55 protein-coding genes, 4 tRNA genes and 2 pseudogenes (2 of these 61 only partly in view) are annotated in these 55531 nt (G+C 59.9%); 24 read left to right on the top strand and 37 right to left on the bottom strand.

Going from position 1 to position 55531, the window contains the following annotated elements; translation table 11 throughout:
• From rdgB to B5M06_RS09455, 3 genes are all read right to left on the bottom strand, one after another.
• Positions 1–137 carry the 5' portion of an RdgB/HAM1 family non-canonical purine NTP pyrophosphatase gene (gene rdgB, locus B5M06_RS09465; protein WP_054065663.1) on the bottom strand. The gene continues 466 nt to the left of window position 1, outside the view, so the window shows 137 of its 603 coding nt (coding positions 1–137); the start codon lies at positions 135–137; its stop codon lies off the left edge, out of view.
• A 144-nt stretch (positions 138–281) separates the two neighbouring features.
• Positions 282–1205 (bottom strand): PP2C family protein-serine/threonine phosphatase, encoded by a 924-nt coding sequence (locus tag B5M06_RS09460; protein ID WP_054065662.1) that lies wholly within the window; start codon positions 1203–1205, stop codon positions 282–284.
• Positions 1202–2221 (bottom strand): serine/threonine protein kinase, encoded by a 1020-nt coding sequence (locus tag B5M06_RS09455; RefSeq protein ID WP_054065661.1) that lies wholly within the window; start codon positions 2219–2221, stop codon positions 1202–1204. The genes B5M06_RS09460 and B5M06_RS09455 overlap by 4 nt, the downstream gene beginning before the upstream one ends.
• A gap of 90 nt (positions 2222–2311) precedes the next feature.
• On the opposite strand from B5M06_RS09455, the gene B5M06_RS09450 reads away from it, so the two are divergent.
• The 4 genes from B5M06_RS09450 to B5M06_RS09435 all read left to right on the top strand — a co-directional run bounded on the left by B5M06_RS09450 (position 2312) and on the right by B5M06_RS09435 (position 6488).
• Positions 2312–3205 (top strand): YicC/YloC family endoribonuclease, encoded by an 894-nt coding sequence (locus B5M06_RS09450; protein WP_054065683.1) that lies wholly within the window; start codon positions 2312–2314, stop codon positions 3203–3205.
• 73 nt (positions 3206–3278) lie between these two features.
• Complete coding sequence (gene gmk, locus B5M06_RS09445; protein WP_054065660.1) at positions 3279–3899, top strand: guanylate kinase; 621 nt, start codon at positions 3279–3281, stop codon at positions 3897–3899.
• A gap of 19 nt (positions 3900–3918) precedes the next feature.
• Positions 3919–4122, top strand: coding sequence for a DNA-directed RNA polymerase subunit omega (rpoZ, locus tag B5M06_RS09440; RefSeq protein WP_054065659.1), 204 nt, complete (start codon positions 3919–3921; stop codon positions 4120–4122).
• Positions 4123–4232: 110 nt separating this feature from the next.
• Positions 4233–6488, top strand: a complete 2256-nt coding sequence (locus tag B5M06_RS09435) for a RelA/SpoT family protein (protein ID WP_054065658.1) — start codon at positions 4233–4235, stop codon at positions 6486–6488.
• 162 nt (positions 6489–6650) lie between these two features.
• Here B5M06_RS09435 and greB read toward each other — a convergent pair whose 3' ends face one another.
• From greB to B5M06_RS09420, 3 genes are all read right to left on the bottom strand, one after another.
• Positions 6651–7214: a transcription elongation factor GreB gene (gene greB, locus B5M06_RS09430; RefSeq protein ID WP_054065657.1), complete on the bottom strand. Its 564-nt coding sequence runs from the start codon at positions 7212–7214 to the stop codon at positions 6651–6653.
• 91 nt (positions 7215–7305) lie between these two features.
• Positions 7306–7382 (bottom strand) — tRNA-Arg (locus tag B5M06_RS09425).
• Between the two features lie 151 nt (positions 7383–7533).
• Positions 7534–7610 (bottom strand) — tRNA-Arg (locus tag B5M06_RS09420).
• Between the two features lie 224 nt (positions 7611–7834).
• On the opposite strand from B5M06_RS09420, the pseudogene B5M06_RS16850 reads away from it, so the two are divergent.
• Positions 7835–8975 (top strand): annotated as a pseudogene (locus tag B5M06_RS16850) (IS3 family transposase).
• Between the two features lie 79 nt (positions 8976–9054).
• On the opposite strand, the gene B5M06_RS09405 reads toward B5M06_RS16850, so the two are convergent.
• The 4 genes from B5M06_RS09405 to serS form a co-directional block, all read right to left on the bottom strand.
• Positions 9055–9828 (bottom strand): 2OG-Fe dioxygenase family protein, encoded by a 774-nt coding sequence (locus B5M06_RS09405; protein WP_054065637.1) that lies wholly within the window; start codon positions 9826–9828, stop codon positions 9055–9057.
• Between the two features lie 713 nt (positions 9829–10541).
• Positions 10542–10618 (bottom strand) — tRNA-Arg (locus B5M06_RS09400).
• Positions 10619–10622: 4 nt separating this feature from the next.
• Positions 10623–10713 (bottom strand) — tRNA-Ser (locus B5M06_RS09395).
• A gap of 72 nt (positions 10714–10785) precedes the next feature.
• The gene (serS, locus tag B5M06_RS09390; RefSeq protein WP_054065655.1) at positions 10786–12102 is read right to left on the bottom strand and encodes a serine--tRNA ligase; all 1317 of its coding nucleotides are present in this window, start codon (positions 12100–12102) and stop codon (positions 10786–10788) included.
• 236 nt (positions 12103–12338) lie between these two features.
• Between serS and B5M06_RS09385 the strand changes: the two genes are divergently transcribed.
• The gene (locus B5M06_RS09385) at positions 12339–13001 is read left to right on the top strand and encodes a CBS domain-containing protein (RefSeq protein WP_054065636.1); all 663 of its coding nucleotides are present in this window, start codon (positions 12339–12341) and stop codon (positions 12999–13001) included.
• Between the two features lie 115 nt (positions 13002–13116).
• Here B5M06_RS09385 and ispH read toward each other — a convergent pair whose 3' ends face one another.
• Both ispH and B5M06_RS09375 read right to left on the bottom strand, forming a co-directional pair.
• A complete protein-coding gene (ispH, locus tag B5M06_RS09380; RefSeq protein WP_054065635.1) occupies positions 13117–14109 on the bottom strand; it encodes a 4-hydroxy-3-methylbut-2-enyl diphosphate reductase in 993 nt (330 codons plus the stop codon).
• 2 nt (positions 14110–14111) lie between these two features.
• Positions 14112–14588: an FKBP-type peptidyl-prolyl cis-trans isomerase gene (locus B5M06_RS09375; protein WP_054065654.1), complete on the bottom strand. Its 477-nt coding sequence runs from the start codon at positions 14586–14588 to the stop codon at positions 14112–14114.
• Between the two features lie 91 nt (positions 14589–14679).
• Here B5M06_RS09375 and radC point away from each other — a divergent pair, with 91 nt between their 5' ends.
• On the top strand, positions 14680–15354 hold the full coding sequence (gene radC, locus B5M06_RS09370; RefSeq protein ID WP_054065634.1) for a RadC family protein: 675 nt from the start codon (positions 14680–14682) through the stop codon (positions 15352–15354).
• Positions 15351–16013, top strand: a complete 663-nt coding sequence (locus B5M06_RS09365; protein ID WP_054065633.1) for a Smr/MutS family protein — start codon at positions 15351–15353, stop codon at positions 16011–16013. The genes radC and B5M06_RS09365 overlap by 4 nt, the downstream gene beginning before the upstream one ends.
• 54 nt (positions 16014–16067) lie before the next feature.
• Here B5M06_RS09365 and B5M06_RS09360 read toward each other — a convergent pair whose 3' ends face one another.
• The 12 genes and pseudogenes from B5M06_RS09360 to pobA form a co-directional block, all read right to left on the bottom strand.
• Positions 16068–17039: a Bug family tripartite tricarboxylate transporter substrate binding protein gene (locus B5M06_RS09360; protein WP_054065653.1), complete on the bottom strand. Its 972-nt coding sequence runs from the start codon at positions 17037–17039 to the stop codon at positions 16068–16070.
• Between the two features lie 43 nt (positions 17040–17082).
• Positions 17083–18117, bottom strand: coding sequence for an aldo/keto reductase (locus tag B5M06_RS09355; RefSeq protein WP_054065632.1), 1035 nt, complete (start codon positions 18115–18117; stop codon positions 17083–17085).
• Positions 18118–18337: 220 nt separating this feature from the next.
• On the bottom strand, positions 18338–19297 hold the full coding sequence (locus tag B5M06_RS09350) for a Gfo/Idh/MocA family oxidoreductase (RefSeq protein ID WP_174566358.1): 960 nt from the start codon (positions 19295–19297) through the stop codon (positions 18338–18340).
• Positions 19297–20187, bottom strand: coding sequence for a class III extradiol dioxygenase subunit beta (locus B5M06_RS09345; protein ID WP_054065652.1), 891 nt, complete (start codon positions 20185–20187; stop codon positions 19297–19299). The genes B5M06_RS09350 and B5M06_RS09345 overlap by 1 nt, the downstream gene beginning before the upstream one ends.
• 144 nt (positions 20188–20331) lie before the next feature.
• Positions 20332–20655: pseudogene (gene ligA, locus B5M06_RS17445) on the bottom strand (protocatechuate 4,5-dioxygenase subunit alpha); the annotation flags it as partial.
• A 38-nt stretch (positions 20656–20693) separates the two neighbouring features.
• Positions 20694–21611 carry an amidohydrolase family protein gene (locus B5M06_RS09340; protein ID WP_054065630.1) on the bottom strand — a complete coding sequence of 306 codons (918 nt, stop codon included), beginning with the start codon at positions 21609–21611 and terminating at the stop codon, positions 20694–20696.
• Positions 21608–22534 carry an NAD(P)-dependent oxidoreductase gene (locus B5M06_RS09335; protein ID WP_114070888.1) on the bottom strand — a complete coding sequence of 309 codons (927 nt, stop codon included), beginning with the start codon at positions 22532–22534 and terminating at the stop codon, positions 21608–21610. The genes B5M06_RS09340 and B5M06_RS09335 overlap by 4 nt, the downstream gene beginning before the upstream one ends.
• A 9-nt stretch (positions 22535–22543) precedes the next feature.
• Positions 22544–23227 (bottom strand): 4-carboxy-4-hydroxy-2-oxoadipate aldolase/oxaloacetate decarboxylase, encoded by a 684-nt coding sequence (gene ligK, locus B5M06_RS09330; RefSeq protein WP_054065629.1) that lies wholly within the window; start codon positions 23225–23227, stop codon positions 22544–22546.
• 111 nt (positions 23228–23338) lie between these two features.
• Positions 23339–24367: an amidohydrolase family protein gene (locus B5M06_RS09325; RefSeq protein ID WP_054065628.1), complete on the bottom strand. Its 1029-nt coding sequence runs from the start codon at positions 24365–24367 to the stop codon at positions 23339–23341.
• A gap of 66 nt (positions 24368–24433) precedes the next feature.
• Positions 24434–25786 carry an MFS transporter gene (locus B5M06_RS09320; protein ID WP_054065627.1) on the bottom strand — a complete coding sequence of 451 codons (1353 nt, stop codon included), beginning with the start codon at positions 25784–25786 and terminating at the stop codon, positions 24434–24436.
• Positions 25787–25877: 91 nt separating this feature from the next.
• On the bottom strand, positions 25878–26573 hold the full coding sequence (locus tag B5M06_RS09315; protein WP_080025210.1) for a substrate-binding domain-containing protein: 696 nt from the start codon (positions 26571–26573) through the stop codon (positions 25878–25880).
• A 153-nt stretch (positions 26574–26726) separates the two neighbouring features.
• A complete protein-coding gene (gene pobA, locus B5M06_RS09310; RefSeq protein WP_054065625.1) occupies positions 26727–27902 on the bottom strand; it encodes a 4-hydroxybenzoate 3-monooxygenase in 1176 nt (391 codons plus the stop codon).
• 136 nt (positions 27903–28038) lie between these two features.
• Here pobA and B5M06_RS09305 point away from each other — a divergent pair, with 136 nt between their 5' ends.
• A complete protein-coding gene (locus tag B5M06_RS09305) occupies positions 28039–28812 on the top strand; it encodes an IclR family transcriptional regulator domain-containing protein (RefSeq protein WP_054065650.1) in 774 nt (257 codons plus the stop codon).
• Here B5M06_RS09305 and B5M06_RS09300 read toward each other — a convergent pair.
• A complete protein-coding gene (locus tag B5M06_RS09300) occupies positions 28795–29721 on the bottom strand; it encodes a LysR family transcriptional regulator (protein ID WP_054065624.1) in 927 nt (308 codons plus the stop codon). The genes B5M06_RS09305 and B5M06_RS09300 overlap by 18 nt on opposite strands.
• Positions 29722–29878: 157 nt before the next feature.
• Here B5M06_RS09300 and B5M06_RS09295 point away from each other — a divergent pair, with 157 nt between their 5' ends.
• Positions 29879–30880 carry a Bug family tripartite tricarboxylate transporter substrate binding protein gene (locus tag B5M06_RS09295; protein WP_054065623.1) on the top strand — a complete coding sequence of 334 codons (1002 nt, stop codon included), beginning with the start codon at positions 29879–29881 and terminating at the stop codon, positions 30878–30880.
• 51 nt (positions 30881–30931) lie between these two features.
• Here the strand turns inward: B5M06_RS09295 and B5M06_RS09290 are convergent, their stop codons facing one another.
• The 5 genes from B5M06_RS09290 to apbC all read right to left on the bottom strand — a co-directional run bounded on the left by B5M06_RS09290 (position 30932) and on the right by apbC (position 34884).
• Positions 30932–31945: a M48 family metalloprotease gene (locus B5M06_RS09290; RefSeq protein ID WP_054065622.1), complete on the bottom strand. Its 1014-nt coding sequence runs from the start codon at positions 31943–31945 to the stop codon at positions 30932–30934.
• A 15-nt stretch (positions 31946–31960) separates the two neighbouring features.
• Complete coding sequence (locus B5M06_RS09285) at positions 31961–32554, bottom strand: LemA family protein (RefSeq protein ID WP_054065649.1); 594 nt, start codon at positions 32552–32554, stop codon at positions 31961–31963.
• Positions 32555–32645: 91 nt separating this feature from the next.
• Positions 32646–33050 carry a group II truncated hemoglobin gene (locus tag B5M06_RS09280; protein WP_054065621.1) on the bottom strand — a complete coding sequence of 135 codons (405 nt, stop codon included), beginning with the start codon at positions 33048–33050 and terminating at the stop codon, positions 32646–32648.
• A 92-nt stretch (positions 33051–33142) separates the two neighbouring features.
• Complete coding sequence (locus B5M06_RS09275) at positions 33143–33526, bottom strand: TraR/DksA family transcriptional regulator (RefSeq protein WP_054065620.1); 384 nt, start codon at positions 33524–33526, stop codon at positions 33143–33145.
• Between the two features lie 263 nt (positions 33527–33789).
• Positions 33790–34884: an iron-sulfur cluster carrier protein ApbC gene (gene apbC, locus B5M06_RS09270; protein WP_054065619.1), complete on the bottom strand. Its 1095-nt coding sequence runs from the start codon at positions 34882–34884 to the stop codon at positions 33790–33792.
• A gap of 154 nt (positions 34885–35038) precedes the next feature.
• On the opposite strand from apbC, the gene B5M06_RS09265 reads away from it, so the two are divergent.
• From B5M06_RS09265 to soxZ, 10 genes are all read left to right on the top strand, one after another.
• Positions 35039–35623, top strand: a complete 585-nt coding sequence (locus tag B5M06_RS09265) for a restriction endonuclease (RefSeq protein WP_054065648.1) — start codon at positions 35039–35041, stop codon at positions 35621–35623.
• Positions 35624–35702: 79 nt separating this feature from the next.
• A complete protein-coding gene (locus tag B5M06_RS09260) occupies positions 35703–35993 on the top strand; it encodes a caspase family protein (RefSeq protein WP_054065618.1) in 291 nt (96 codons plus the stop codon).
• Positions 35948–36754, top strand: coding sequence for a hypothetical protein (locus B5M06_RS09255; protein WP_054065617.1), 807 nt, complete (start codon positions 35948–35950; stop codon positions 36752–36754). The genes B5M06_RS09260 and B5M06_RS09255 overlap by 46 nt, the downstream gene beginning before the upstream one ends.
• 149 nt (positions 36755–36903) lie before the next feature.
• Complete coding sequence (metG, locus tag B5M06_RS09250) at positions 36904–38973, top strand: methionine--tRNA ligase (protein WP_054065616.1); 2070 nt, start codon at positions 36904–36906, stop codon at positions 38971–38973.
• Between the two features lie 450 nt (positions 38974–39423).
• Entirely contained in the window at positions 39424–39762 is a 339-nt protein-coding gene (locus tag B5M06_RS09245; protein WP_054065615.1) for a c-type cytochrome, read from the top strand.
• Complete coding sequence (locus B5M06_RS09240; protein WP_054065614.1) at positions 39762–41039, top strand: NAD(P)/FAD-dependent oxidoreductase; 1278 nt, start codon at positions 39762–39764, stop codon at positions 41037–41039. Before B5M06_RS09245 ends, B5M06_RS09240 begins: the two co-directional genes overlap by 1 nt.
• A 110-nt stretch (positions 41040–41149) precedes the next feature.
• Positions 41150–42196, top strand: a complete 1047-nt coding sequence (locus B5M06_RS09235) for a YeeE/YedE family protein (protein ID WP_054065613.1) — start codon at positions 41150–41152, stop codon at positions 42194–42196.
• 416 nt (positions 42197–42612) lie between these two features.
• Positions 42613–43959, top strand: coding sequence for an FAD-dependent oxidoreductase (locus B5M06_RS09230; RefSeq protein WP_054065612.1), 1347 nt, complete (start codon positions 42613–42615; stop codon positions 43957–43959).
• Positions 43960–43965: 6 nt separating this feature from the next.
• Positions 43966–44469 carry a thiosulfate oxidation carrier protein SoxY gene (locus B5M06_RS09225; RefSeq protein WP_054065611.1) on the top strand — a complete coding sequence of 168 codons (504 nt, stop codon included), beginning with the start codon at positions 43966–43968 and terminating at the stop codon, positions 44467–44469.
• Between the two features lie 21 nt (positions 44470–44490).
• Positions 44491–44820 (top strand): thiosulfate oxidation carrier complex protein SoxZ, encoded by a 330-nt coding sequence (gene soxZ / locus B5M06_RS09220; protein WP_054065647.1) that lies wholly within the window; start codon positions 44491–44493, stop codon positions 44818–44820.
• 113 nt (positions 44821–44933) lie between these two features.
• Here soxZ and B5M06_RS09215 read toward each other — a convergent pair whose 3' ends face one another.
• Positions 44934–45599, bottom strand: coding sequence for a YitT family protein (locus B5M06_RS09215; RefSeq protein WP_417034283.1), 666 nt, complete (start codon positions 45597–45599; stop codon positions 44934–44936).
• A 219-nt stretch (positions 45600–45818) separates the two neighbouring features.
• Positions 45819–46322, bottom strand: a complete 504-nt coding sequence (bamE, locus tag B5M06_RS09210) for an outer membrane protein assembly factor BamE domain-containing protein (protein WP_054065609.1) — start codon at positions 46320–46322, stop codon at positions 45819–45821.
• A gap of 48 nt (positions 46323–46370) precedes the next feature.
• Between bamE and B5M06_RS09205 the strand changes: the two genes are divergently transcribed.
• From B5M06_RS09205 to B5M06_RS09195, 3 genes are all read left to right on the top strand, one after another.
• Positions 46371–46574 carry a DUF3460 family protein gene (locus B5M06_RS09205; RefSeq protein WP_054065608.1) on the top strand — a complete coding sequence of 68 codons (204 nt, stop codon included), beginning with the start codon at positions 46371–46373 and terminating at the stop codon, positions 46572–46574.
• A gap of 145 nt (positions 46575–46719) precedes the next feature.
• Positions 46720–47565, top strand: coding sequence for a segregation and condensation protein A (locus tag B5M06_RS09200; RefSeq protein WP_240184052.1), 846 nt, complete (start codon positions 46720–46722; stop codon positions 47563–47565).
• 72 nt (positions 47566–47637) lie between these two features.
• Entirely contained in the window at positions 47638–47997 is a 360-nt protein-coding gene (locus tag B5M06_RS09195; RefSeq protein WP_054065606.1) for a 5-carboxymethyl-2-hydroxymuconate Delta-isomerase, read from the top strand.
• Positions 47998–48047: 50 nt separating this feature from the next.
• On the opposite strand, the gene aspT is transcribed toward B5M06_RS09195, so the two are convergent.
• Entirely contained in the window at positions 48048–49745 is a 1698-nt protein-coding gene (aspT, locus tag B5M06_RS09190) for an aspartate-alanine antiporter (protein ID WP_420809967.1), read from the bottom strand.
• Between the two features lie 72 nt (positions 49746–49817).
• The gene (locus B5M06_RS09185; protein ID WP_054065605.1) at positions 49818–52544 is read right to left on the bottom strand and encodes an aminotransferase class I/II-fold pyridoxal phosphate-dependent enzyme; all 2727 of its coding nucleotides are present in this window, start codon (positions 52542–52544) and stop codon (positions 49818–49820) included.
• Between the two features lie 623 nt (positions 52545–53167).
• On the opposite strand from B5M06_RS09185, the gene B5M06_RS09180 reads away from it, so the two are divergent.
• Entirely contained in the window at positions 53168–53824 is a 657-nt protein-coding gene (locus tag B5M06_RS09180; protein ID WP_054065604.1) for a tRNA-uridine aminocarboxypropyltransferase, read from the top strand.
• Here B5M06_RS09180 and B5M06_RS09175 read toward each other — a convergent pair.
• The 3 genes from B5M06_RS09175 to B5M06_RS17440 form a co-directional block, all read right to left on the bottom strand.
• Positions 53821–54198 carry a hypothetical protein gene (locus B5M06_RS09175; RefSeq protein ID WP_054065603.1) on the bottom strand — a complete coding sequence of 126 codons (378 nt, stop codon included), beginning with the start codon at positions 54196–54198 and terminating at the stop codon, positions 53821–53823. The genes B5M06_RS09180 and B5M06_RS09175 overlap by 4 nt on opposite strands.
• Positions 54188–55105 carry a LysR family transcriptional regulator gene (locus B5M06_RS09170; protein ID WP_174566359.1) on the bottom strand — a complete coding sequence of 306 codons (918 nt, stop codon included), beginning with the start codon at positions 55103–55105 and terminating at the stop codon, positions 54188–54190. The genes B5M06_RS09175 and B5M06_RS09170 overlap by 11 nt, the downstream gene beginning before the upstream one ends.
• A 141-nt stretch (positions 55106–55246) precedes the next feature.
• Positions 55247–55531, bottom strand: partial view of a type 2 periplasmic-binding domain-containing protein gene (locus B5M06_RS17440; RefSeq protein ID WP_240183901.1) — the 3' portion only. It continues 159 nt past the right edge of the window; the window shows 285 of its 444 coding nt (coding positions 160–444); its start codon lies beyond the right edge, outside the window; it ends in the stop codon at positions 55247–55249.

Here is a 55531-nt window from a genome sequence, read left to right as displayed (position 1 = left end):
ACAAAGGTGCCATAGGGCTCGGGCGCTTCGCCCTGAAACAGATCGCCCTGGCAGATCAGCTCCACGCCCAGAGGCGCAAACATGGATTGCAATTCGGCCAGCTTGCCGCGGTTGTTGGAAGCGAGAACAATTTTCATGGGTAAAAAATGGCTGCAACGCCCATGCAGCAAGCGCTGGCAGCTCTCTTTATTTCATCAGACAGGCAATCCGCAGCATCTGCGGCAAAGGTGACAAGTGTGCGTCAAAGTGCAAGCCCATGCGCAGCGCTGAGGTGGGCGAGGCTATGGCAGCTTGCGCTCGGCCGAGCGGCGGATGGCCGCATTGATCTCGGCAATATTGCGCTCGATTTCTTCTTCGCCGAGCGGGTCATCCAGCGTATCCAGGTCGTGCTCGGACTGGATGGTCGTGGCAAAGGGCTCGTGCGTCAGATGGGTGTCGGTATGGCTTTCACCGGTGCTGGGCTCGTGATCCGGCACTTCCCACTCCATGCCTATGGCAGTGACGTTGTCGCTTTTCTCGCCTGCTGTCTGCAAGGCAGCATCCACCAGCGCAGGAATGGCTTCATGCACGGGCTGCCGGGACAGCCCCTGCAGCAAAAAGGCTTCGTCGAGCACGCCCCACAGCCCGTCCGAGCACAGCAGGACGCGGTCCCCACGGCGCAGGTTATGCGGGCCGCTGATGTCAAAAATCGGGTCGCCAGATGCCCCCAGACAGGTGAACAGCACATTGCGGTTGAGCAGCTTTTTGGCCAGCTGCCTGGGAATGCGGAAGGCACCTTCCATCTCAGAATAAGAATGGTCACGCGTGCGCGCCAGCAACTGCCCCCTGCGCACCCAGTACAGACGCGAATCACCGCAGTGCAGCCAGGTCACGGTGCCGTTTTGCACCACGGCCGCCACCAGCGTGGTGCGTGGTGCATCAGCCATGCGCTTGAACTTGGCATAGCGCTGGATATGGCGGTGCGCCGTCATCACGGCACGGCGCAGAAAGTCAGCCGGATTGGGCAGGGTCAACTGCGCTTCGCGCTGAAACTGTGCCGCAATGCTCTGCAGCGCCAGCTGTGCGGCCACCTCGCCTTCGGCATGCCCGCCCATGCCATCTGCCAGCAGGAACAAGGCCGCTTCCCGGGTGTAGCAATAGCCCATGCGGTCTTCATTGATGGCACGCCCCCCACGGCGACTGAGCTGAAATACGGAAAATTTCATGAAGCCCTCGCCCGCGCTGCCTCCTGCGCGGCCTGCGCGGCCTGCGCCCTGCTGGTGTCACCCATCAGGCTTTCCAGCTGCAGACGCACTTTTTCGGCCACACTCAGCGGGGTGTAGCTGCGCGGCGGCTCGTTGATTAGCGCCTTGTGGAACGCAAACACAGACTGCGGGCGCTCCATGGGGTCCAGCGCCATGGCCGACTGCACCAATTCCAGCAGGTTATCGGAATACACACCACGCAGACGCGCCAGCGCCATGGCCAGCCGGTCTTTGTCGCGGCGGTTGGGCACATCCGTGGGTGGCTGCCCTGTCATGCAGGCAAACATGCAGGCCCCAATGGCGTAGATATCCGTCCAAGGGCCCAGATTGTTGTCGCGCTTGTACATCTCAGGGGCAGCAAAGCCCGGCGTGTACATGGGGCGGATAAAGCTGGCTTGCTTGTTCAGCACTTCGCGCGCAGCGCCAAAGTCAATCAGCACGGCACGGTCTTCATCGGTGATGAAGATATTGGCGGGCTTGATGTCCAGGTGCAGCATCTTGTGCTGGTGCACGATGCGCAGACCGCGCAGCACCTCATCAAACAGCGAACGGATGGTGGACTCACGCAAAACCTTGTGGTGTTTCTTGCCGCGTGCCAGCACCACGTATTCCTGCAAGGATGCACCACGCAGGAAGTTCATCACCATGTAGACGGTTTCGTTCTCGCGGAAGAAATTGAGCACGCTGACCACCGAAGGGTGGGAGATCTGCGTGAGCGCACGGCCTTCTTCAAAAAAACTTTTCAGCCCCAGCCGGTACAGTGACACCTTGTCTGCAGCTACCTTGGGAACCAGTTCCCCTGGGCTGCGTGTGGTCAGTGCTGCGGGGAGGTATTCCTTGATTGCGACCTCCTGCCCCTGTGCATCCTGGGCCAGATACACGATGCCAAAACCACCTGAAGCAAGTTTGCGCACAATGCGGTAATCACCAATCTGGGTATCCGGCGGCAGGGGGGCGGGCTTGATCCTTGAAGACATTTTGTTCTGGTAAACCTCAGGGTCGACGCGGAAACTGGATAATCAGCGAATTGCAAGTAACCAAAGAAACGTCCAATGCCAGTTTACAGCATGACCGGATACACCAGCGTGCAGCACGCACCGGCGTCTACTGAGGACAACGCCTCTGCATCTCGTATGCGGTTGGGGCTTGAAATCCGCGCAGTCAACAGCCGTTTTTTGGACCTGACTTTCCGTCTGCCTGATGAACTGCGCAGCCAGGAACCCGCATTGCGCGCCCTGCTGACCAACCGCCTCAAGCGCGGCAAGGTGGAAGTGCGTGCGGCCATTGATGTGGATGCCTCTGCCTCTCTGCCCCAGCCTACTGCTGCCTTGCTGCAGCGCATGCAGTCCCTGCAGGATCTGGTGCAGGCCTGGCTGCCTGACGCCAAGGGGCTGAGCGTGGCCGATGCATTGCGCTTTTCCGGCAATGGTCACGCCGTGCAGGTGGACTGGCAGGAAATCGTTCCCGCACTGGCTGACAAGGCCATTGATGAACTGGTGGACGCCCGTGCACGCGAAGGCAAGCGCCTGGCCAGCATGCTGCTGGACCGCATCCAGCAGCTGCGCGCACTGGCCGAGCAGGCAGGACCTTTGGTGCCCCAACTGGTAGAGCAGCAGCGCCAGCGTTTTCTGGAGCGCTGGCAAGAAGCCATGGGCCTGACCGAAGGCCAGGTTGCACCGGAAGCTGCCCGCGAGCGTGCACTGTCTGAAGCCACCGCCTTTGCCATCCGCATTGATGTGGCAGAAGAAATCACACGCCTGGGCTCACACCTGGACGAGGTCGAGCGCCTGCTCAAGAAGGGGGGCGAAATCGGCAAGCGCCTGGACTTCCTGATCCAGGAAATGCACCGCGAAGCCAACACCCTGGGTTCCAAGTCCGCCACACTGGAATTGACACGCATCAGCGTGGACATGAAAGTGCTGATTGAGCAAATGCGCGAGCAAGTTCAGAACATCGAGTAAATCACCGTCACCGCTACAGGGCGCTTCCAAGCGCCCTTTTTGCAAGCTTGCTATCCGTAGCAGAGTTTTTTTTATGCAACATCCTGGAAACCTATTTGTCGTTGCAGCGCCCAGCGGAGCTGGCAAATCCAGCCTCGTGAAGGCCCTGCGCTCGTTTGACGCACGCGTCTATCCTTCCGTCTCGCACACCACGCGTGCACCTCGCGGTCAGGAAAAGCACGGTCGCGAATACTTTTTCTGCTCGGACACAGAGTTCGACAGCATGATTGCCAACAATGCCTTTATCGAATGGGCCAATGTGCACGGCAAGCGCTATGGCACATCCAAGAAAGGCATTCATGACCGCCTGGTCAATGGCGAAGATGTGCTGCTGGAAATTGACTATCAGGGCGCACTGCAGGTGCGTGAAGCCTTCCCCCAGGCGGTGCTGATCTTTATCCTGCCGCCCAGCTGGGACGAACTGCGCTCGCGCCTGGAAAACCGTGGCGAAGATGCACCCGAGGTGATCGAAGTACGTATGAAGAATGCGGAAGTCGAGATGGCCCAGGTGTCAAAATTTGACTTCGTTATAATTAACGAATTGTTCGAGAGCGCGCTTTTTGACCTGAAGGCGATCATCCACGCTCAACGGCTCAAATATGCCTCGCAGCGCCGCCTGCGTGCCGACGTGTTTGAGTCCCTCAACCTTTCCTGAATTTCCCCGGAGTACCCAGATGGCACGTATCACTGTTGAAGATTGCCTGGACAAAATCCCCAACCGTTTCCAACTGGTGCTGGCTGCCACATACCGTGCTCGCATGCTCAGCCAAGGCCATACCCCCAAGGTGGAATGCCAGAACAAGCCTGCTGTGACCGCCCTGCGCGAAATCGCAGAAGGCAAGGTTGGCCTGGAGATGCTGAAAAAAGTACCCGGCTAAGTCTGAATTCATTTCAGATTCTGTGTATTACGCAGACAATAGAAGCACCGTATCGCGGTGCTTTTTTTTTTGCTATGTTCACCGCCCCTTTCCCGCGATACATTTAGGGTATGAACGCGGCATTTACTTCCAAAAAAGACGACACCCCTCCCCTATCGCCGGACACACCTCTTGAGGAGCGCCTGGAAGCTGCGGCTCGCGTTTCCGCTGCGCACTTTGAGCGCATGCTGGGCTACCTGTCTTATCTGCCACCTGCCGACATCGAGCTGGTGCGCCAGGCATGGCAATACGCAGACAAGGCACACACCAACCAGTGGCGCAGCAGTGGTGATCCCTACATTACCCACCCGATTGCTGTCACCACCATCTGTGCGCACTGGAAGCTCGATGCCCCCGCGCTCATGGCTGCTCTGCTGCACGATGCCATGGAAGACTGCGGCATCACCAAGCAGGATCTGGTGGAGCGTTTCGGGGAAACGGTGGCAGACCTCGTCGACGGGCTGACCAAGCTGGACAAGCTGCACTTCAACACCCGCGAAGAGAGCCAGGCAGAGTCTTTTCGCAAAATGCTGCTGGCCATGGCCAAGGATGTACGCGTCATCCTCATCAAGCTGGCCGACCGCACCCACAACATGCGCACCATGGGCGATATGCCGCGCAGCAAGTGGAACCGTATTGCCTCGGAAACCCTGGACATCTACGCCCCCATTGCACATCGCCTGGGGCTGAACCAGACCTACCGCGAACTGCAGGACCTGTCCTTCCAGTACCAGCACCCCTGGCGCTACCAAACGCTGGACAAGGCCATCTCCAAGTCCCGCGCACGCCGCCACGATCTGGTGCAGCGCGTGCAGAACGAAATTGCTGCCGAGTTCGAACGCGTCAGCATGCCCGTACGCCTGGCAGGGCGCGAGAGCACGCTGTTCTCGCTCTACCAGAAGATGATCCGCCACCACCTGACCTTTGCCCAGGTGACGGACATCTACGGCTTTCGCATCATCGTGCCTACAGTCACGGACTGCTACACCGCCCTGGGCATCCTGCACCAGCTGTACAAGCCCGTGCCCGGCAAGTTCAAGGACCATATCGCCATTGCCAAGGCCAACGGCTACCAGTCGCTGCACACCATGCTGGTGGGCCCGTCGGGCGTGAATATCGAGTTCCAGATCCGCACTGAGCCCATGCACATCGTGGCCGAGGCCGGCATTGCCGCGCACTGGCTCTACAAGTCGCAGGACAAGCAGGAAGCCGTCAACACCAAGTGGCTGCAGTCGCTGCTGGACATCCAGACCGAAACCAAAGACGCCACCGAGTTCTGGGACAACGTCAAGGTGGACCTCTACCCTGACTCCATCTACGTCTTCACACCCAAGAGCAAAATTCTGGCCATGCCACGCGGCGCCACCGTGGTGGACTTTGCCTACGCCATCCACAGCAGTATTGGCCACCACACTGTTTCCGCCCTGATCAATGGTGAACCCAATTCGCTGCGCACGGAACTCAAGAGCGGTGATGTGGTGCAAATCATCACGGACGACAATGCCAACCCCAACCCTGCGTGGCTGAGCTTTGTCAAAACTGGCCGTGCGCGCTCCAAGATCCGCAACTATCTCAAGACGGCAGCCATCAGCGAGTCCATGCTGCTCGGCGAAAAGCTGCTGCAGCAGGCACTGCGCGAAGAAGGTATTGCCGAGATTCCGCAGGACAACGAAGCCAATCAGGCGCTGTGGCAGTCTGTACTCAACACCTCCAACAGCAAGAGCCGCGAAGACCTGCTGACCGACATCGGCATGGGCCGCCAGGCTGCAGGCTGGGTGGCGCGCCACTTCATGGCCCAGCTGGCCAAGCAGGGCATGCGCCCCAACGCCGTACTGCTGAGCCAGGAGCGCTTTGCCAGCAAGGACCGTGGCACCGTCACGCTCGACGGCAAGAGCAATGCCTCGGTGCACTACGCCCCTTGCTGCCGCCCTGTACCCGGCGATGCCGTGGTGGCCTATCTGGGCCGTGGCGATGGTCTGCACGTGCACGATGCCCACTGCGCCAATGCCAAGCGCCTGCACGCTACCGATGCGGAGCGCTTCATCCCCGTGGAATGGGCAGAAGACGCCAGCCAGAAGCTTTATGACAGCGGCCTAAGCATCACCATCAACAACCAGAAGGGCGTACTGGCCCGCGTAGCCAGCGAAATGGCAGAAGCCAACCTCGACATTCGCCGCCTGGAAATGGACGATGAAGCAGCCATGCAAACCACCGAGCTGCGCTTTATCGTGTCCGTACACGACCGCCAGCACGTGGACGCAGCCCTGCGCAGCCTGCGCCGCATTCCCACCGTGGTCCGCGCTACGCGCATCATGCCGCTCAAGTAAGACCGCTGTACACGCAGGCACACAACAAAAACGCGATCCTGAGAGATCGCGTTTTTTATGACTGACTTTAAATATAAGAGCAGCTAGCGCTTACCACATCTAGGTTTCAAAGCCTTAAGAGCATGAAAGACTGATAAATCCAGCGCCGGCAGCTACTATTTTTTAGTTCTGTGGTGCGGGGTATGCCACTTCCAGCACTTCCAGCATGCGCACACCTGCCGGGGTGGGCAAAGGCACTTCATCCCCCACCTTGGCGCGCAGCAAGGCACGCGCTACGGGCGCGATCCAGCTGACCTCGCCCTTGCTGCTGTCAGACTCATCAATGCCCTTGATGGTGATAGTGCGCTCCACACCTTCGTTGTCTGCATAGGTGACGGTGGCACCGAAGAACACCTGGTCACTGCCGTGGTGCACGGAAGGATCCACCACCTCGGCAATTTCCAGGCGCTTGGTCAGAAAGCGGATACGGCGGTCAATCTCGCGCAGACGCTTCTTGCCGTAGAGATAGTCACCGTTTTCCGAGCGGTCGCCATTGCTGGCCGCCCAGTGCACCACCTCGACAATTCTGGGGCGCTCATTGTCAATCAGCTCCAGCAGCTCGCTGCGCAGCGCCTGGTAGCCCTGAGGCGTCATGTAATTCTTGCTGCCCTTGGGAATAGCAGGCAGGCTGGGCAGATCGTCGTCATCATCCTGCCCATCGGTTTCCTTGGTGAAAGCCTTGTTCATAGACGCAATCTTCACACAAAAGCAGCCCCACAAAAATGCCGGGCGCACAAACCAAAAAGTCCTGACACCTTGCGATATCAGGACTTGAAATTGGTGCGGCTGGCAGGAATCGAACCCACGACCCCTTGGTTCGTAGCCAAGTACTCTATCCAGCTGAGCTACAGCCGCTAAGCTATCAATTATAGGTGCTATCTAAACCCCTAAATTGAAACTGACCGAAATTTTTTGGTCTTCACAACGCCTTGCAGCCATGTGAAAAAAGCAGTGCTTTCACAAAAAGACAAAAGCCTCAGAAACTTTCGTTTCTGAGGCTTGAATCTGGTGCGGCTGGCAGGAATCGAACCCACGACCCCTTGGTTCGTAGCCAAGTACTCTATCCAGCTGAGCTACAGCCGCTGTTGCATTGCTGCAAGATCACTATTGTAGCGCAATATTGAACTCCCTTCAGGGAAAACACGGTATCGGCTTAGAAAAGTTCAATCTTGGGGCCTGCATCTGTTTGATGCCGCAGATGATGACACCACCGCCTGAAGAAGTGGCTCCGTTTTTTTGAACAGCTAGCTAAGCGAGATCTTTCCCCGTAAAAATGGTCTGGCAACAGGCCGAACCTGGAGAGATCTATGACTATCAAATCACGTCGTAAACACAGTGCCGCCTTCAAAGCCAAGATTGCATTGGAGGCGGTGTGCGGAGAGCGCACCGTGGCTGAGCTGGCTCAGCAATATGAGGTGCACCTCAGCCAGATTGCCGATTGGAAACGGCTGTTGCTGGAGCGTGCTACTGATGTGTTCGGTGCTCCGTCTGCACCCACAACGCCAACGGTCGACCTTAAGGAGCTGCATGCCAAGATTGGCCAGCTCACTTTGGAGAAGGATTTTTTGCAAGCTGCGCTGAGCAAAGCGGAATTGCTCAGCGTAGGTCGATGATTAACCGCAGCCATGGCCTGTCACTGAGCCGGCAGGCCCAGCTCGTGGGTATCAGCCGAGGCTGTCTGTACTACCAGCGCAAGCCGCCCTGCAAGGCACAGGTGCAGTTGATGCATCGCATCGATGCCCTGCATGCCACCCCCCCCCCCCGTTTGCAGGCTCTCGCATGCTGCGCAGCTTGCTCAAGCGCCAAGGCCAATGTGTGGGCCGTCGGCATGTTCGCACGCTGATGCAGCGCATGGGCGTGCGTGCGCTGTACTGCCAGCTGAGCACCAGTGCTCGCCACCCACAGCACAAGGTCTATCCTTACTTGCTCAGGAACAAGCCTGTGGTCTATTCCAACCAAGTCTGGGCCATGGACATCACCTACGTGCGCATGCACAAGGGCTGGCTGTACCTGTGTGCCGTGGTCGCTTGGTACAGCCGCAAGGTGCTGGCATGGAGGCTGTCCAACACCATGGACGTACAGTTTTGCGTAGATGCAGTGCAAGAGGCCATCACCCGCTGGGGGACACCTGCCATCTTCAACACTGACCAGGGCAGCCAATTTACAAGCGATACCTTCACCACGCTACTCAAGCGCCATGGGATTCGTATCTCCATGGATGGCAAGGGCGCTTGGCGGGACAACGTCTTTGTAGAGCGCCTGTGGCGCTCCATCAAGCACGAGGAGATCTATCTCAAAGCCTATGACAGCGTGCGTGCCGCACGCAATGGGATTGCGCAATACTTGCAGTTCTACAATGCACAGCGACCTCATCAGGCACACGGCCAAGCCACCCCAGATGAGGCTTACTTTGCAGCATTGCCGTTTGCAAAAATGCAAGCTGCATGACCGCAGGGATCTCGCTTAACAACAGAGGATTTTGTTCAAACGAGCGGGACTACCTCTATCCGTGCCTATGACCGCTTGGTCACGAACCACCATCCTTCACTTCATCACCCTGAAAGCAATGCTGGCGACACGTCACAACCAAGGTGTCACGAGTACCAGACACATGCTCGTCCAAGGGCTGGATGGGGGTGGTCTCATGGATCATGCGTGCATCATCGAGCAGCATGAGCGTCCAAGGCTCTGTCAGCGTAAAGCGAATGCCTGTCGGTCCAGACGCTTCGAAGATGCGAGTTTCTCCACCCTTGATGCCCTGCCGACCAACCAGAAAAACTGCGACCAAGTCCACCCCATCACGGTGTGCACCTTCAGGTGTAGGACGTCCGATCCCATTGGCTGTATCAATCCGGAATTGATGCGCTTCCACAAAGCAAGGCTCAGTCATCGCTTGGGCAAATAATTGCGAAGAAACTTCTGCCAGACGAACGATTAACTGCTGCCAAGCAGCCTGCTGCACTACCTGGGCTTTGACTGGTGCAAACCAGCGCTCCATCCCTCCATGCAACGCGTTGTACTTCAGCGGTTGCCAGTGCGGACGGTGCTCTACCAATTCCAATTGCTCGCCTCGCACCACAAAGCTGGCGTGACGCCGGTAGCGATAGCTGCCACCATCCTTGAGATACTCATCCGGACGAAGGTCATCCCACTCAACCGACAAGGCTTGCAAAGCCTCTAAATCACAGTTGAGCCACGTAGCAACATCACGAGGTTGAAGCACCGCATAGCCATGGCCTCGTAGTTGTTCAGCGACTTGGTTGGGTGAATGAAATGGAGGGGAGAAGGTAACGGTCGACATTGCATGCCCAGTTTATTCCTATCGGCCTCTGCAGGTGAACTTGCTTAGGAGAGCAGATGCTCTCAAAAAGTTATGGCGCATCCCACTGGCAATGTCTTTCCGAGCACTCGCAGCAAAAGTGGCATAAGCAACCATAAAGCTATATGGTTCTCTATGCCAGTTTCAGAGCTTGTGGATGCTGACGGCTGCTGTCGGCCAATAGCTGTCATTAGGCGAAGTACTCGCCGACCTTTTACATGACTAGCGAGGAGAGAGAGCCCCTCCCTGGATGATCTTGGCTTCAGGCAAGGAGCGACCTGTACCTTTACGCTGAGCCTCAGCTTGTAATTTGCGTCTTTTATTCAATATTGCTTCGGCGGGTGGATGCCTTGGTGTCCAGTCTCTAATCAAGAGGGCATCGGCAATTTGGTTACGCATAAGTTGAAATTGGGCAGCACTGGTACGTAAGCCAAGACGATATAGCTGGGCCTGTTCTCCGCGAAAAGATAGTTCTACGACATGTCTCATATGCTCCAAGGAGTACGGCGTTCGGTTCAGAGCGGCAAGCCTAATTGCACAAACTTGAAGCTCTTTCGGAAAGCAGTGAACCCGTTCCGACACGGCGGATACAAATGAAAATTTATATTCCGATTGCAAAAACTTATCAAAGATTCCAACCCTGAAGGCCACAACAGAAAAGCCCCCAGAACATTTCTGTTCTGGGGGCTTGTATCTGGTGCGGCTGGCAGGAATCGAACCCACGACCCCTTGGTTCGTAGCCAAGTACTCTATCCAGCTGAGCTACAGCCGCATTTTGGCGGAGAGGGTGGGATTCGAACCCACGGTACGTTATTCACGTACGCCTGATTTCGAGTCAGGTACATTCGACCACTCTGCCACCTCTCCTGCGTGTCGAAGCATCTATTGTATGACACTTTGGACACGTTTTTTGGAAAAACTTAGGCCGATCTCCAATTTTTAGGCTTGCAGGCGCTCCATGCCGCCCATGTAGGGACGCAGCGCCTCTGGCACGATGACGGAGCCATCGGCCTGCTGGTAGTTTTCCAGCACGGCCACCAGGCAGCGGCCCACAGCCAGGCCGGAGCCGTTCAAGGTGTGGACCAGCTCGTTCTTGCCCTTGGCATTCTTGAAGCGTGCCTGCATGCGGCGGGCCTGGAAGGCTTCGCAGTTCGAGACAGAGCTGATTTCGCGGTACTTGTTCTGACCGGGCAGCCACACTTCCAGGTCATAGGTCTTGGTGGCACCAAAGCCCATGTCACCGGTGCACAGGCTCATCACGCGGTAAGGCAGGCCCAGCTTTTGCAGGATGGCTTCGGCGTGCTGCGTCATTTCTTCCAGCACTTCGTAGCTCTTTTCGGGGTGCACGACCTGCACCATCTCCACCTTGTCGAACTGGTGCTGGCGGATCATGCCGCGGGTGTCGCGGCCGTAGCTGCCAGCTTCCGAGCGGAAGCAAGGGGTGTGGGCGGTGAGCTTGATGGGCAGCTCAGACTCCTGCACCACCACGTCACGCAGGAAGTTGGTCAGAGGCACTTCGGCCGTAGGAATCAGGTAGAGGGCCTGGTTGTCAGGCACGGGTTCACCTTCCTGGCCGCCCTTCTTGGCAGCGAACAGATCGCCTTCAAACTTGGGCAGCTGGCCAGTGCCCTTGAGCGAATCCGTATTCACGGCATAAGGCACATAGCACTCGGTATAACCGTGCTCCTGGGTCTGTACATCCAGCATGAACTGGGCCAGTGCGCGGTGCAGACGGGCAATGCCGCCCTTCATCACCGTAAAGCGCGAGCCGGAGAGCTTGACACCCATGTCAAAGTCCAGGCCCAGCGGGGTGCCAACGTCTACGTGGTCCTTGACTTCAAAGTCAAAGGTCTTGGGTGTGCCCCAGGTGCGCACGACCACATTGTCTTCTTCGCCAGCACCGACAGGCACGGACTCGTGAGGCAGGTTGGGCACGGCCTGCAGCATGGCTTCCAGCTCAGCCTGAATTTGCTCCAGACGGGCTGCCGACTGCTCCAGCTCGGTCTTGAACTGGGCGACCTGGGCCTTGGCGGCTTCGGCAGCGTCCTTTTCGCCCTTGCCCATCAGCATGCCAATCTGCTTGGACAGCTGGTTGCGCTGGGATTGCAGCTCCTCCGTACGGGTTTGCAGCGTTTTGCGCTCGGATTCAAGTGCCTTGAATGCCTCGACGTTCAGAAAGGCCTGGGGCTTTTTGCGAGTTTCCAGGCGTGCAATGACGGAATCGAGGTCTTTACGGAGAAGAAGGATGTCTAGCATGGTTGCGATTTTAAAGTGACGGCCCTCTGCGCTGCTCACACCACCCGGCAAATCGAAGATTTGTGCAGGAGCCAAAGCGGAGCCATGACGTGTTCAGGCTGGTGTGATCGGATCTCAGCACAAGAGGGCTGCAGAATCTTTCCAGCATTGTGCTGCAGATGCGGTTTAGTTGCAGGCACTGCTGCCGATAAGGAATACAAGATTGATTGCAGCCAACCCAAGGAGCACTGCCCCTCATGTTTTATGTCTTTGGCATCAACGGCCCCATGTACCAGGGAGGTGCACAGCGCCTCAGCCATATCACTGCCGTGCGTGGCGTGCAGCGCCCCAGCGGCCTGCGTGCAGGCGCTTCTGGCGTTGAAGGCCAGGAATCCCAGATTCGCCACTCCATCAGCACGCTGTCGGCCAAAGTGCATGATGCTGTCAATGCCTATCTGGATACCGAGCAGGGCCCCAAGGAAGAGCGCCGCCAGATTTACACCGTGCAGGATGTGATGACGCAAGGCGCTGTCACGCTGCCGCCAGACATCAACGTGGAGCAGGCCTGGCAGGTACTGGCTGAAAAAAAGATTGCCCAGGCTCCCGTACTCAACGCCCAGGGGGTGGTCATTGGACTGCTGCTGCGCGCTGACATGGCCCCGCTGGCGCTGCTGCCTGAGCCAGGTGCCGTGCAGCAGGCCATGCTGCTCGCCAAGCGCCCGGTCACGGAAGTCATGGTCACGCCAGTGCCCGCGGTGACGGCAGACACCCATCTGCGCCAGCTCACCCATGTGCTGCTGGAGACTGGCCTGCCCGGTCTGCCTGTCACGGATGCGGATGGCCATCTGCGCGGATTCGTCAGCCGCACCGATGTGCTGCGGGCCGTGGTCAGCGAGCCACCGCTGGATCTGTGGAGCTAAAGCACATACAAAAAAAAGAGCGGCTAGCGCTTGATTTATAAGGATTTCAGAGTGTTTTGTATCTGAAGTCCAATAAATTCAAGCGCTAGTCGCTCTGATTTTTAAGTATCCGCTTTTACAGGCCCGTCTCTGGACGCTTGCGCACTTCGATTTCCAGACCCGTGGCGGGGTCGATCATCTTCAGGCCCTTGGGCAGGGGGAACTTCATGGTTTCCTCCACGCCGTCCATCTTGCGCACCGACACTGCGCCCAGCTCCTTGATGCGGGCAATCACGCCGTCGACCAGCACTTCGGGGGCGGAGGCACCCGCCGTCAGGCCAACGCGGGCGGCAGCGTCAAACCATTCGGGCTTGAGCTCATCGGCGTTGTCCACCATGTAGGCGGGTGTACCCAGGCGCTCGGCCAGCTCACGCAGACGGTTGCTGTTGGAGCTGGTGGGGCTGCCTACGACGATGACCACATCCACCTGCGGTGCCAGCATCTTCACCGCATCCTGGCGGTTCTGGGTGGCGTAGCAGATGTCCTGCTGCTTGGGCTCGCGGATGTTGGGAAAACGCGCCTTGATCGCGGCCTTGATGCCTGCAGCATCATCCACACTCAGTGTGGTCTGGGTGACCACGGCAATCTTTTCGGTCTGTCTGGGCTGGATGGTTTGCACATCGGCCTCGTCCTCGACCAGATGAATGCCTTCGGACAGCTGGCCCATGGTGCCTTCCACCTCAGGGTGGCCCTTGTGGCCGATCATGATGAACTCATAACCTTCCCTGGCCAGCTTGGCGACTTCGATGTGCACCTTGGTCACCAGCGGGCAGGTGGCATCAAAAATCGAAAAACCACGCGCCTTGGCTTCTTCCTGCACGGCCTTGCTCACGCCATGGGCGCTGAAGATCAGTGTCGCGCCGGGGGGCACTTCGTTCAGGTCTTCGATGAAGATCGCGCCCTTGGCCTTGAGGTCGTTGACCACAAAGGTGTTGTGCACGATTTCATGGCGCACGTAGATGGGGCGGCCGAACTTCTCCAGTGCGCGCTCTACGATCTCGATGGCGCGGTCTACACCCGCGCAAAAGCCTCGCGGCTCGGCCAGCAGAATTTCCTTGGTATCGACCACGACTACAGCACCCCAATGATCTTGACTTCAAACGTCACGGGCTGGCCTGCCAGCGGGTGGCTGAAGTCAAACAGCACGGCGCCGTCCTCACGCACTTGCACCACCGTGCCTGCGTAGCTGCCCAGGCCATCGGGCGTGGGAAACTGCACCACATCACCCGCCGCGTATTGCTCGTGCGGATCGCCCAGCTCATTGAGCAGCTTGCGCGCCACCCACTGCAGCATGTCGGGGTTGCGCTCACCAAAGGCCGCGCCAGCAGGCAGCTCGAATGTGGTGTGCGTGCCTTCAGGCAGGCCCATGAGCTTTTCCTCAATGGCGGGCGAGAGTTCACCCGTACCCAGCGACAGCGTGCCGGGTTTTTCGTTGAAGGTATTGATCACATCGCCCGCAGGGCCAGCCAGACGGTAGTGCAGCGTCAGAAAGGAACCTGCTTGTACGGTCGGCACGGAATGGGTGTTGGAAGGCACAGTATTTGTCATGGAAGTCCCGATAAACTGCGCCACATTGTAGAAAACCGGGCATGCCCCCGCGCCCTTGGCGTCTGTTAATTGTTTTTTCAGCACCAGGACCATGGCTTTCAAAGACCTGCCAGCCGACACCCTTCCCCGTGAAAAACTGCTGACACGCGGTGCCAGCACCCTGTCTGATGCCGAGCTGCTGGCCATTTTGCTGCGCACCGGCCTGGCCGGATGCAGCGTGCTGCAGCTGGCGCAATCTCTGCTGGACAGCTTTGAAGGGCTTGCCGGGCTGCTCAATGCCAGCGCGCAGGATCTGCAGCGCATCAAAGGCCTCGGCCCTGCCAAGCGTGCGGAAATGCTGGCAGTGATGGAATTGGCCAAGCGCGCCACGGCCCAGCAATTGCGTGAGCGCGAAGTGTTTGGCAGCCCCGAAGCTGTGAAACACTATCTGCAATTGCACCTGGGCCACCGCCCCCACGAAATTTTTGCTGTGCTGTTCCTGGACAGCCAGAACCGTTTGATTGCCATGGAAGAACTGTTCAGGGGTACGCTGAGCCAGACCTCGGTCTACCCCAGAGAAATTGCACTGCGTGCCCTGCACCACCATGCGGCCAGCGTCATCCTCACGCACAACCACCCCAGTGGCAGCGTGCAGCCCAGCGCGGCAGACCAGCACCTCACCAGCAACGTCAAGAGCGCACTGGCGCTGCTGGACATTCGCGTGCTGGATCACATCATCGTGACGCAGGGCCGCAGCCTGTCCATGGCCGAGGAAGGATTGCTATGAGCCAGGCGTTTCGCCATCAGGGCCTGCATGCCCTGGGTGGCATCTCCAAGGAGCTCAAGGCCCAGCGCGAGCGCCGCGAAGCCGCAGAACAAGCCCGCAAGGAGGCCGAAGCCGCCGCCGAGCGGGAACGCCATCTGTTTGCGCACTATGTCGGCCCGGTCACACCGCTCTCCACCCAGCAACGTGTGCAGTTTCAGCCCGAGCCGCCCACACCCCGCCCCCTGCAACTGGAGCTGGATGAACAGCGCGTGCTGCTGGAAGCCATGAGCGATGAGTTTGACGTCAGCACCCTGCTGGACGTGGATGACCAGATGAGCTTTCGCCGCCCCGGCATTGGCCTGGACGTGACACGCAAGCTGCGCAGCGGGCACTGGAGCATTCAGCGCCACCTGGACCTGCACGGCCTGCGCTCGGACGAAGCGCGCGAGGCGCTGGGGCAGTTCATTCGCCTCTCGCACCGCACAGGGCTGCGCTGCGTGCGTGTGGTGCATGGCAAGGGGCTGGGCTCACCGGGCAGGATGCCGGTGCTCAAGGCCAAGGTGCAGCGCTGGCTGGTGCAGAAAAAAGAAGTGCTGGCCTTTGTGCAGGCTCGCCCGGCAGAAGGCGGTGCCGGTGCACTGGTGGTGCTGCTGCAGCCGGGCAAACGCAGCCTGTACTGAACGAAAAAACGCCACACAAAGTGGCGTCTGGATGGAAAAAAAGCGCCGCAGTGCTTACTGCTTGGGGATTTTGGCTTCGTCTATCACCTTGCCCCAGCGCTGAATCTCGGACTGCAACAATGCGGCCGCTTCCTGCGGCGTGCTGGGCTTGGCCTGCACATGCTGCTGGCGCAGCTGCTGCACAACGTCCGGGTGGTTCAGGGCCGCGACGATTTCCTGATTCAGCCGCTCCACCAGCGCTGCCGGTGTATCTGAAGGCACAGCCAGTGCATTCCAGGACGCGGCCACAAAGCCGGGGATGCCCTGCTCCTGCGCAGTCGGTACATCCGGCAGCAGCACAGAGCGCTGCTCCCCAGTCACACCCAGCAGCTTCAATGCCTTGGACTGCAGCTGGCCCGTGATGGGGGCCAGAATTTCCACCGCCACATCAATCTGCTTGCCGCGCAGCGCCGTAGTCACAGCAGGCGTGCCGTTGAAGGGGATGATCTGCGCATCCATGCCTGCCGTGGACTTGAACAGCTCTGCCGCCAGATGCTGGGTGCTGCCCACATTGATGCTGCCAATATTGAGCTGACCGGGGTTGGCCTTGGCGTACTGCACCACATCTGCCACGCTGTTGAATGGGGCACTGGCATCGGCCACTACGCCAATGTCAAAAAAACCCAGCGTGGATACGGGCGTCAAGTCCTTGACCATGTCAAACGGCAGCTGGCTGAACATGTTCACCGTCACCGCGCTGCCATTGGACATCAGGAACAGCGTGTGCCCGTCTGGTGCGGACTTGACCACTGCATCGGCCGCCACAATGCCACCGGCACTGGGCTTGTTCTCAATCACTACGGGCTGCCCCATCTGCTTGGACAGCTGCTGGGCCACGATGCGGGCCGTCACATCGGCCACGCCACCGGCGCCAAAGGGCACCATGATGCGTATGGGCTTGCTCGACAAAGGCTGGGCCTGCACACCCCAGCCGCACAGCAGCGCAAGACCTGCCCCCAGGCCCTGCAGACATTGACGACGTTGCATCTTGTGTTCTCCTTGGATCTTCATGCCGTTCTGAGCGCCGGTATTACACCGCGGCCACAGGGGCGGGCTGCTCAAAGCTGTACTTTTCGGTATCGACTTCGCTTTGCCCCTGTGGCGCATAGCGGTCGCCCACAATCTTCTCTGGCGCAAACATGGCATCCAGTGCCTGCAGGGCTTCAGCGCTGAGCGGCACCTGCGCAGCGCGCAGGTTCTCGGCCAGGTGCTCCAGCTTGGTGGTGCCGGGCAGCGCAATCACATGCTCGCCCTGATGCAGCACCCAGGCCACTGCCAGTTCGGCCAGCGTGCAGCCTGCCTGTTCGGCCACGGCACGCATGGGCTCCAGCAACTCCAGATTGCGTGCATAGTTCTCGGGTGCAAAGCGTGGCATGGCCAGGCGGATATCGCCCTTGGCCAGCGTGGACACATCGGTGAGCTTACCGCTCAGGAATCCACGGCCCACGGGGCTGAAGGCCACATAGGCAATGCCCAGCTCCTGGCAGGCAGCCAGCGTGCCCAGCTCGGCATTGCGCGTCCATAGCGAATACTCGCTTTGCAGGGCCGTGATGGGGTGCACGCTGTGCGCGCGGCGCAGCGCCTCCACGCCCACTTCTGACAAACCCAGTGCACGCACCTTGCCTTCCTCCACCAGGCGCGACATTTCGCCCACGGAGTCTTCGATGGGTACGTTCTTGTCCCAGCGATGCAGGTAGTACAGGTCAATCACCTCTGTGCCCAGACGGCGCAGGCTGTCTTCGCAATTGCGGCGCAGTGTTGCGGGGCACCCATCAATCACACGGCGCACCACGCCATCTTCCCCTCGTACCCCGGCCATGCCGCACTTGCTGGCCAGCACGATGCGGTTACGGTGGGGCTTGAGCAGCGGGCCCAGCAGTTCCTCATTGCTGCCAAAGCCGTAGAGCGCCGCCGTGTCATACAGGTTCATGCCAGCGTCCAGCGCTGCAGCCACCAGGCTTTGTGCCTGTGCGGGCGATGCGGCTGCGCCGTAGCCGTGGCTGAGGTTCATGCCACCAAAGGCCACGGGAGCGACCTGCCAGGGGCCGAGACGTCGTTGTTGCATCACAAAGTCCTCTTGGTTGATTTTTTACATAAAAAAGCCCGCCACTGCTGATATAGCAAGGGCGGGCAGCTACATTTTTGAAGTACAGCAATCACTCAGAGCCGATCACACAAGCCTGCCAATCTTTGATTGGCGGTTGAGACTAGGCGCGAAGCCGCAGACAGTACAACGAGTACGGCAAGGCTTCGCAACGACGTATCAAGGCTTGTGTGTTCGGGTCTCATTCAGCGTTGAGCTGCTGCTCCAGATCATGCAGCACCTTATAGCAAGGCAGCACCTGTTGTACGCTGGAATTGGGCTCGCGGCCTTCGCGGATGGCGGCGAAGAATTCGCGGTCCTGCAGCTCGATACCGTTCATGGACACGTCCACCTTGGACACGTCAATCTTCTCTTCCTTGCCGTTGACCAGATCGTCGTAGCGAGCGATGTAGGTGCCGGTATCGCCGATGTAGCGGAAGAAGGTGCCCAGAGGGCCATCGTTGTTGAAGGACAGGCTCAGTGTGCAAATCGCACCGTTGGCGGCCTTGAGCTGGATGCTCATGTCCATGGCAATGCCCAGTTCTGGGTGGATGGGGCCCTGGATGGCATTGGCCTTCACGATGGGGCTGCCAGCCTGGTAGGCAAACAGGTCCACGGTGTGGGCAGCATGGTGCCACAGCAGGTGGTCGGTCCAGCTACGTGCCTGACCCAGCGCGTTCATGTTGGTGCGGCGGAAGAAGTAGGTCTGCACATCCATTTGCTGGATGTTGAATTCACCGGCCTTGATCTTCTTGTGCACCCACTGGTGGCTGGGGTTGAAGCGGCGGGTATGGCCCACCATGGCCACCTTGCCGGTTTCCTTTTGCACCTTCAGCACTTCTTCGGCTTCTGCCCAGCTGTCGGCCAGCGGAATTTCCACCTGCACGTGCTTGCCAGCCTTCATGCACTGGATGGCCTGCGATGCGTGCATCTGTGTGGGGGTGCACAGAATCACGGCGTCCACTTCGGGCAGGGCCAGGGCTTCAGCCAGATCGGTCGTCACATGACCAATGCCGTACTTGGCAGCCACTTCCTGTGTGGGCTCCAGACGGCGGCCCACCAGCGACACGACTTCCACGCCGTCGATGTTCTTGATGCCGTCCAGGTGCTTGATGCCGAATGCGCCAGCGCCAGCCAGCGCCACTTTGATGGTCTTGCTCATTATTGGTTCTCCAAAATCAGATGGCCTACGGCCGTGTTAGATGCAGGAACGTGGAAGAAGCGATGCGCCAGCTTGGGGGCCTTGCCGCTGCCAGCCACGTCGGACATGGCACCGCGTGCGATCAGCCACATCACCAGTTCGATGCCTTCGCTGCCAGCTTCGCGCACGTATTCGATGTGCGGCACCTTGGCCAGCTCGGCAGGCTCTGCCACCAGACGATCGAGGAAACGGTTGTCCCATTCCTTGTTGATCAGGCCAGCGCGTGGGCCCTGCAGCTGGTGGCTCATGCCACCTGTGCCCCAGATCTGCACCTTGATGGGCTTGTCATAGCTCTCAATGGCCTTGCGGATGGCCTGACCCAGCGCAAAGCAGCGCTGGCCCGAAGGTACGGGGTATTGCACCACGTTGACGTGGAAGGGAATCACCTTGCAGGGCCAGTTTTCGGGCTGACCGAACATCAGGGACAGCGGCACGGTCAGACCGTGATCCACCTTCAGGTCGTTGACAATGGTCAGGTCAAAGTCCTGCTGGATGACGGACTGCGCAATGTGCGCGGCCAGCTCTGGGTCACCCTTGACCTTGGGCACAGGGCGTGCGCCATAGCCTTCGTCGGCTGGCTCGAACTCGGCAGCTGTGCCAATCGCAAACGTGGGGATCACACCCAGGTCGAACGAGGTCGCGTGGTCGTTGTAGACGAGGAAGATCACGTCAGGCGTGTTTTCCTTCATCCACTCCTTGGAAGGCTGGTAGCCGTCAAACAGGGGCTTCCAGTAAGGTTCCTCGGTCTTGCCCTGGTCCACAGCCACGCCGATGGCGGGCACGTGCGAGGTGTAAACCGATGCCGTAATGGTGGCGCGGCCTTCTGGCTGCGTACCTTCTGCCTGCTCAATCGCCTCGGCCAGCGCATGCTGGGCCTGGGCTTCCTGCCACTCTTCCCAGGCCTTGGACATGGCCATGGGGCCCTGGGCATCACCGTCTTCGCCCACGTAGCGGTTGCCATCGGGCTTGCGGCCACCACCCACCATCATGGCGCGGTAGTCTTCTTCGGTCATGCCGGTCATGGAACCAGCCATCTGCTGGAAGCTCAGGCCGTCGGTCGCGCCCAGCTTGGACAGGAAGTAGATGTTGCCGCCGGTGCGCATCATCCAGTTCAGGTCACGCGCCTTGACGGCGGCCTTTTGCTCGTCCGTCATGGGCCATTCGGCCAGATAGGCGCCTTCGTCGGCCTTGAAACGCGTGCGGTTTTCAGCCTTCATCAGGCTCATGCAGAACTGGTTGAGCCAGTAGCCCTTGCGGCTTTGGTCGGCATCAAAAATCGTGGTGCCGGGGACGTCCAGATAAGGTTTGTCCAGTGCCATGGGTTGCCTCCTTCAAAAGCGTAATGACGGGTCTGCGCTCAGACTTCTTCGGGCCAGTACAGGCGCATGGGGTTGTCCACCAGCAGCTTGCGCTGCAGCTCGGCGGTCGGCGCGATGTGGGGAATGAAGTCCACCAGCAGACCGTCGTCGGGCATGTGGTCCTTGAGGTTGGGGTGTGGCCAGTCGGTACCCCACAGCACGCGGTCGGAGAACTCCTCGACCACACGGCGTGCAAAAGGCACGACGTCCTGGTAGGCATTCTGCTCGCCGTCCAGCGCCTTGGGGCCGGTCACGCTCAGGCGCTCGGGGCAGGACACCTTGCTCCACACATTCTTGTGCTCGCGCATGAACTTCAGGAACAGGGCGAACTCTTCGCTGTGCACGCCCTTGCTCACGTCGGGGCGGCCCATGTGGTCTACCACCACGGTCGTAGGCAATGCAGTGAAGAAGTCCCACAGCTCGGGCAGATCCACGGCTTCAAAGTAGATCACCACATGCCAGCCCAGCTTGGCGATGCGGCCTGCGATTTCCATCAGCTCGTCCTTGGGCGTGAAGTCCACCAGACGCTTGACGAAGTTAAAGCGCACGCCGCGCACGCCAGCAGCGTGCAGTGCCTGCAGCTCTTCATCGGTCACGCTGCGCTTGACGGTCGCCACGCCACGCGCCTTGCCGCCGGAGGACAGGCAGGCATCGACCATGGCGCGGTTGTCTGCACCGTGGCAGGTGGCCTGCACGATCACATTGCGGGCAAAGCCCAGATGGTCGCGCAGGGCGAACAGCTGGTCCTTGCTGGCGTCGCAGGGGGTGTATTTGCGCTCGGGTGCAAAGGGGAACTGGTCACCGGGGCCGAACACGTGGCAGTGGGCGTCCACAGCGCCTGCAGGCAGCTGAAACTTGGGCTTGGCTGGGCCCTGGTACCAGTCCAGCCAGCCGGGGGTTTTGGTGAAAGCGCTCATTGAGATGTTTCCTTCAGAGAGTGCAGCAGGCGATCGGCTTCGGTGCGCCAGTCGCTGCTGCGTGCAAATTCAGGGGTAGCACGGGTGCCGAACACGCCGCGATCGGCCAGATCTGCCACCCATGCCTGGCGCTGGGCAATGGCCTGCGCGGCAAAGGCGGGCATGCCCACGTCGTTGACGGTGTGGGCAGATTCGAACATTTCTTCGCTGCGGCGGCGGCCATGCTCGATCACGCGCTGGAAGAAATAGCTGGCCTGCTTTTGCCAGTCGATGCCGGGAAAGGTTTCCTGCAGCGATGCCAGCACGGCATCTTCCACACCGTAGTGGCGTGCAGCCGTCAGGCTTTCGATGACCAGCGCTTCCATGCCCTTGATCATCACGCTGCGGCACATCTTGGTGGCGGAGGCCACGCCCAGCTGCTCGCTGGCCACCTTGGCATCAAAGCCCAGGGGCTGCAGCACGGGCAGCAAGGCTGCAGCATGCGTGCCGCCAAGCAGCATGGGCACGCGAATGCGGTAAGGCGGCACACTGGTCATGACGGCCGACTCCACATAGCGGCCCCCTGCTGCGTCCACCAGCGCTGCAGCCTGCTGCTTGATGCCGGGGGAGGCAGAGTTCATGTCCAGATAGAAGCAGCCCGCACGCAGCCGTGCAATGCAGGACTGCGCCGCTGCCAGCGTCTGGCTGGCAGTGACGGCGCTGATCAGCACATCGCACTCGGCAGCCATGGCGGCTGCGCTGGCGCACAGCTGCACGCCATGCGCCTGGGCATGTGCCTGCAGCGGCTGCGCCGTGGAGGCGTCTTCCAGCTTCAGGTCATACGCACGCACGGATACCGATTGCGCGCGCAGGTCTTCCGCCAGAATGCGGCCCACTTCGCCATAGCCGAGCAGGCCCACCGAAACAGCGTGGAGCATGACCATGGTGCAGCGTCAGTCGATGTAACGCAGGCCAGCCTTTTCCAGGGGCTCGCGCATCTTGTACATGTCCAGACCCAGCACACCGGAGGCCAGCTTGGCGCGCTTTTCGCCTTCGAAGCTCTCGCGCTTCTGGGCAGCTTCCAGCACCTGGGCAGCACGGGCGGCGGGCACGCAGACCACACCGTCGTCGTCGGCCACGATCACGTCACCGGGCGTGACGATCTGGCCTGCGCACACCACGGGGATGTTGACCGAACCCAGTGTCGCCTTGATGCAGCCCTTGGACGAGATGGCCTTGCTCCACACGGGGAAGTTCATCTCCTGCAGCGTCTTCACATCGCGCACACCGGCGTCAATGATCAGCGCACGTGCGCCGCGCGACTGGAAGCTCGTCGCCAGCAGGTCGCCAAAGTAACCATCGGTGCACTCGGCGGTGATGGCGGCCACCACGATGTCGCCGGGCTGAATCTGCTCGGCCACCACGTGCATCATCCAGTTGTCACCGGGGTGCAGCAGCACGGTCACTGCCGTGCCGGAGACCTGGCAGCCGGAATAGATGGGACGCATATAGGGCTTGAGCAGGCCCACACGGCCCATGGCTTCGTGCACGGTGGCAGAGCCCAGTGCTGCCAGACCGTCAGCGGCTGCGCGGTCTGCGCGCTGAATATTGCGATACACCACACCCAATTCGTACATGACTGATTCCTTTTTTAAAAAAAAAGATAGCTGCCAGCGCTTGCAAATAAAAGAATTCAGATACTTTTCTATCCAAAACCCTTATATAACAAGCGCAAGGCGCTCTGTTTTTTACTTACCTTGTGCCTTCAGGGCTGTGTCCAGACGGCTGAACACGCGGCGTGCATTGCCTTCGTAGACCATGTGCTTTTCTTCCGCCGTCAGGTTCTGCGTGGCTTCGATGTAGCGCTTGGTGTCGTCGTAGTAATGGCCGGTGCGTGGGTCGATGCCGCGCACAGCGCCAATCATTTCGCTGGCGAACAGAATGTTCTTGACGGGGATGACTTCCGTCAGCAGGTTGATGCCAGGCTGGTGGTAGACGCAGGTGTCAAAGTAGATGTTGTTGAGCAGGTGCTCTTCCAGCAAAGGCTTTTTCATCTCCTGCGCCAGACCACGGTAACGGCCCCAGTGGTAAGGGGCTGCACCGCCGCCGTGGGGGATCAGGAACTTCAGGGTGGGGAAGTCCTTGAACAGATCGCCCTGGATCAGCTGCATCACGGCCGTGGTGTCGGCATTGATGTAGTGCGCGCCCGTGGTGTGGAAGCACGAGTTGCAGCTGGTGGAGACGTGGATCATCGCGGGGATGTCGTACTCCACCATCTTTTCATAGATGGGGTACCAGCTGCGGTCGGTCAGCGGGGGAGAATTCCAGTGGCCGCCCGAGGGGTCGGGGTTCAGGTTGATACCGACGTTGCCGTATTGCTCCACGCACTTGACCAGCTCAGGGATGCAGGTCTTGGGGTCCACGCCGGGCGACTGGGGCAGCATGGCAGCGGGAATGAAGTGCTCAGGGAACAGCTGGCTGACGCGATAGCACAGCTCGTTGCAGATGGCTGCCCAGGTGGCCGAAGTTTCAAAGTCACCAATGTGGTGGGCCATGAACGAAGCACGGGGGCTGAAAATGGTCAGGTCCGAGCCGCGTTCCTTCATCAGGCGCAGCTGGTTGCTCTCGATGCTCTCACGGATCTCGTCGTCGCTGATCTTCAGTTCAGACACCTTGGGCGCCACGCTGGGGTCCTTCAGACCGGCAATCTGGCGATCGCGCCAGGCACCCAGTGCTGCAGGCGCCGTGGTGTAGTGGCCGTGTACGTCAATAATCATGGCGAATTCTCCTTGTGAGAAAGTTTTCAATGCGAAAGTGCAGCAGCCTTGTTACGAGCACGCGGCTCAGTCCTTGGGGCTGCCCCAGTGTTTGACCAGCAGTGCGACCATGGCCACCACACCGGCCATGGCAACGACCGTAAAAATCTCGCTGAAGCTCAGATCACGCGCGGCCAGTTCGGCCACCAGGAACGAGCCTGCGATACCGCCAAAGCGGCCAATACCCAGCATCCAGGCCACGCCCGTAGCACGGCCGCTGGTGGGGTAGAAACCCGCAGCCAGTGCAGGCATGGACGACTGGGCCGTGTTCATGATGGTTCCGGCAATGAACACCACCGCCACCAGGCCACCCAGATTGCCGGCCGACTGACCAATCCACCAGATGCTCACTGCCGTCAGCGCATAGCCACCAGCAATCACGGCTGTGGCGTTGAAGCGATCCATCAGCCAGCCGCAGAAAATCGCCCCCACGCCACCCAGCGGGAAGAGCGCAGCCACCAGGGTCGCTGTCTTGGGGTCCAGCCCACCTTCCTTGAACAGCACGGGCATCCAGTTCATCAGCGCATAGAAGATGACCAGGCCCATGAAGTAGGCAATCCACAGCATCACCGAGCCCAATGCATAGCGCTTGGACAGCACCACGGCCAGGCCACTCTGGCCTTGCTCGACCTGCTTGTGCTCGGTCATCACAAAGCGCTGCACGCTCTGCAGCGACTTGCCCGTAATGCTTTGCATCACCGCGCGAATGCGCTGCACGTCATAGCCCTTGGCCAGCATGTAGCGCACCGACTCTGGCAGCAGCAAAACCAGCAGCACCAGCAGCACCAGCGGTGCAATACCGCCCAGAATCAAGACACTGCGCCAGCCAAAGTTGGGAATCATCCAGGCGGCCAGAAAACCACCCAGGGCCGAGCCCAGCGGGAAACCACAGAACATGGCGTTCGTGAGCATGGAGCGGCGGGCATCGGGGCAGTATTCGCTCATCAGGGTCACGGCATTGGGCATGGCAGCGCCCAGACCAACGCCTGTCACAAAGCGCCAGATGGTGAGCTCTTCAATGCTGTGCGACCAGCCAGACACCAGACAGGCCAGCCCCATGACCAGCACGGAGGCAAGCAGCACGGCCTTGCGGCCAAAGCGGTCTGCCAGCGGCCCGGAAGCCACGGCCCCCGCAGCCAGACCAAACAGCGCAGCGCTGAGCACTGGTGCCAGCGCAGGTTTGGAAATGCCCCACTCGCTGATCAGCGAGGGGGCGATATAGCCAATGGCCGCTGTATCAAAACCATCGAGCAGCACGATGGTGAAACACAGGGCAAAAATGACCCATTGAAAACGTGAGAACGGATGCTCGTTGAGCACGGTCTGGACATTGACCGCATCGGTACGGTCAGCAGTGTCCGCCTGGGGGGCTTGGGTCATGACAGTCTCTCAATTTCTTCTAACGCGCACACCAGCCACGGCGCGAGTGGCATGCATGACCGTGCACCGCAGCGCACGGACATGGTAGGAATCAGCCCCCAACCGCCGCCATGCCCTGACGCTGCTTGGCCTCGGTCGCCGCAGGGGACGCCATGAAGGCCAGCAGACGCTGCACAGTTTCGGCATGCTGGGTCGTTGCAACCACAGCACCGGAAAACACCGTATCAATGGCCACGGCCTGCGGCAGCGTGCCCACGATCTGGATGCCCGGTACATGAATCAGTTCAGACAGCTGCTGAAAGCCCAGCGCTACAGCACCACGAGCCACCAGCGAGCCCACGGGCACGCCGGGGCGGGCCTGCACCATGCGCGACTGCACCTGGGCAGCAATGCCCCAGCGTTCTAGCAGCTGCAGCAAGGCCAGACCACTGGGGCCGGTCGAATAACCAATGGCGGAGGCGTTCATGACGGCCTGGCGCAGGGCCTCTTCGGTGCTGATGTCGGGGGCCTTGGCACTGGCTGGCACAGCCACAGCCGTGCTCGAGAGCATCAGATCCACCTGGCTGCCGGCCAACACATGGCCGGCATTGCTCAAATTCTGGATGGCGTTCGAAGCCAGGAACACCACATCAAAAGCTTCCCCATTACGCACACGCTGTGCCGCATCCACGCCACCTACAGACTCGATGTCGACAGGCTCACCGCCTTGTGCCTGCCATGCCTGCACCAGATCCGCCAGCACCTGACGGGTGGCCATGGATGAAATACCTCGTAATACAGCGCTCACTGGGGTGTCTCCTCTGTTCTCATGGGCGCAGGCGCCTGGGCACTGCGCTGCTGTTTTTTTTTGATCTCTTGCACCCATTGTGGGGCCATCCTTCCCCATGGGCTAGGAGAAGGTAGCGCTATCAGCTATGCCGTGACGGCATAGCTCTCAGGCTTACAGCAAAGGCAGACCCACGTAGTTTTCGGCCAGCGAGGTCGAACCTGCCTGCGAGCGCACGATGTAGCCCAGCTCGGCTTCCTGCACCTTGACATCAAAGTCATTCATGTCAGGGAACTTGTGCATCAGCGAGGTCATCCACCACGAGAAGCGCTCGGCATTCCAGATGCGGCGCAGGCAGCGCTCGGAGTAGGCATCAATGCCTTCGCTGCTGCCGCTCTGGTAGTACTGCTTCAGACCGGTGTACAGATAGCCCACGTCGGACGCAGCCAGGTTCAGGCCCTTGGCGCCAGTAGGGGGCACGATGTGCGCTGCATCACCCGCCAGGAACATGCGACCAAAGCGCATGGGCTCGGTCACAAAGCTGCGCAGCGGTGCAATGCTCTTTTCCAGCGAAGGACCGGTGACCAGACGTTCACGGGCTTCGGGGTCCAGACGCAGCTTGAGTTCTTCCCAGAAGCGCTCGTCGCTCCAGTCTTCCACCTTCTCGGTCAGTGGCACCTGCAGGTAGTAGCGGCTGCGAGTCTGGCTGCGCTGGCTGCACAGCGCAAAGCCGCGCTCGGTGTGGGCGTAGATCAGCTCTTCGCTCACGGGAGGCGTGTCGGACAGCAGGCCCAGCCAGCCAAACGGATAAACCTTTTCAAAGGTCTTGATCTTGTCCTTGGGTGCGCTGGCGCGGCAGATGCCATGGAAGCCGTCGCAACCGGCGATGAAGTCGCACTCGATGGTGTGCTGCACGCCATCTTTTTCATAGGTCACGCGCGGTGCATCTGTCTCGAAGTCATGGGGCTGCACCTTCTGCGCTTCGTACACCGTGGTCAGACCGGCCTTGGCACGCACTTCCATCAGATCGCGCGTCACTTCCGTCTGGCCATAGACCATCACACGCTTGCCGCCTGTCAGCTCATGCAGGTTGATGCGATGGCGCTTGCCGCCAAACAGCAGCTCAATGCCGTCATGGGGCAGACCTTCAGCGTGCATGCGCTCGGCAGCACCGGCTTCTTCCAGCAGGTCTACGCTGACCTGCTCCAGCACACCTGCACGGATACGGCCCAGCACGTAGTCGCCGCTGCGCTGCTCCAGGATGATGTTGTCAATGCCAGCCTTGTGCAGCAGCTGACCCAGCAGCAGACCGGCAGGGCCTGCACCCACGATGACGACGGAGGTACGCATCTCAAATCTCCTTGAATGTGTTCATTTACAACAGCACCAAGACTAGTTTTGATACGTATCAACCCAAACAGGCAATCTTGCAAGCTTGCGCGATGATCGTGCAAGTTGTGCGATGTTCGCACAGAACCTGAAACACATGCCCCCTATCGCCCACGCTGATTTCATCGCTGGTCTGGCCAAAGGCCTGGCCGTGCTCGAGAGTTTTGATACTGAGCGCCAGCGCCTCAATGCCACCCTGGCGGCGCAGCGTGCCGGTCTGACCCGAGCTGCTGCACGCCGCCATCTCTTGACACTGGCCCATCTGGGCTATCTCGAAACCGATGGTCAGTATTTCTGGCTGGCGCCCAAGGTACTGCGCCTGTCCGGCAGTTATCTGGCATCGGCCCGCCTGCCGCGCACCATGCAGCCCACACTGCAGCGCCTGAGCCAGCTCACGGGGCTGTCATGCTCCACCGCCGTGCTGGATGGCCATGAGATGGTGATCGTGGCACGCAGCAGTGCACCGCAGCAGACCATCTCGCGCCTGGCCTATGGCCTGCACCTGGGCAGCCGCCTGCCAGTACATGCCACCTCCACCGGCCGCATCATGCTGGCCAGCATGGAAGATGCCGAGCTGCACCAGTGGCTGGCGCAGGCCTCGCTGCCTAGGCTGACGGCCTATACCGTGACCTCGGCCCAGCAACTGATGTCACTGCTGTACATGGTGCGCCAGCAGGACTTTGCCTATGCGCGCGAAGAGCATGAGATTGGTGTGCACGCTCTGGCCGTGCCCCTGCGTGATCTGCATGGCCGCACCGTAGCCGCACTCAATGCCGTGGGCAGCCCCAGCGGACACACCCAGGACTATCTGGAGCGTGAAGTGCTGCCGTTGCTGCAGGATGCGGCGCGCGAACTACGCACCATGCTGTGAGATGCGCGCCTTGCTCTGCGCCACGGCCTGCAGGCACAGGCGGCGCAGCACTTCTGCGGTGCGCCGCATCAGCGGGGTCGCCTGCCGCTTGGCAGACTGCACCAGACACAGCGTACTCATGATGTGGGGCTCCACAATGGGCACGATGGCCAGCTGCTCATCCATGGCGTCCTGGCTCAGCGCACTGGGCGTGAGCGTGGCAAAGCCATAGCCGCTGCGCACCAGGTCCAGAATGGCAGGCACGCTGGACACTTCCCACACCACGTTGAGCTTGACCTGCGACAGCGTGGCCTGCGCCTCCATCAGCTTGCGAAAGATCTGCCCGCGCTGGGGCATGATCAAGGGGTATTGCGACAGCTGCGCAAACGGCACCTGCTGCAGATCAGGCATGCGCTGCACCGGCCCGACCAGACACAGCGGCTCCTGCTCCACAGGCATCACTTCAATGTGCGGCTGCGGCTCGGGCGTGTAGACCAGGCCCAGGTCCATGCGACCGGTGGTCAGCCATTCGGCAATATTCACGGAAAAGCCTTCACTCACGGCCAGCTTGGCCTTGGGCATTTCCCTGTCAAACGTGTCAATCAGGGACAGCGTCAGCCGCCGCGCCAGGCTGGGCGGCAAGCCCACCACGATGCGTCCCACCGGCTCGTCGCGATGGCTGCTCAGATCTTCCTTGGCCAGGGTCACGCGCTGCATGATGGCGTGGCCATGCTCCAGCAGCCTGCGGCCGGCATCCGTGAGCGTCACGCCACGGCCTGTGCGGATCAGCAGGGTTTCGCGCAGCTCGGCCTCCAGCGCCCGCACCTGTCGGCTCAGGGCAGGCTGGGCAATGTCCAAAAGCATGGCTGCCTTGCTGAAACTGCCGGTCTCGGCCACGCATACAAAGGTTTCAATCTGCTGGAGGTTCATGAATTAAGGGTTTGCACCCATCTGATATGTATTTTCAGCATAGCTGCTAGGCAGTGGCCCCATTAGACAGGGCGCCGTGCATGGACACAATCTATGCTTGGAACCAGTCTAATTGAGACTTGACACTGCACAGCACAACACAACAAGGAGACCAGCTATGCAACCATCGAACAAGATGAATCGCCGCCAGGCCGGATTTGCGCTGGGCGCCCTCGCCCTGGCCAGCATGACAGGCCTGCGCGCACAGACCCCGGCCAGCAACTGGCCTACCAAGCCGGTGCGCATCATCAACCCCTTCCCCGTTGGCGGTGGCCCTGATGGCACTTCGCGCATTCTGTCAGACAAGCTGGGCCGCCTGTGGAAGCAGTCGGTCGTCGTGGAAAACCGTCCCGGCGGCAACGGCTTCATCGCCATCAACGAATTCAAGCGTGGTGCAACCGACGGCACCGACATCATCCAGCTGGACAACGTGCACATCGCGGCCTACCCCGCACTGTTCAAGAAGCTGCCCTACGACGTAGAGAAAGACTTCAAGATCGTGCTGCCGCTGTTTCGCACCTACTTCTTTGTCTGCGTGCCCAACAACAGCCCCTACCAGACCATGGCGGACCTGATTGCAGATGCCAAGGCCCGTCCCGGCGAGCTGAACTATGGTTCTTGGTCCGTGGGCAATCCCGTGCACCTGGGCTCGGCTTTGCTGGAGTCGCTGACCGACACCAAGATGGAGCACGTGATCTTCAAGGAAACCAGCCAGCTCTATCAGAGCGTGGCCAATGGCGAGCTGAACTTTGCCCTGGGCTCCTCCGGCACGGCAGGCCCGCTGGCACGCTCTGGCAAGCTGCGTTTCCTGGCCGTGATGGCACCTGAGCGCCTCAAGGGCTTTGAGGATGTACCCACCATTGCCGAGTCCGGCGGCCCTGCTGACGCCATCGTGACCGGCTGGAATGCCTTTGCCGTCTCGCCCAAGACACCAGATGATGTTGTCGCCAAGATTCGCCAGGACGTCACCAAGGTGCTGCGCGAGCCAGATGTTGACCCCAAGTACCAGACTTTTGGCTATGTGAGCTACTTCCCCACAGACGCTGAGTTCCAGCAGTTCATGCAGGAAGAGTCCAAGCGCTTCAGCAATGTGATTCGCCGCGCGAATATTTCGCTGTAAAGCAGTGCTTCCTTGGTAAAGAAAGCTGCCGGTGGTGGACGGCAGCTTTTTTTACGCCTGCGCTTGGCGCTCCAGCGGCAAGGCGCGCATGGGCCTGCCGTAGATGCGAGCAATACGCTCCTGCAAAGGCGGATGGGCATCCAGCCAGTGCTCCAGCCTGCTGCTGTGTGGTGTCTCTGCCAGCAGCATGTGCTGCACCAGCGGGTGATCCAGCCCCGTGTGGCTGCGCCGGTCAGACTGCCAGCCCCCTGCATGCTGCTGGGCCTGCAGACGCTGCATCAGCACTTTGCGCAGCACGCCGCCCAGGGCATCGCGGCTGCGCGTCCATTGCACGGCACGTGCATCGGCCAGGTATTCGCGCTGGCGCGAGACAGCTGCCTTGAGCAGACGCCCGCCCAGAAAGCCCACAAAGCCTGCTGCCATCACCGCATTGCCAAACCACCAGGCCAGTGCGCCGCGCTCGCGCAGGTTTTCGCCAAAGTGGTAGACCAGCTCCAGACCGCTGACCATGCCAGCCAGCCGCATGTTCAGCACGGTGTCACCTTCCTTGAGGTGTGAGAGTTCATGCGCCACCAGCCCCTGCATTTCATCGCGGGTGAGGTAGTCCAGCGCCCCCTGGGTCACGGCGATGACGGCGTCTTGCTGCGTCCAGCCCGCAGCAAAGGCATTGATGGCATCCGCACGCGCCAGCACCACCACCTGCGGCGTGCGCATCTGCGCAGCAATACACATTTCCTGCACGATGTTGCACAGCTGCTGCTCAGCCAGCGCACTGCCGGGCCGGGCCTCTCGCGCCCCAATGCGCTGTGCCAGCTTGCGCCCGCCTTCGCTCAGCTGCTCATAGGTCAGCCACCAGCCGCCCAGAATCAGCAGCAGTGTCACGCCCACATTGGTGGCCACAAAACCACGCGGATAGTCGAGCCCCAGCGGCGCAAACAGCAGCCACCACGCCAGCGTCAGCCCGCCATGCACGGCCAGCAGACTGGCCAGCACGCACAGCACAAACAGCAGCACCAGCCAGCGCGTGGTACGCCGCGCATTGCTTTGCCAGTCCCAGAATGACATACAGCGCCCGATTGCTTAAAAGCGCACGCTAGGGGCCTGGCGCTCTTGCTCGTTCATCGTGGACTGCAGCATGTCCATGTGCGCAAAACCGAGCAGGCGGGCCCAGATCAGATCAGGGAACTGGCTGGCCTTGTTGTTGAAGGCCATGACCTCGTCGTTATAGGCCTGACGGGCAAAGCCAATGCGGTTTTCGGTACTGGCGATCTCTTCGCTCAGGCTTTGCATCTGGGCATCGGCCTTGAGTTCCGGATAGGCTTCTGCCACCACCATCAGACGGCCCAGACTGCTACCCAGTGCCTGCTCGGCCGCAGCCAGCGCCCCCAGTGCCTGTGCCTGCCCGGTATGACCACGCAGCGCTTCGCTGGCTTGTACGGCCTGACTGCGTGCCCTGGCCACTGCTTCCAGCGTGCTGGCTTCGTGCTGCATGTAGCCACGTGCGACTTCCACCAGATTGGGGATCAGGTCATGACGGCGCTTGAGCTGCACATCGATCTGTGACCATGCGTTTTCCACGCGGTTGCGCAGCAGACGCAGGCGGTTGTAGACCGCAGCCCCCCACAGTGCCAGCACGACCAGCAATGCAAGAACAACAATAAACGTGCTTCCCATCATGCCCTCCCTGTCCGTTAGCTTATTGGATATGTAAAGGGCATCTTATCCAGCGCGTGAAGCATCACCAACCGCTGGCAGCAGGCGTTGCTTACACGCCGCGGTTGCGCATCCAGTCCGCGGTCTGCATGAAGCTGTGGTGCAGACGTGTGCGCAGTGCCTCGGGCACTTCGGTTTCCAGCATGGCCTGATCCATGCACGCCACCCACTGGTCACGCTCCTGAATGCCGATGGAAAACGGCATGTGGCGCATGCGCAGGCGTGGATGGCCAAAGCGCTCGACATAGTAATCAGGACCGCCGAGCCAGCCGCACAGAAACCAGAACAGCTTCTGGCGCGCATCCTCCAGCGTGGAGCCATGCGCAGCGCGCAGCTCCTTGTAGCCGGGCTCCAGATCCATCAGGTCATAGAAACGGTCCACCAGCCGGCGCACTGGCTCTTCGCCGCCCATCCATTCAAAGGGCGTATCAAATGGTGGTTTTTCTTCAATCTGCATGACACACAAGACTCAAAAACAAGCAGCCCACCGAAATGGCAGACTGTCTGTGTCAAGTGTGCCAGTTGTGCGCTGTGGCTGCCAGGCCAGGGTCATGCCAGACGGCGCTTCTGGGCTTCGTGTGCGGTCTGGCAATCGATACAGCGCTTGGCTGTGGGAAAGGCCTGCAGGCGTGCCGCAGCGATGTACTTGCCGCAGTCCAGACATTCGCCGTAGCTGCCATCGGCGATGCGCTGCAAGGCGGCGCGTACGTCCTGCAGTTCCTGCTGGTCACGCATGCGCTCGGCGTGGCGCACCTCGCGTGCGGCTGAGGCACCGCTCTGGTTGGCATCAGGCTCGGGCGGCAAGTCTTCCAGTGCCTGGGCCTGCTGGGCGTTTTCTGCATGGACGGCGGCAATTTCCTGCTGCAGCTGCTGTTCACGCTGGTGCAGGATGTGCTCCAGCGCCTGGATCTGGGTGGTATTCAAGCGTGTCATGCCCCCAGCATGCGCCGGAACCCGGTTGGATGCAATGGGGGCGACACGGGGTTTGAGCCAGCACAAAAACTATGAAAAAACAAGCATCTAGCGCTTGCAATGCTTAAATTTCAGAATGTTTTCTATCTGAAACCCAGTAAATTCAAGCGCTAGCAGCTATAGCTAAAAGAGCAGCACCAGATCCGAAAAAACAAACGCCCCGGCAAAGCCAGGGCGCATGCTGTATCGAGCGACTGCAGAGGCTGCAGCGCACACCGCTCACATCAGGTGTTCTTGCTGATGGTGATGGTGGGGAACTTGGCCGAGAAGTCCTTGGCCTTGCTGGCGATCTTCACGGCCACATCACGGGCCAGCTTCTTGTAGATCTGCGCAGCTTCGCTGTCGGGGGCAGCCATCACGGTAGGCATGCCGCTGTCCGCCTGCTCACGGATCTGCATGGACAAAGGCAGGGAGCCCAGGAAGTCAATACCCCACTCTGCAGCCAGCTGCTTGCCGCCGTCCTGGCCGAAGATGTGCTCCACATGGCCACAGTTGCTGCACACGTGCATGGCCATGTTCTCCACCAGGCCCAGGATAGGCACGCCCACCTTTTCAAACATCTTGATGCCCTTGCGTGCGTCCAGCAAGGCGATGTCCTGAGGTGTGGTCACAACCACGGAGCCGGTCATGGGCACCTTCTGGCTCAGGGTCAGCTGGATGTCGCCGGTGCCTGGAGGCAGGTCGATCACGAGGTAGTCCAGATCCTTCCAGTTGGTGGCGCGCAGCATCTGCTCCAGCGCCTGCGTTGCCATGGGGCCGCGCCAGATCATGGCTTCATTGGGGTTGTTCAGCAGCAGGCCAATGGACATGATCTGCACGCCGTAGTTTTCCAGCGGCTCCATGGTCTTGCCGTCAGCGCTCTCGGGCTTGCCATTGACGCCAAACATCATGGGCACGCTGGGGCCGTAGATGTCTGCATCGAGCACCCCTACGCGCGCGCCTTCGGCGGCCAGCGCCAGTGCCAGGTTGGCCGTGGTGGTGGACTTGCCCACACCGCCCTTGCCAGACGCCACGGCAATGATGTTCTTCACCCCGGGCACCAGCTGCACGCCGCGCTGCACGGCATGGGCCTGCACCTTGGTGTAGACGTTGGCGGACACGTTTTCCACCCCGGGCAAGGTCTTGGCGGCAGCAATCAGTTGCTTGCGATAATCGGCAACCAGGCTTTTGGCGGGATAGCCCAGCTCTACGTCAAACGCCACGTCACTGCCGCTGATTTGCACATTGCGCACGGCGCGCGTGCTTACAAAATCCTTGCCTGTATGAGGATCGATCACAGTGGCCAGCGCGGCCAACAAGCCTTGTTCGGTAAGAGACATGTCGTTGTAGTACTTGTGGTTAGGTGGGTCTGAGAAAATCAGAGCCCTGAAGTCTATCGAAGCCCTTCAACCCATGTGGTGAACGGGTTCTTGTCCTTTTGGTGCATGCTGCGCCCCCATTGCCTCTTCTAGCCTTGAGAAAGATTTGCCTGCCATGAAATTCAAAATGGCCGAAAACTCCCTGTTTGCCATCTTGCTGCGCTCACGCTGGTGGGTGAGCTTTCTGGTCGGTGCCGTCTGGGCACTGCTGGCTGCTGCCCTGGTGCCAACGCCTTACAAGATGGTGGCCATTCTGGGCTCACTGCCCTTCTGGGCACTGGGCTTTGTGGCCTTTGTACGCCAGTATGACCAGCCCACCCCCCGCCAGCAGCAGGCCCTGCTGGCAGATGCTGCCAGCAAGAACTGGCAGGAATTTGCCGACCACCTGCAGCGTGCATGGGTGGTAGAAGGCTACGAAGTACAGCGCAGCAAGGACGCTGCCTATGACTTTGTGCTGCAGCGCAATGGCCAGACCACGCTGGTGGCAGCCAAGCGCTGGAAAGCCGCGACCCATGGTGTCGAGCCCCTGCGCGCCCTGCATGCGGCCATGCAGTCACAGCAGGCCCAGGTCTGCGCCTATGTCTGCCTGGCCCCGCTGCAGGACACGGCACAGCGCTTTGCCGATGAGCAGCACATCGCTGTGCTCAGCGGCCTGACACTGGCCACCCTGCTGCAAAAGCCGCTGATGGCCCAGCCCTGAGCCATAGGGCTTCTGGCCTGACAGGCTGCCGCGCTGTCAGCAGCCTGTCACCTACGGCACTTGGTGCGTGCCGTGATTTATGACACCACCTGCCCCCAGCAAAAACTGGGACGGCAAACGCCGCCAGCACTTGCAGCAACTTGGCAGCCTCGGGCTGCTGGCTACTGGCAGCTTGAGCAGTCTGCATGCCCTGACTGCCCAGGCACAGGACAGCCAGCTGCCTTTGCACGTGCTGCTGATTGGCAATGCCAACTACCAGCGCAATGCCGTGCTGCGCAACCCTGCCCGTGATGTACAGCTGCTGGCGCAGGCCTTCGGGGCACGATGCGCTGGGTGCAATGGACGTTTGACCACCTGCCGCCATGGCTGATCCCTGCCTTTGTCTACGCCTCTGCGCTGAGCATTGTTGCCAGCGCCAGCCACAAGTACCTCTACAACTGCCTGATGGTCAGCGAGTGGCAGACCTGGGCTATTTTTCTGAGCGGGGTGCTTGCAGGCTTGGCCTGGCAGAACCTGTGCCAGCACCTTGCCAGACAGCCGCGACTGCCCATCAAAGCCGCAGCCCTGGCTCGCAGTCTGAGCGGCACCAGCCTGGTCGTCGGCGCAGGCACCGCCTGGCTGCTTTATGAATACAGCAGTCTGCGCTATGCCTCGGCCGGCATGTGCTCCCGCCTGGGCGTGCTGGACCTGAATCTGCAGCCTTTTTTCCAGCGCATGGCCTTGCTGACTGAGCAGCAGCTGCACCTGGTTCCCCTGCCCGCCTTGCTGACGGCCGTAGCATGGGGGCTTTTTGTGGGCCTGATCGTTCTGATAGAAAGCCGCACGGCAGTCACTGCGCTGGCTGAACTGCTGCGCCAGACACAGCGCCATGCACAGGCAGAAACTCTGCACACCCCACTGATGCGCTGGAATGCAGGTTGCCAGGCCTTGCTCACCCCAGCCACTACGATTGCCAGCAGTGTCTCCCAGGCGCGCAGCCAGATGATCTGGAGCCTGTACCAGCCTAGCGCCATGGCCGTGCTGCTGATCTCGGTCGTCACCGGGCAGACGCTGCTGGGCTTTGTGATTCCTGCCATCTGGTCCATAGGCATGCACTGGTGGCGCATGCGTAAAACGCCTTGTCCTTCCTAAGCATTGCAGGACATTTCTTGCTGCAGGCACTGGCACTTTGAGCCGGTCTTTTCAAACCACAACCTCGGTCATAGCCGCATTTGCTGCACAGGCGCGCTTGGGCTTCTAAAATCTTGGGTTGCTTTTCACTGCCCAACGAGAAGGCCCTCATGTCCCAACGCAAGATTTTTGTCACCACCGCCTTGCCGTATGCCAACGGCAATTTCCACATCGGCCACATCATGGAGTACATCCAGGCCGACACCTGGGTGCGTGCACAGCGAATGCAGGGCAATGCCGTGAACTTCGTGGGCGCGGACGATGCCCACGGCGCGCCCATCATGATTGCCGCTGAAAAAGCTGGCAAGACTCCCCAGCAGTTCGTGGCTGATATTGCGGCCGGCCGCAAGCAGTACCTGGACGGCTTTCATATTGCCTTTGACAACTGGAGCAATACCGACAGCCCCGAGAACCACGAACTGTCCAAGCAGATCTATCTGGATCTGAAAAAGGCCGGTTTCATCGAAACCCGCACCATCGAGCAGTTCTTCGACCCCGAGAAGAACATGTTCCTGCCCGACCGTTTCATCAAGGGCGAGTGCCCCAAGTGCCACGCCAAGGACCAGTACGGCGACAACTGCGAAGTGTGCGGTGCGGTCTACGCCCCTACCGATCTGATCAATCCCTTCTCGGCCCTGTCCGGCGCCAAGCCTGAGCTGCGTACCTCCGAGCATTTCTTCTTCAAGTTGTCGGACCCACGCGCCGTGGAGTTCCTCAAGGAATGGACCCAGAATGGCCAGCACGTGCAGCCCGAAGTGGCCGCCAAGGTCAAGGAATGGTTTGGCGTGCGCACCAACCCTGATGGCACGACCAGCGAAGGCCTGGACGACTGGGATATCTCGCGAGATGCGCCTTACTTTGGCATTGAGATTCCCGATGCCCCCGGCAAGTACTTCTATGTGTGGCTGGATGCGCCCGTGGGCTATCTGGCTTCGCTCAAGAACCTGCTGAATCAGCGCGGCGAAGATTTTGACGCCTACATGGCCGACCCCAACCTGGAGCAGTACCACTTCATTGGCAAGGACATCGTCACTTTCCACACGCTGTTCTGGCCTGCCATGCTCAAGTTCAGCGGCCGCAAGACACCTACCAAGATCTGCGTGCATGGTTTCCTGACTGTGAACAACGGCCAGAAGATGTCCAAGAGCCGCGGCACGGGTCTGGACCCGCTGAAGTACCTGGCGCTCAAGATGAACCCCGAGTGGCTGCGCTACTACCTGGGCGCCAAGCTCAACGGCAAGAACGAAGACATCGACTTCACCGCCGAAGACTTCATGCTGCGCGTGAACGCTGACCTGATTGGCAAGTACGTGAACATCGCTTCGCGCGCTGCAGGCTTTATCTTCAAGCGCTTTGAAGGCAAGCTGGGTCAGATCTCTGAAGACGGCCAGGCCCTGCTCGAAGCCCTGCGTGCACAAAAAGACGCCGTGGTTGCTGCCTATGAAGCACGCGACACGGCTCGCGCTGCCCGCGAAATCATGCTGCTGTGCGACAAGGTCAACAGCTATGTGGATGCCAACAAGCCCTGGGAGCTGACCAAGCAGGAAGGCATGGACGCTCGCCTGCAGGACGTGTGCTCGACCTGTATCGAAGCCTTCCGCCTGCTGACCGTGTACCTCAAGCCCATGCTGCCCGCGGTCGCTGCGCAGGTAGAAGCCTTCCTGAAGATCGACGCACTGCAGTTTGCCGACGCTGACCGCCTGCTGGGCGCTGGCCACGCAATTGGCAAGTACGAACACCTGATGCAGCGCGTAGTGCCTGAGCAACTGGAAGCCCTGTTCGAACCCCCAGCAGCCCCCGAACCTGAAGCTGTGAAGCCCGGTGGCGAAGAGATCGCCCCCACCATCACGATTGATGACTTTGCCAAGATTGACCTGCGTATTGCCAAGATCGTCGAGTGCAAGGCGGTGGAAGGCTCTACCAAGCTGCTGCAGCTGACACTGGACGTGGGCGAAGGCAAGACACGCAATGTGTTCTCCGGCATCGCCAGCATGTACAAGCCCGAGCAGCTGCAGGGCAAGCTGACGGTGATGGTGGCCAACCTGGCGCCCCGCAAAATGAAGTTCGGTATCTCCGAAGGCATGGTGCTGGCGGCCAGCCACGCCGACAGCAAGGTAGATGCAGGCATCTATGTGCTGGAGCCCTTCCCCGGCGCCCAGCCCGGCATGCGTATCGGTTAATTGCACACACCCCACAAAGCCCTTGCAAGCACTGCCTGCAAGGGTTTTGTTGTTGCAGCCCATCACTGCCACTCATCCATCTTTTTACGCATTCCGCGATCCAATCCCTCTCAGAACACGAAGGCAAAACAAGTTGCGCAGTCACTGACTGACTCATCAGAAAATTTGCCATAAAGGCTTATATTTTCTGCACGGACTGCTCACATATTTATTTTTTCAAGGTCACGTGCAACGCACCCGCAGCGTGCAGCAAGAGCCAAGCCGCCTGCGACCAGCGGTGCTTATATGCACATTGCACATGCTTCTAACTGTTGGTTGCAAGCCACTACCTAGAATCCGTCGCTTCCACCGCTGCGCTGGCACGTGACTGCCGCCAGAACACAGCGTCCCCATTGATATGCCGGTACGTGGCCCTGCCACGGAACCGGTCCGCATTCGACAGGAGATCGCATGCCCCACTCTTCCTCCTTTGCCGTGCGCACCACCCTGTGGCTGGCTGCTGCACTGCTCGCTCCTGCAGCACTGGCTCAGACCACTGCAACCAACCCTTCAGTGCAGGATATTTCCGTGATTGCAGGGACCTGCGCCAACTGCCATGGCCCTGATGGCAAATCCACGGGCGTGATTCCTCAGCTGCGTGGCGTCAATGAACAGCATCTGCTGACCCGCATGCAGGCCTTCAAGGCTGGAACGGCAACGGACGCTACCGTCATGACCCGCTTGATGAAGGGCTATGACGATGCCCAGATTCAGGCACTCGCCCAATGGTTCAGCAAGGAGGCCAAATAATGTCTTTCAATCGCCGTAGTGTTTTAACCGGCGCACTGGCCGGCGCTGCCAGTCTGTCGCTGCCCTCCATCGTTCGCGCCCAGGGCGGCGCGGCCCATGTGGTCGTGGTCGGTGGCGGTTTTGGTGGTGCCACTGCTGCACGCTACCTCAAGGCACGTGCACCCCAGGTGCGCGTGACGCTGATCGAGCCTGCGCCCATCTTCTACACCTGCCCCTTCTCCAACCTGTATCTGGCAGGTCTGCGCACCTGGGACAGCATTGGTCACAGCTACGACGGTCTGCGCAAGGCTGGCGTGGAAGTCATTCAGGCCCGTGCCGACCATGTAGACACGGCCAAGCAGCGCGTGCTGCTGTCCAATGGCCAGGCGTTGAGCTACGACAAGCTGGTGCTCTCGCCCGGCATCGACATGCGCTGGGGTGCCATTGAGGGCTATGACGAGGCCGCCTCGCTGCTGGCCCCCCACGCCTGGAAGGCTGGTCCCCAGACCCTGCTGCTCAAGAAGCAACTCGATGCCATGCCCGATGGCGGCACCTTTGTGATGTCCATCCCTGCCAACCCTTTCCGCTGCCCGCCTGGCCCCTACGAGCGCGCAGCCATGGTGGCGCACTACCTCAAGCAGCACAAACCCAAGAGCAAGATCCTGCTGCTGGACAGCAAGGACAGCTTCTCCAAGCAGGGCCTGTTCCTGCAGGGCTACAAGGCGCTGTATGGCGACATGATCGAGTGGGTCAAGCAGTCCGACGACGGTCAGGTCGTGCGTGTGGACGCCAAGAACCTCGAAGTGGAAACTGCTTTCGGCACCAAGCACAAGGCCAGCGTGCTCAACGTCATTCCACCCCAGAAGGCTGGCGTAATTGCCGAGCGTGCCGGTGTGGTGGATGCCAGCGGCTGGGTGCCCATCAAGCCTGAAAGCTTTGAGTCCGCACAGGTCAAGAACGTCTATGTGCTGGGTGATGCGACACAGGCAGCCCCTATGCCCAAGTCTGGCTTTGCAGCCAACACGCAGGGCAAGGTAGCAGCCGCTGTCATTGCAGCAGAGCTGACCGGCAAGCCCCTGCCGCAGGCGGCTTTTGCCAACACCTGCTACAGCCTGATCGGCACAGCCTACGGCATCTCCGTGGCCGGTGTGTACCGTGCAGATGGCAGCAAGCTGATTGAAGTGCCAGGCTCCGGCGGTGTGAGCCCTGCCAATGCCGATGCCGCCTACCGCAAGGCAGAAGCAGACTACGGTGCCGCCTGGTACAAAGCCATCAGTACCGATATCTGGGGAAGCTAAGCGCCTTCCCAGCCCCCTGCGCACGCGCACAAGCCTCGCTCCTTACAGGTGCGGGGCTTTTGTGCATCTGCCATGCCAGGGGTAGCATCCAGACTGTTTGAGGAACCCATATGTTGCTGTGGTATTCATTTTTCTTTGGTGTGGTGTTTGGTGTGGCTGCACGCTGGGGCCGTTTCTGTCTGCTGCGCGGCATTCGCCAGCGCATGGGACAAGACCGCAGTGAAGCGGCTGGCGATGCGCCCGCTCTGCAGGCATTTGCCCTGGCGGCTGCCGTGGCCCTGCTGGCTTCGCAAGGCCTGCACCTGGCAGGCATCATTGATCTGAACAACGCACAGATCGTGCGCCCCGGCTTTTCCTTTGCAGGTGTGCTGCTTGGCGGCGCCATCTTTGGGATTGGCATGGTGCTGGCCAATGCCTGCGGCGCTCGCTCTCTGGTGCTGATGGCGGGTGGCAATCTGCGCTCACTCATCACCGTGGTGTTTCTGGCGCTCGGTGCGCAGGCCACTCTGACCGGCGTGCTTGCGCCGCTGCGCCAGTGGCTGCAAGGCATTGCACCTACAGCGACAGAACATGCCACGCTGCACCAGCACATGATAGAAAAAGGGCTTTCAGCGCCCGTCACATATGCGCTGACAGCTATGATTCCTGCAGCACTGTTGCTGCTCTATGCTTTTTACCGCCCCGCCCTGCGCCGCAGCCCTGTGCAGCTGGTGTGTGCGCTGCTCATCGGTGCTCTGGTAGCCGTGGGCTGGTGGATCAGCGCCACGATCGAGGTCGATCCTTTTGAGCCTGCCAAACTCAACTCGCTCAGTTTTATCGCCCCCATCTCCGAAACCCTGCTCTACACCCAGGTGGCCGTGGGCCGTGACTTTGCCCCCATCTCTGCCATGGTGCTGGGTGTACTGGCCGGTGCCTTCATCACGGCTTTGCTGACCCGTACTGCACGCTGGGAGGGCTTTGACAGTCCTGCACATCTGGCCCAAAGTGCGCTGGGCGGCTGGCTCATGGGCTTTGGCGGCGTGCTGGCTGTGGGCTGCTCCATCGGCCAGGGGCTGACAGGTATCTCCACCCTGGCCTGGGCCACGCTGCCAGCCGTGCTGGGCATTGGCCTGGGTACGGTGGCTGCGCTCAAGCTGCTCCCCAGAAAGGCGGCTTGAAGGAGAGTCAAACGCTGTGCCATGCGTGTATACCTGCATGAGCTTATGGCTAAAACATCTAGAATTCGTAACAGACAGCTCTGCTTGTGCCGCGTGTCGGCTAAGAGGGATTCCTCCCATCCGTGCCTGTGTGACCACGTCACACCTCAACGCTCAAGCCCGTCCTTTTGAGTTTGTTGGAGTGCATGGGATGTGGCTTCTGCCACATGCAGAAGCCATACATATGTCGCTCGGTTCCGCACTGTCTGGCGGGACCTGCACACAGCGGCATTGCATGTTCGCTTCCCTTTGCTCTTGATGCCACCGCAAGTCTGTGGTGGCGCAGCAGGTCAGCGCTGGTCTTGATGAAGCGCCGCCGGGGAAGCACACAGCTCCTCCTGCGGTTTTGAATTTACGACTCGGAGGAGTTTTCCACCATGCAACGTCGCCATTTTCTGATGACGCCCCCTGCCATGGCACTGGGTGCAGCTGCTGCGGCTGCCCCTATCGCCACACTGGCTGCCCCCACCATCATGACGCCCCAATCGCGCATCCTGCCCCGTGAAGGCAAGGGCCCCCGCATTGTGATCTGCGGTGGTGGCTGGGGTGGCCTGACGGCTGCACGCTACCTGCGCGAGCTGATCCCCCATTCCGACGTGGTGCTGCTGGAGCGCAACCCCACGTTCTGGTCGGGCCCCATGAGCAACAAGTGGCTGATCGACATCGTGAACACCGATTTCGTCAACCACGACATGCTGCACCCCGCCAACAAATACGGCTACAAGCTGCTGCAAACCGAGGTCAACGGCTTTGAGCGCGACAAGAAGCTGGTGCGCACCGCCCACGGCCTGATCGAGTATGACTACCTGATCCTGTCCGGCGGTATCCGCAACGACTACGAAGCCTGGTTTGGCAACGACCAGAAGGCCATCGACTACACACGCCGCCACTTCCCCAACGCCTACATCCCCAATCAGGAGATGCTGGCGCTCAAGAACAAGGTCAAGAACTTCAAGGGTGGCACCCTGGTGATGACCCTGCCACCACCACCCCACCGCTGCCCTCCTTCGCCCTACGAGCGCGCCTGCCTGATTGCCTGGCACATCAAGAAGAACAACATCCCCGGCAAGATTCTGATTCTGGACCCCAAGCCCAAGATCGCCCCCATCGGCATGGGCTACAAGCAGGCCTTCGAAGAGCTGTACCCAGACATCATCACCCACGTGCCCAATGCACGCGTGCAGGAGCTGGACCCCTTCAAGAAGAAGATCAAGACTGCCGCTGGCGAGTTTGACTTTGACGATGCCATCCTCATGCCTCCTCACCAGGCCGCAGACATGGTCTGGTGGGCCGATCTGATCGGCAAGGATCCCATGACCGGCAAGCCTACGGGCTGGGCTGACATGAACAACCGCTACTTCACCGCCAACAGCGATGACAGCGTCTACTTTGTGGGTGACCTGATGGGCGCCATTTCGCCCCAGTTTGGCCACTATCCCAAGAGCGGGCACGTCGCCAATTACATTGGCAAAATCGTCGCGACCAATATTTCCCAGCGTGTCGCAGGCAAGGAGGTCACTCCGCTGCTGCCTGACAACCTGTGCTACATGATGGTCAATGGTGATCCACAGGAAGAAATTTCGGTAAAGTTCGAGTACGAAATCGATCCCGCAACCGGCCACGTCCACCAGACCCAGATCGACATGGATGTGCGCACGCCCGACCTGGTCAAGGAAGACTTTGCCTGGATTAACACCAAGTTCAGCGACTTCCTCGGCATCTAACACGACATGAGCACAGCAGCTTCTCACCCCCTGACACGCCGCCGCCTGGTGGCAGGCGCTGCGGCGGCAAGTGCCGCATTGGCCCTGCCCCATGCGCTGGCACAAGCCCCTGCCAAACCTGCGCTGGTAGGACCTCTGGCCCCCAACCCTGCGGAATTCAAAAAGACGCGGGAAGACTTCATTGGCAAGGCCACACCACAGGCTGAAGGCCTGCACGTAGATATTCCCGTGCTGGCGGACAACCCTGGTGCTGTCCCCGTCAAGGCCAAGATCACACTGCCCATTACCGAGCAGGACTGGTGCGAGGAGATGATCGTGGTGGCCGAGCTCAACCCCACGCCGCTGTCGTGCCGCATGTATTTCTTTGCGGATACAGGTACTGCGGAAGCGGCCGTGCGCATTCGCCTGAGCCAGTCACAGACCATCTATGTGCTGGCACGGATGAAAAGCGGCACCGTGCTGCAGGCCAAGCAAATGGTGACGGTGGCCGCCAGCGGCTGCGGCATGTAAGAAGGAGTGGTGATGAGCAGCATGAGCAAACCTGCCCGCGTCTGGGTCAGCAACGAAAAGCCCAAGGCTGGCGACATCCTGCGCGTACGCGCACAGATGGAGCATGTGATGGAAACAGGCCTTCGCACCGACCCGGCCACCGGCCAGATCCGCCCCCGCCACATCGTCAAGCACTTTGAGGCCAAGATGGCGGGCAAGCCCATCTTTGTCTGGGACCTGGGCACCTCCATCTCGCCCAACCCCTACATTGAGTTCACCTTCAAGGCCCGCGAAAGCGGTGAGCTGGAGCTGCTGTGGGTCGACGACCATGAGCAAAAGCTGGTTGCCAAGAAGACCATCACGGTCAGCTAAGCCCAGCACATCAAAACCAAAACAAAGCCCCGCAAGCTACAACACCTGCGGGGCTTTTTTATGCATCAAATTGGCATCTAACGCTTATCCAGCAAGCGCTGAAAGCTATCAATTTAACGACCGTTATACCGCCCAGGGCGGTGGCTCACCGCCAGAAACACCCCCATCACCACAGCAGCGAGAATGGACCAGAGCACGCGGTCCAACGGCACGATCCACAGCGCCAGCGCCACGACGATGCAGTCAATCACCATCTGCACCTTGCCTGCGCGCAGGCCGTACTTGTCCTGCAGGTAGAGCGACACAATGGTCGCCCCGCCCAGGCTGGACTTGTGTCGCGCCAGAAACAGCACGCCAGCGCCCATGAGCAGACCGCCTGCCACAGCGGCAAAGGCAGGGTGCAGATAATCGATGTGAATGAAATGCGGCCCAAATGCCGTAATCAGCGACAGCATGGCCACCGAAGCAAAGGTCTTGATGGTGAACTCTTTACCAATGCGCTGCCAGGCAAACCAGTAAAAGGGCAGATTGATCAGAAAGTAAATCGCGCCGAATGACCAGCCCGTGGCGTAGTGCAGCACAAAGGCCAGACCGGCGGTACTGCCGGTGAGCAGGCCAGCCTGGTTGAACATCATCATGGTGATGCCCACAAACAGGGAACCTGTAAACAAGGCCTGACCATCTTCGTATTTGCCATGCCGTACCACCGGCATGGCCGCAGAAGCGGGCGCAGAAGAAACAGAAGAACTTAGCTCAGACTCGGAAGGGGTGGTGCTCATGCTCATGGCGAATACCGGTTTGGGGCGATGCCAGCTTGTGGCCACACCGCCTGGATCTATGCAATAAAGGCTCTAGCAATCAACGTGCCACAGTCACTCACATACGAATGACGGGCGCCTTGCACACAACGCAGCACCTGGCAAAAGCGCTGACACACCTTGTTGCAACGCAGCAATTACACCATGTTCCCCTGGCCGCAAGGTATGCGGCCAGCCACATCAGCGGTCGCCCTGTGGCCTTTTAAAGCGGCTGGCCGTGTGCTTGACCGTACCGCTGGCACCAAAAGTGACCGTGAACTCCATCTCCTGGTTCGGTGGGTCGATCCAGTTCCAGTCCCAGTCCGTTTCCTGCTTGAGGTTGTAGGTCATGCGCTGCGCTGGCTTGCCCAGCATGCGGCGCACCTGCTCCTGCGTCATGCCGGGCTTGATCTGCTCAAACACATGGGGCGCAACCACCTGGCGCAGCGCTGTCATCACCCCATCCGGGCCAATGGTGATCATGTAGTTCTGGTGGCCCATGGGCTGGCGCGGATACTCAAAAATGCGTGCGCCACCTGGCTCTGGCCAGATGGTTTCCGGTTCACCAAAAGCCTTGCGTACATCGGCTTCCGTGGAAAGCCCCTCTTCCAGGGCATTGATGCGCTGCTGATCACAGGCCACCAGCCCCAGCAAAGTTGTGGCTACGGCAGCACATGCCGCAGTAATTCGGTGAAAAAGCTGCATGAGTAATGTCGGGGGATAGAATCTTCAGTCCTGAGAGGTTAACAGTCCATGTCCATTTTTGCTCGCCCCCACTACACATCCGATACCACCGATTTTCTGAACCAGCTCAAGCAGGCCAAGCCCGAGCTGGAAGCCCAGCAGCTTGCAGGCCGCTCTCTGCTGTGGGACAAGGAGGTGAACTACGAGGCTCAGGCACAAGCTGCCAAGGCCAACGTTCCCCAAAAGCCCTACGTGTACCAGACCAATAACTAAAGGCACATTATTGGTGTTTTTAGTGCCCAGCCCTTGTCTATCAAGCGCTGGGCGCTCTTCTTTCTAAAGCCGCATGAGCGAAAGTTCCACCGACAACGCCAGCACCAAGCTGCCAGATACCGCAGCCTCGGAAGACCCGAACCTGATGCCCGAAGTGGTCGATCAGGTAGCACTGGCGCGCCTGTACGGTGAACCACTGTTCAAGCTGCCCAATGACCTCTACATCCCACCCGATGCGCTGGAGGTCTTTCTGGAGGCCTTTGAAGGCCCTCTGGACTTGCTGCTGTATCTGATCCGCAAGCAGAACTTCAACATCCTGGACATCCCCATGGTGGCGGTGACGCAGCAGTACCTGCAGTATGTGGAAGAAATCCGCAGCCGCAATCTGGAACTGGCAGCGGAATATCTGCTGATGGCAGCCATGCTCATCGAGATCAAGTCGCGCATGCTGCTGCCGCCCAAGAAAAAGGAAGGCGAGGAAGAAGCCGAAGACCCGCGCGCTGAGCTGGTGCGCCGTCTGCTGGAATACGAAAAAATGAAGCTCGCCGCGCAGCAGATCAATGAACTGCCGCAGTACGGGCGTGATTTTCTGAAGGCGCAGGTCTATATCGAACAAAGCCTGCAGCCGCGCTTTCCCGATGTCAGCCCGCTGGACCTGCGCTCTGCCTGGCGCGACATTCTCAAGCGGGCCAAGCTGGTGCAGCACCACCGCATCACGCGCGAAGAGCTCAGTGTGCGCGAGTACATGAGCCACATCCTCAAGCAGCTGCAGGGCAAACGCTTTGTACCGTTTGAAGACATTTTTGAGCCCGAAAAAGGGGCCACGGTGCTGGTCGTAACCTTTATCGCACTGCTGGAGCTGGGCAAGGAAACGCTGATTGAAATCACCCAGGCCGAAGCCTACGCACCTATTTACGTGCGCCTGGCCTACCGTCCTGCTGAAACCAGCCCCGTACTGGATGCCGAAGCCACCCTGTACGAACAGGACTGAATCCGCCTCCTTTGAGACACTGCCACTCAGGCACAATGTGCTCTATCAAGCTTTTCCTTGAGGAGATACACCATGCCCCATATGTACGTGGAATACAGCAGCAACCTGCAAGGCGTGAACGAAGGCGCACTGATGGATGCGCTGAACCAGGCGGTCTGCCATCACCCCACCGTCACCGACGAGGCCGACGTCAAAACCCGCATTGCCAGCCAGAGCAACTACCGCATTGGCCTGAACAGCGCGGGCCGCGCCTTTGCACACGTGGAACTTCGCCTGATGGCAGGCCGCACGGCCGAGGTCAAAAAGGAACTCTCGGACCGCATTGCGGCTGTGCTCAAGACGCAGATTCCGGCACAGCCTACTCTGGATGTGCAACTGAGCGTGGACATTGTGGACATGGACAAGCCCAGCTATTTCAAGGGCAAGCTGTAAGCTAGCCACCACCAGCCATCCAGCTCACGGTAGGCTGTCGATTGCTGGCCCTACTTGCCGAGCATCAGCACTATCACCATGCCCCACAGCGTCAGCAAGGTGTTGCTGACGGCATAAGGCACGGTATAGCCCAGCATGGGTACATTGCTCTTGGCCACATCTGCCACCATGGCCACGGAAGCCGTGCTGGTGCGAGCACCACCACAGCAGCCCAGGTTGATGGCTGGGTCAAAACGGAAGATGTACTTGCCAATCAACGGGGCCAGCAACATGGGAACGCCCGTAGCAAACAGCCCCCACAGGAAGATTTCTGCCCCCACCTGCTTCAGCCCCGCAATAAAGGTCGGCCCCGCTGTAATGCCTACCACGGCGATAAAGATGTTCAGTCCCACGGAGTTCATGAACCAAAGGGTGGAGCTGGGGACGGTCCCAATCTTGGGGAAAAAGCTACGCACCCAGCCCACAACCAGTCCCGCAATCAGCGCACCACCTGAAGAAGACAGTGTGATGGGCACGCCCTCTACCGGCACCACAATCGCGCCCAGCAAGCCTCCAATGGCAATCGCCAGCCCGACCAGCACCATGCTGGTCACATCGGTGGGACGGTCGGCATAACCAAACTCTTCGGTGATCGCATCCACATGCTTTTGCGTGCCACGAATGCTGACAATATCGCCGCGGTTGAGCTTGGTCTGAGCCAGTACGGGAATGTCCACCCCCATGGAGCCCCGGCGGATGCGGGTGACATAAATGCCCCGAGCCACCGAGCTGTTGGCCAGATCAATCAGCGTCTTGCCATCGGCACGGCTGCTGGCCACATAGACATCCACCACCTCGATGGGGATGTTCAGCAACTCGGCATCTGAAACCTCTGTCGCACGCGAGGCCCATTCCACCAGAGCCTCATGCTTGCCAGATACGGCGACGATGTCGCCGACCTGCAGCACCGTGTTTTCATCAAAGGCAATGATCTTGCCGTCACGGCGCAGATTCTCCAGAAACAGGCGCCCGTTGGCATTGGCCTCAGCTTCAGCCACGGTCTTGCCGGCAATCAGGCCCGGCGTTTCCAGCCGGAAAGCGCGGATGATGTACTGCTGCCATGCAGTGTGCAGATTACCCTCCGCGTTGCCCGCAGACATGGCTGCCTCGTAGCGCTTGCACTCCTTCACCAGATCCACGCCAAGCAGTTTCGGGCCGATAAAAGCAATGATCCAGCCAGTGCCCACGGTACCAAACAGATAGGTCACGGCATAGGCCACGGGAATCAGGTCCAGCTGTTGCTGCACCTGATCGGGCGTCAGATCCAGCTTGCCAATGGCATTGGTCGCCAGGCCGATGGATGCCGAGATCGTCTGCGCACCTGCCAGCAAACCTGCCGCCAGTCCTGGTCCATAGCCAGATACATAGGCTGCGATATAGACCGATAACAAGCACAGGCAGGAAATCACCACCGCAAAAATGGCCTGTGGTATTCCATCATTGGCAATGCCCCGCGCAAACTGCGGGCCCACACCAAAGCCCACGGCAAACAGGAACATGACAAAGAACACGGACTTGATCTGCGCGGAGATCTCAATGTCCAGCTGCCCGACCAGCACCCCTGCAAGCAAAGTGCCTGTCACCGCTCCCAGACTGAAGCTACCCAGCTTCAATGCGCCCACCCAGTAACCCATGGCCAGGGTCAGAAAAATTGCCAGTTCCGGATGGGCTTGCAGTGTCTGCACCAACCATTGCCACATATGCATCATGGCTGACTCCCTCAAGATTGCGATCTCGGCCATGCCCACAGCATGTCGGGGCATGACCCTGTCAATGCGTGACTAAGCTTTGGCCCCACCTGCTTCTGCGTCCTCCAGACGCAGCACCTGCAGCCCTCGGCTGGCGTCATAGCCATGGACTTCCTGCACATCCAGCTTGCGCATGAAGGAAATGGTGTCTGCCGCGATCACCTGCCCCGGCACCAGAATCGGGAAGCCCGGTGGATAGGGAATGACCAGCTTGGCAGAGACCATGGGCGGCCCCTCCTTGAGACGGTGGTCACACTCCTCGCTGTTCAGCGGCACATATTCGATATTGGAAGGCTCCCAGCTCAGGAAGAAGGCACGGCGGATGTCGCCTTCCACGGCAGGCTGCCCACCCACATCGCTGCGGAACGCAGCATGGAAATGGCTGAAGTTAGGCAGCTCCGGCACATCACGCATCAGGCTGTCCACACGTGCTGCAAAGCGCTGACGTTCAGCATCACTGGCGTGCTCCAGATGGGTTTCAATCTCGGTCGCCAGCTCCAGCAGCACGTGGATGAGCTGCGCCACATCGCTGCGGGTGTTGTTGATATTGGACTGCAGCAGCACCGAATTGCGCGAGGTCTTGTTCAGCTGTACCCCGAAGCGGTCGGCCAAAATGCCCTTGAACTGGGTGCCATCAAAGCCCGCTGTGCCACACACCAGGGTGATACGTGTGGGGTCGAGGAAGAACTCATCATCACGCAAGGCAACCACCGCATCGCTCCATACCGTGCCAGGCTCCAGAAAATCCTTGAAGCCGCTGGCGCGAAACTCCGCAGGGATCATTTCATCTGCGCCCAGCACATGGAAGTACTTGGAAATCAGCGGGTGATGGTTGATCTGGTAGCGAATATCCAGTGCCACCTGAATCGCGTTATTGACCAGCCCATAGCCTTCCAGCTCCATCTGACGGCGTGCCAGATCCAGCGAGGCAATCAGCTGCTGGTTAGGGCTGGTAGTGGCATGGGTAAAGATGGCTTCGTGCAGCTGCGGCTCAATCGACTCAAAGTCCACATCCTTGACCAGCACCATGGAGCCCTGGCGAATGGCTGACATGGACTTGTGCGTGGAGTTGGTCTGGTACACACGCAGTCGCACCTGGCGTGGGTCTGGCACCAGGCGGGTATTCAGCAAAGTCTCCGTGGAAGGGTTCGTCCCCAGCTGGGCCTGCTGTGCTTCATAGGCAGCCAGTGCCTCTGGCGTCTTGAGCCATTTTTCAATACTGGCCGCTCCGCCCATGGCCGTACGAGGGCGCAGAAAAGGTGACCAGTGGGCAAAGCCAAACCAGGCCTCATCCCACAGAAACACCAGATCCGGCTTGATGGCCAGACACTCTTCCATGACACGGCGAGTGTTGTAGACATGACCATCAAACGTGCAGTTCGTCAGGTCCACCGCTCGCACACGGTCGAGCTTGCCTTGGGCCTTGAGTGACAGCAGGGCCTGCTTGATATGGCGCAGCGGCACGGCCCCGTACATGGAATAGGCCTTCATGGGATAGGCCTCGACGTAGTACGGCTGCAAGCCCCCCAGCACCGCACCATAGTGGTGGGACTTGTGACAGTTGCGGTCCACCACAATGATGTCGCCCGGCTTGGCAATCGCCATCAGCACCATCTTGTTGGAGGTGCTGGTGCCATTGGTCACAAAAAAGCAGTGATCAGCCCCGAAGGCGCGCGCGGCCTTGTCCTGTGCATGCTTGATATTGCCCTTGGGCTCGAGCAGGCTGTCCAGCCCCCCCGTGGTGGCAGACGACTCTGCCAGAAACAGATTACGGCCATAAAACTCGGCCATATCCTGGATCCAGTCAGACTTGAAGACCGATTTGCCTCGCGCAATAGGCAGCGCATGGAAGGTGCTGATGGGCCGCTGCGCATAACGCTGCAGATTGTCAAAAAACGGGGTTTCGTAGCGCTGGCGAATGCCTTCCAGAATGGACAGGTGCAGCTCAATCGGCTCTTCCACCGCATACAGCACACGGCGCACATGGGTAGAGCGTGGGTCGCTGGCAATGTCCTGCGGCTGGCGGTCCGACATCAGATAAATGTCCAGCTCCGGCCGGTGCTCGTTGATGGCGGCAGCCAACTGCAGACTCAGGTGTTCATCATCGATCTGCTCCACCACGCCCAGCTCACGCATCATGCGATCGAGCTGTGGCACAGGGTAGTGGCTCTTGAAGCCAATGCCTTCAAATATCACCACGGCGTTGATATTGCTGTTGCTCGCAATCGCACTGAAAGCATCCTGAAAACTGCCCACCACCACGGGCTCGTAGATGAACTCGTCCTGATCGCGCCGCTGGGCACGCAGCAGCTGCACGTTGCGTGCCACACGGGGGCTGTCTGCTGGGGCCACAATCAGCACCTCAAAATACGGGCGATGTGGGCCATGCTGGGCCGCCCCCGGCAACTCTGCCCTGGCCTGTGACAGATCTGGGTTGACCTCCCACTCGCGCGCGTCTTCCTTGTAATAGTTGGCCACGATGGAAAACGAAATCCGGCTGGCCAGCGCCACAAATGCCTCTTTCTGCCCAGCATCCAGATAGCCTTCCAGCGCAGTCATCAGCTGTGGGCCTGGGTATGCATGCAGGGTTTCCACGGCGCGCAGCAGGGTCAACGCGTTTTTGACGTCCTGTCCCTCTGCCTTGCCTGTCTGCCACCTCCGTGCAATAGCCAGCAACTCCCGCCAATGGTCTGCGCGCAAACCACTAACGGCAAAAATCTGGTCAATAAACATGCGGCTGTCTTCTCTGGACGTGCTCATAAGGGAACTGCTTTCGAGGGGAGAGGAAGGTCGGTGTGGAAACTGAAAATGTCCGCACTGCCCCAATACCAAGACTTCCTCAAGGCTGGAAGCAGCAGCGTGAACATCCCATCGTGCCCAAGACTGACACCTCGCATCGCTCACCCATTTCGCACAAACATGCAGGCGGCGACTACCACCCTCTGTCATCCAATGACGTACAAGGACCAACTTGAAACGTGCATGCAGACACCCGCTTGTGCAGGGAGATCTGGCACAGCCATGCCTAGGGATTGCGTGCATGAAGGCCAGAACCTGGACATCAGCACCTTGTCCGCAGTTCAGCCAAAGCCTTGCTGCGGACAAGTCACCAAGTGAACGGGCGCTTTACGCAATCTGCAGTGCTTTGAGCAGGGACAGGCGCTTTGGGCAAACAGTTCTGCCTGATCCTGCAATATCTGGATGGATGCCACATCCATGGGTAACCCGGTCATTTCGCGCTGTTGGCTGACGGGCGTGAGGCTCTGTGCACAATGCCTGTTTTGCAAAAATGCAACAAAGCCATTTGTTTTTCGCCGCATTGCGCTCTTGATTTCTTGTCCGCTGCAAAGCCTTGATACATCTGCGCCAAAAGCTACTGTTTTATGACTTCACGCCCTCTGTGCCCACACTGCCTGCGCCCTGCCAGCGCCTGTCTGTGCAGCTGTGTGCAGCCCGTGCACAGCCGTGTGCAGCTGCTGGTGCTGCAGCACCCCATGGAGGCAGGCCACGCCAAAAACACGGCGCGGCTGCTGCATCTGTGCCTGCCTGGCAACAGGCTGGAAGTGGGCGAGGTATTTGATGCCGATACCCTGCAGGCACTGCTGCATGCCCCATGGCCGGAGCAGGCCAGCAATGCGCAGGTGCGCGCCATCCTGCTCTACCCGCCTACGCCGCCCGACCCACAGCTGCCCGTGGTGCAACCGCCGGAGCTGCCTGCCCATTGGCTCACTCAGCCAGAGACTTTGCGGCTGGTGGTGATTGATGGCACCTGGCGCAAAAGCCGCAAGATGCTGTATCAGAACCCTGGGCTGCAGCAGCTGCCACGTCTGTCACTGCTGGATGTGCCAGCCGGTCGCTATGCCATACGCAAGGCACACGCACCGGGGCAGCTATCGAGCTTTGAAGCCGCCGCCCTGGCGCTTGCGCAATTGCATGGCTGGCAAGCAGACAGCCACCCCATGCAGCAGCTGATGTGCAGTTTTGAGCAAGCCATGCAGCTGCACCAGCGACTGCAACACTTGCCTGCGCACGCTGACTAGCACTGGTAAGCCGCAGTCACCACACCCTGTACAGGATGCAGCGACAGACTGTCACAGCGCAGACGCAGCACTGCCCCCTGGGCAAACTCCAGCTCCATGGTGACCACGCACAGCAGCTCACAGGGCACAGGCAGCTGCTGGATGCGCTGGCTGGCATGCAGCACCACCCCGCGGTTCAGGCGCCCCATGCAAGCTGCAGGCTCTACGGTTTCCCATGGTTCCACGTTCTCAGCCTGGAGCAGCAAGGGGGCCCAGACGGCATCGGCACGCGGGTCCTGCGCATCCCGCAGTCTGGCTGCGGCAAAGCGCAGCTGCAGGCGACCTTCTTCCCAGATGCATTGGGCCACTTCGGAATCGGCAAACTCAAAGTACATGCTGCGCCTCCTGTTCGAGTGCATCCATCAGCCAGTCCACTTCAGGCACAGCTGGCCGGTGCATGGGCAGCAGCATATGGACTTGAAAAGGAATCGAAAAGTCCAAAGGTCTGAGGATCATGTCAGCGTCCACGCAAGCTCTGGCCGTCAGCGGGTTGACGATGGCCACCCCCAGACCATGGCGCACCATGGCGCACACAGCCACTGCACTCAGCGTCTCCAGCAGCATCTTGCGCTGTACACCAGCGCGTGCAAACACGGAATCGATCTTGAGGCGGTACGGATCATCCCGCGCCAGGCTGATAAAGGGCTGGCCCTCAAAATCACGCGCACTCAGCCGCTCTCTGGCCGCCAGTGGATGGCTGGCAGGCAGCACGGCCACTTCGTCCATGGCAGGCAGGTGAACCATGCGCGTGCCCGGCGGTGTGTCACCGCTTTCGGTCAGCCCCAGATCAAAGCGCTGGGCGCTCATCCACTCCTGCAACAGCGGGCCATCCTGCGTGGCCACGCTCACTGCCACCTCGCCATGCGTGCGCTGCATGCGCGCCAGCGCACCGGGCAGCAGCGCGTGGCTGAGCGCTGGCATGCACAGCACGCTGATGCTGGCCTGGTGCGGCTGACCCAGCGCCATGGCGTGCTCGACCACGCGGTCCAGCCCATCCCAGCTGCGCTGCACCTCATCCCACAGACGCAGGGCGCGCGCCGTGGGTTTGAGCCGCCCCTGCACCCGCTCGAACAGGTCATAGCCCAGCAGCTGCTCCAGCCGCGCCAGTTCACGGCTGATGGTGGGCTGCGAGGTAAACAGCATCTGCGCCGCGCCGGTTGCGCTGCCCGCAAGCATCAGGGCACGGAACACTTCGATATGACGATGACTGATGCGCTCAGGGTTGGGCGGGAGATTTCGCATGGGCATGGTGCAAGCATAGCCAGAAGCGACGGCTTCAGAGGCGGAATCCTGCACAAGACTCTTGCGCAAGCATTTCATATAAAAAATGCTTCCAGCGCTTGATACATAAGCGCTGGCAGCTCTCTTTTTTAAACTAACCGCTCAAGCCTGCCAGTTCCAGACGATCTCCTGCACCTGCAGCTTTCTGGGAATGATGCCCAGGGCATGAAAGCTGTCTGCCAGCTGCTGCTGTTGGGCCACATGCGCAGTGCTGATGGGCTGCAGGTCCAGATTGGCACGACCATAGGCTGTGCGCCACACCTCGGGGTCCAGGCCCGTGTCCTGCGAAGCAAGCTGCACCAGCTCATCCCGGTTGGCGCTGGCCCAGTGTGTGGTCTGCTGCAGGGTCTTCAGGATTTCCGCCAGCAGCGCCCCCTGCTTCTGGGC

It is taken from the genome of Comamonas kerstersii (assembly GCF_002056725.1).
Classification (GTDB): Bacteria; Pseudomonadota; Gammaproteobacteria; order Burkholderiales; family Burkholderiaceae_C; genus Comamonas; species Comamonas kerstersii.
The sequence above is the reverse complement of the archived record's forward strand: the minus strand, read 5'-3'. Positions and strand labels throughout refer to the sequence as shown.

Coding starts and splice junctions, on each gene's coding strand:
- B5M06_RS09240 (WP_054065614.1), top strand. CDS start 39,762: ATGTCTTTCAATCGCCGTAGTGTTTTAACCGGCGCACTGGCCGGCGCT.
- B5M06_RS09205 (WP_054065608.1), top strand. CDS start 46,371: ATGTCCATTTTTGCTCGCCCCCACTACACATCCGATACCACCGATTTT.
- B5M06_RS09255 (WP_054065617.1), top strand. CDS start 35,948: ATGCGCTGGGTGCAATGGACGTTTGACCACCTGCCGCCATGGCTGATC.
- pobA (WP_054065625.1), bottom strand. CDS start 27,902: ATGCGTACCTCCGTCGTCATCGTGGGTGCAGGCCCTGCCGGTCTGCTG.
- serS (WP_054065655.1), bottom strand. CDS start 12,102: ATGCTAGACATCCTTCTTCTCCGTAAAGACCTCGATTCCGTCATTGCA.
- B5M06_RS09275 (WP_054065620.1), bottom strand. CDS start 33,526: ATGACACGCTTGAATACCACCCAGATCCAGGCGCTGGAGCACATCCTG.
- B5M06_RS09285 (WP_054065649.1), bottom strand. CDS start 32,554: ATGGGAAGCACGTTTATTGTTGTTCTTGCATTGCTGGTCGTGCTGGCA.
- B5M06_RS09280 (WP_054065621.1), bottom strand. CDS start 33,050: ATGCAGATTGAAGAAAAACCACCATTTGATACGCCCTTTGAATGGATG.
- B5M06_RS09230 (WP_054065612.1), top strand. CDS start 42,613: ATGCAACGTCGCCATTTTCTGATGACGCCCCCTGCCATGGCACTGGGT.
- B5M06_RS09195 (WP_054065606.1), top strand. CDS start 47,638: ATGCCCCATATGTACGTGGAATACAGCAGCAACCTGCAAGGCGTGAAC.
- B5M06_RS09455 (WP_054065661.1), bottom strand. CDS start 2,221: ATGTCTTCAAGGATCAAGCCCGCCCCCCTGCCGCCGGATACCCAGATT.
- radC (WP_054065634.1), top strand. CDS start 14,680: ATGGCTTTCAAAGACCTGCCAGCCGACACCCTTCCCCGTGAAAAACTG.
- B5M06_RS09460 (WP_054065662.1), bottom strand. CDS start 1,205: ATGAAATTTTCCGTATTTCAGCTCAGTCGCCGTGGGGGGCGTGCCATC.
- greB (WP_054065657.1), bottom strand. CDS start 7,214: ATGAACAAGGCTTTCACCAAGGAAACCGATGGGCAGGATGATGACGAC.
- aspT (WP_420809967.1), bottom strand. CDS start 49,745: ATGATGCATATGTGGCAATGGTTGGTGCAGACACTGCAAGCCCATCCG.
- B5M06_RS09435 (WP_054065658.1), top strand. CDS start 4,233: ATGAACGCGGCATTTACTTCCAAAAAAGACGACACCCCTCCCCTATCG.
- B5M06_RS09235 (WP_054065613.1), top strand. CDS start 41,150: ATGTTGCTGTGGTATTCATTTTTCTTTGGTGTGGTGTTTGGTGTGGCT.
- B5M06_RS09200 (WP_240184052.1), top strand. CDS start 46,720: ATGCCCGAAGTGGTCGATCAGGTAGCACTGGCGCGCCTGTACGGTGAA.
- B5M06_RS09320 (WP_054065627.1), bottom strand. CDS start 25,786: ATGACCCAAGCCCCCCAGGCGGACACTGCTGACCGTACCGATGCGGTC.
- B5M06_RS09215 (WP_417034283.1), bottom strand. CDS start 45,599: ATGAGCACCACCCCTTCCGAGTCTGAGCTAAGTTCTTCTGTTTCTTCT.
- metG (WP_054065616.1), top strand. CDS start 36,904: ATGTCCCAACGCAAGATTTTTGTCACCACCGCCTTGCCGTATGCCAAC.
- B5M06_RS09355 (WP_054065632.1), bottom strand. CDS start 18,117: ATGCAACAACGACGTCTCGGCCCCTGGCAGGTCGCTCCCGTGGCCTTT.
- B5M06_RS09360 (WP_054065653.1), bottom strand. CDS start 17,039: ATGCAACGTCGTCAATGTCTGCAGGGCCTGGGGGCAGGTCTTGCGCTG.
- gmk (WP_054065660.1), top strand. CDS start 3,279: ATGCAACATCCTGGAAACCTATTTGTCGTTGCAGCGCCCAGCGGAGCT.
- B5M06_RS09225 (WP_054065611.1), top strand. CDS start 43,966: ATGAGCACAGCAGCTTCTCACCCCCTGACACGCCGCCGCCTGGTGGCA.
- rpoZ (WP_054065659.1), top strand. CDS start 3,919: ATGGCACGTATCACTGTTGAAGATTGCCTGGACAAAATCCCCAACCGT.
- bamE (WP_054065609.1), bottom strand. CDS start 46,322: ATGCAGCTTTTTCACCGAATTACTGCGGCATGTGCTGCCGTAGCCACA.
- B5M06_RS09305 (WP_054065650.1), top strand. CDS start 28,039: ATGCCCCCTATCGCCCACGCTGATTTCATCGCTGGTCTGGCCAAAGGC.
- B5M06_RS09325 (WP_054065628.1), bottom strand. CDS start 24,367: ATGATTATTGACGTACACGGCCACTACACCACGGCGCCTGCAGCACTG.
- apbC (WP_054065619.1), bottom strand. CDS start 34,884: ATGTCTCTTACCGAACAAGGCTTGTTGGCCGCGCTGGCCACTGTGATC.
- B5M06_RS09170 (WP_174566359.1), bottom strand. CDS start 55,105: ATGCGAAATCTCCCGCCCAACCCTGAGCGCATCAGTCATCGTCATATC.
- B5M06_RS09185 (WP_054065605.1), bottom strand. CDS start 52,544: ATGAGCACGTCCAGAGAAGACAGCCGCATGTTTATTGACCAGATTTTT.
- B5M06_RS09260 (WP_054065618.1), top strand. CDS start 35,703: ATGACACCACCTGCCCCCAGCAAAAACTGGGACGGCAAACGCCGCCAG.
- B5M06_RS09175 (WP_054065603.1), bottom strand. CDS start 54,198: ATGTACTTTGAGTTTGCCGATTCCGAAGTGGCCCAATGCATCTGGGAA.
- B5M06_RS09300 (WP_054065624.1), bottom strand. CDS start 29,721: ATGAACCTCCAGCAGATTGAAACCTTTGTATGCGTGGCCGAGACCGGC.
- B5M06_RS09245 (WP_054065615.1), top strand. CDS start 39,424: ATGCCCCACTCTTCCTCCTTTGCCGTGCGCACCACCCTGTGGCTGGCT.
- B5M06_RS09290 (WP_054065622.1), bottom strand. CDS start 31,945: ATGTCATTCTGGGACTGGCAAAGCAATGCGCGGCGTACCACGCGCTGG.
- B5M06_RS09405 (WP_054065637.1), bottom strand. CDS start 9,828: ATGTCGACCGTTACCTTCTCCCCTCCATTTCATTCACCCAACCAAGTC.
- B5M06_RS09375 (WP_054065654.1), bottom strand. CDS start 14,588: ATGACAAATACTGTGCCTTCCAACACCCATTCCGTGCCGACCGTACAA.
- B5M06_RS09350 (WP_174566358.1), bottom strand. CDS start 19,297: ATGAGCAAGACCATCAAAGTGGCGCTGGCTGGCGCTGGCGCATTCGGC.
- B5M06_RS09180 (WP_054065604.1), top strand. CDS start 53,168: ATGACTTCACGCCCTCTGTGCCCACACTGCCTGCGCCCTGCCAGCGCC.
- ligK (WP_054065629.1), bottom strand. CDS start 23,227: ATGTACGAATTGGGTGTGGTGTATCGCAATATTCAGCGCGCAGACCGC.
- B5M06_RS09265 (WP_054065648.1), top strand. CDS start 35,039: ATGAAATTCAAAATGGCCGAAAACTCCCTGTTTGCCATCTTGCTGCGC.
- B5M06_RS09335 (WP_114070888.1), bottom strand. CDS start 22,534: ATGGTCATGCTCCACGCTGTTTCGGTGGGCCTGCTCGGCTATGGCGAA.
- soxZ (WP_054065647.1), top strand. CDS start 44,491: ATGAGCAAACCTGCCCGCGTCTGGGTCAGCAACGAAAAGCCCAAGGCT.
- B5M06_RS09450 (WP_054065683.1), top strand. CDS start 2,312: ATGACCGGATACACCAGCGTGCAGCACGCACCGGCGTCTACTGAGGAC.
- B5M06_RS09295 (WP_054065623.1), top strand. CDS start 29,879: ATGCAACCATCGAACAAGATGAATCGCCGCCAGGCCGGATTTGCGCTG.
- B5M06_RS09340 (WP_054065630.1), bottom strand. CDS start 21,611: ATGAGCGCTTTCACCAAAACCCCCGGCTGGCTGGACTGGTACCAGGGC.
- B5M06_RS09365 (WP_054065633.1), top strand. CDS start 15,351: ATGAGCCAGGCGTTTCGCCATCAGGGCCTGCATGCCCTGGGTGGCATC.
- B5M06_RS09385 (WP_054065636.1), top strand. CDS start 12,339: ATGTTTTATGTCTTTGGCATCAACGGCCCCATGTACCAGGGAGGTGCA.